The 57671-nt window shown below is 57.0% G+C and carries 52 protein-coding genes (1 of these 52 running past the window's edge); 12 read left to right on the top strand and 40 right to left on the bottom strand.

All coding sequences use genetic code 11. The features are described from left to right. Positions 1–375: 375 nt before the first annotated feature. The 6 genes from msrQ to J3362_RS18760 all read right to left on the bottom strand — a co-directional run bounded on the left by msrQ (position 376) and on the right by J3362_RS18760 (position 6272). Entirely contained in the window at positions 376–981 is a 606-nt protein-coding gene (msrQ, locus tag J3362_RS18735; protein WP_502882451.1) for a protein-methionine-sulfoxide reductase heme-binding subunit MsrQ, read from the bottom strand. Between the two features lie 17 nt (positions 982–998). After that, complete coding sequence (msrP, locus tag J3362_RS18740) at positions 999–1973, bottom strand: protein-methionine-sulfoxide reductase catalytic subunit MsrP (RefSeq protein WP_349521746.1); 975 nt, start codon at positions 1971–1973, stop codon at positions 999–1001. Positions 1974–2070: 97 nt separating this feature from the next. Next, on the bottom strand, positions 2071–2889 hold the full coding sequence (gene pssA, locus J3362_RS18745; protein WP_349521747.1) for a CDP-diacylglycerol--serine O-phosphatidyltransferase: 819 nt from the start codon (positions 2887–2889) through the stop codon (positions 2071–2073). An 89-nt stretch (positions 2890–2978) separates the two neighbouring features. Next, entirely contained in the window at positions 2979–3995 is a 1017-nt protein-coding gene (gene ilvC / locus J3362_RS18750) for a ketol-acid reductoisomerase (protein ID WP_148607683.1), read from the bottom strand. Positions 3996–4059: 64 nt separating this feature from the next. After that, positions 4060–4551 (bottom strand): acetolactate synthase small subunit, encoded by a 492-nt coding sequence (gene ilvN / locus J3362_RS18755; protein WP_008170692.1) that lies wholly within the window; start codon positions 4549–4551, stop codon positions 4060–4062. A 2-nt stretch (positions 4552–4553) separates the two neighbouring features. Continuing rightward, on the bottom strand, positions 4554–6272 hold the full coding sequence (locus J3362_RS18760) for an acetolactate synthase 3 large subunit (protein ID WP_349521748.1): 1719 nt from the start codon (positions 6270–6272) through the stop codon (positions 4554–4556). 521 nt (positions 6273–6793) lie between these two features. Here J3362_RS18760 and J3362_RS18765 point away from each other — a divergent pair. Further along, positions 6794–7267 carry a DUF4124 domain-containing protein gene (locus J3362_RS18765; protein ID WP_349521749.1) on the top strand — a complete coding sequence of 158 codons (474 nt, stop codon included), beginning with the start codon at positions 6794–6796 and terminating at the stop codon, positions 7265–7267. Positions 7268–7317: 50 nt separating this feature from the next. Here the strand turns inward: J3362_RS18765 and clpB are convergent, their stop codons facing one another. The 3 genes from clpB to rluD form a co-directional block, all read right to left on the bottom strand. Next, positions 7318–9894 carry an ATP-dependent chaperone ClpB gene (gene clpB, locus J3362_RS18770; RefSeq protein ID WP_349521750.1) on the bottom strand — a complete coding sequence of 859 codons (2577 nt, stop codon included), beginning with the start codon at positions 9892–9894 and terminating at the stop codon, positions 7318–7320. 315 nt (positions 9895–10209) lie between these two features. Then, complete coding sequence (gene pgeF, locus J3362_RS18775) at positions 10210–10965, bottom strand: peptidoglycan editing factor PgeF (RefSeq protein ID WP_349521751.1); 756 nt, start codon at positions 10963–10965, stop codon at positions 10210–10212. Further along, complete coding sequence (rluD, locus tag J3362_RS18780; RefSeq protein ID WP_349521752.1) at positions 10955–11932, bottom strand: 23S rRNA pseudouridine(1911/1915/1917) synthase RluD; 978 nt, start codon at positions 11930–11932, stop codon at positions 10955–10957. The genes pgeF and rluD overlap by 11 nt, the downstream gene beginning before the upstream one ends. Positions 11933–12066: 134 nt before the next feature. Here rluD and J3362_RS18785 point away from each other — a divergent pair, with 134 nt between their 5' ends. Then, positions 12067–12900 (top strand): outer membrane protein assembly factor BamD, encoded by an 834-nt coding sequence (locus J3362_RS18785; protein ID WP_349521753.1) that lies wholly within the window; start codon positions 12067–12069, stop codon positions 12898–12900. Positions 12901–12952: 52 nt separating this feature from the next. Here J3362_RS18785 and J3362_RS18790 read toward each other — a convergent pair whose 3' ends face one another. Further along, complete coding sequence (locus J3362_RS18790; RefSeq protein WP_349521754.1) at positions 12953–14623, bottom strand: NAD+ synthase; 1671 nt, start codon at positions 14621–14623, stop codon at positions 12953–12955. 93 nt (positions 14624–14716) lie between these two features. Between J3362_RS18790 and J3362_RS18795 the strand changes: the two genes are divergently transcribed. From J3362_RS18795 to J3362_RS18805, 3 genes are all read left to right on the top strand, one after another. After that, positions 14717–16372, top strand: coding sequence for a sensor histidine kinase (locus tag J3362_RS18795; protein WP_349521755.1), 1656 nt, complete (start codon positions 14717–14719; stop codon positions 16370–16372). Positions 16373–16428: 56 nt separating this feature from the next. Further along, positions 16429–17817: a sigma-54-dependent transcriptional regulator gene (locus J3362_RS18800; RefSeq protein WP_349521756.1), complete on the top strand. Its 1389-nt coding sequence runs from the start codon at positions 16429–16431 to the stop codon at positions 17815–17817. A 95-nt stretch (positions 17818–17912) separates the two neighbouring features. Beyond that, positions 17913–18470, top strand: coding sequence for a GspH/FimT family pseudopilin (locus tag J3362_RS18805; protein ID WP_349521757.1), 558 nt, complete (start codon positions 17913–17915; stop codon positions 18468–18470). Between the two features lie 6 nt (positions 18471–18476). Here the strand turns inward: J3362_RS18805 and J3362_RS18810 are convergent, their stop codons facing one another. From J3362_RS18810 to murJ, 12 genes are all read right to left on the bottom strand, one after another. Next, a complete protein-coding gene (locus J3362_RS18810) occupies positions 18477–18884 on the bottom strand; it encodes a type IV pilin protein (RefSeq protein ID WP_349521758.1) in 408 nt (135 codons plus the stop codon). A 21-nt stretch (positions 18885–18905) separates the two neighbouring features. After that, positions 18906–22412, bottom strand: coding sequence for a pilus assembly protein (locus J3362_RS18815; protein ID WP_349521759.1), 3507 nt, complete (start codon positions 22410–22412; stop codon positions 18906–18908). After that, entirely contained in the window at positions 22409–23011 is a 603-nt protein-coding gene (locus J3362_RS18820; protein ID WP_349521760.1) for a pilus assembly PilX family protein, read from the bottom strand. The genes J3362_RS18815 and J3362_RS18820 overlap by 4 nt, the downstream gene beginning before the upstream one ends. Before the next feature lie 10 nt (positions 23012–23021). After that, complete coding sequence (locus tag J3362_RS18825; protein ID WP_349521761.1) at positions 23022–24053, bottom strand: PilW family protein; 1032 nt, start codon at positions 24051–24053, stop codon at positions 23022–23024. After that, on the bottom strand, positions 24050–24490 hold the full coding sequence (gene pilV / locus J3362_RS18830; protein WP_349521762.1) for a type IV pilus modification protein PilV: 441 nt from the start codon (positions 24488–24490) through the stop codon (positions 24050–24052). Before pilV ends, J3362_RS18825 begins: the two co-directional genes overlap by 4 nt. Positions 24491–24513: 23 nt before the next feature. Then, positions 24514–24993 (bottom strand): GspH/FimT family pseudopilin, encoded by a 480-nt coding sequence (locus tag J3362_RS18835; protein WP_349521763.1) that lies wholly within the window; start codon positions 24991–24993, stop codon positions 24514–24516. A 236-nt stretch (positions 24994–25229) separates the two neighbouring features. Further along, entirely contained in the window at positions 25230–26183 is a 954-nt protein-coding gene (gene ispH / locus J3362_RS18840) for a 4-hydroxy-3-methylbut-2-enyl diphosphate reductase (protein WP_349521764.1), read from the bottom strand. Positions 26184–26201: 18 nt separating this feature from the next. Beyond that, the gene (gene fkpB / locus J3362_RS18845; protein ID WP_053114507.1) at positions 26202–26654 is read right to left on the bottom strand and encodes an FKBP-type peptidyl-prolyl cis-trans isomerase; all 453 of its coding nucleotides are present in this window, start codon (positions 26652–26654) and stop codon (positions 26202–26204) included. 5 nt (positions 26655–26659) lie between these two features. Next, complete coding sequence (gene lspA / locus J3362_RS18850; RefSeq protein ID WP_349521765.1) at positions 26660–27184, bottom strand: signal peptidase II; 525 nt, start codon at positions 27182–27184, stop codon at positions 26660–26662. After that, positions 27184–30003 carry an isoleucine--tRNA ligase gene (gene ileS / locus J3362_RS18855; RefSeq protein WP_349521766.1) on the bottom strand — a complete coding sequence of 940 codons (2820 nt, stop codon included), beginning with the start codon at positions 30001–30003 and terminating at the stop codon, positions 27184–27186. Before ileS ends, lspA begins: the two co-directional genes overlap by 1 nt. A 74-nt stretch (positions 30004–30077) precedes the next feature. After that, positions 30078–31049, bottom strand: coding sequence for a bifunctional riboflavin kinase/FAD synthetase (ribF, locus tag J3362_RS18860; protein ID WP_349521767.1), 972 nt, complete (start codon positions 31047–31049; stop codon positions 30078–30080). 81 nt (positions 31050–31130) lie between these two features. Continuing rightward, a complete protein-coding gene (murJ, locus tag J3362_RS18865) occupies positions 31131–32711 on the bottom strand; it encodes a murein biosynthesis integral membrane protein MurJ (RefSeq protein ID WP_349521768.1) in 1581 nt (526 codons plus the stop codon). A gap of 261 nt (positions 32712–32972) precedes the next feature. Between murJ and rpsT the strand changes: the two genes are divergently transcribed. Continuing rightward, positions 32973–33242 (top strand): 30S ribosomal protein S20, encoded by a 270-nt coding sequence (rpsT, locus tag J3362_RS18870; RefSeq protein ID WP_088558081.1) that lies wholly within the window; start codon positions 32973–32975, stop codon positions 33240–33242. Positions 33243–33304: 62 nt separating this feature from the next. Here rpsT and proB read toward each other — a convergent pair whose 3' ends face one another. From proB to rplU, 4 genes are all read right to left on the bottom strand, one after another. After that, positions 33305–34429, bottom strand: coding sequence for a glutamate 5-kinase (gene proB, locus J3362_RS18875; protein ID WP_349521769.1), 1125 nt, complete (start codon positions 34427–34429; stop codon positions 33305–33307). A 36-nt stretch (positions 34430–34465) separates the two neighbouring features. After that, complete coding sequence (gene cgtA / locus J3362_RS18880; RefSeq protein ID WP_349521770.1) at positions 34466–35659, bottom strand: Obg family GTPase CgtA; 1194 nt, start codon at positions 35657–35659, stop codon at positions 34466–34468. A gap of 144 nt (positions 35660–35803) precedes the next feature. Continuing rightward, a complete protein-coding gene (gene rpmA / locus J3362_RS18885) occupies positions 35804–36064 on the bottom strand; it encodes a 50S ribosomal protein L27 (protein WP_036134654.1) in 261 nt (86 codons plus the stop codon). Positions 36065–36100: 36 nt separating this feature from the next. Then, on the bottom strand, positions 36101–36412 hold the full coding sequence (gene rplU, locus J3362_RS18890; RefSeq protein WP_008170744.1) for a 50S ribosomal protein L21: 312 nt from the start codon (positions 36410–36412) through the stop codon (positions 36101–36103). 243 nt (positions 36413–36655) lie between these two features. Here rplU and ispB point away from each other — a divergent pair, with 243 nt between their 5' ends. After that, entirely contained in the window at positions 36656–37624 is a 969-nt protein-coding gene (gene ispB / locus J3362_RS18895; protein ID WP_349521771.1) for an octaprenyl diphosphate synthase, read from the top strand. A 127-nt stretch (positions 37625–37751) separates the two neighbouring features. Here the strand turns inward: ispB and J3362_RS18900 are convergent, their stop codons facing one another. After that, positions 37752–38738 (bottom strand): glutathione S-transferase family protein, encoded by a 987-nt coding sequence (locus J3362_RS18900; RefSeq protein ID WP_349521772.1) that lies wholly within the window; start codon positions 38736–38738, stop codon positions 37752–37754. 115 nt (positions 38739–38853) lie between these two features. Here J3362_RS18900 and J3362_RS18905 point away from each other — a divergent pair, with 115 nt between their 5' ends. Together J3362_RS18905 and J3362_RS18910 are read left to right on the top strand one after the other, a co-directional pair. Next, positions 38854–39765: a LysR substrate-binding domain-containing protein gene (locus tag J3362_RS18905; protein ID WP_349521773.1), complete on the top strand. Its 912-nt coding sequence runs from the start codon at positions 38854–38856 to the stop codon at positions 39763–39765. Between the two features lie 116 nt (positions 39766–39881). Continuing rightward, on the top strand, positions 39882–41411 hold the full coding sequence (locus J3362_RS18910) for a WS/DGAT/MGAT family O-acyltransferase (RefSeq protein ID WP_349521774.1): 1530 nt from the start codon (positions 39882–39884) through the stop codon (positions 41409–41411). Positions 41412–41444: 33 nt separating this feature from the next. On the opposite strand, the gene J3362_RS18915 is transcribed toward J3362_RS18910, so the two are convergent. Then, on the bottom strand, positions 41445–42005 hold the full coding sequence (locus J3362_RS18915; RefSeq protein ID WP_502882452.1) for a DUF2057 family protein: 561 nt from the start codon (positions 42003–42005) through the stop codon (positions 41445–41447). Between the two features lie 404 nt (positions 42006–42409). Here J3362_RS18915 and J3362_RS18920 point away from each other — a divergent pair, with 404 nt between their 5' ends. Then, on the top strand, positions 42410–42613 hold the full coding sequence (locus J3362_RS18920; RefSeq protein WP_008170755.1) for a DUF6316 family protein: 204 nt from the start codon (positions 42410–42412) through the stop codon (positions 42611–42613). 17 nt (positions 42614–42630) lie between these two features. On the opposite strand, the gene J3362_RS18925 is transcribed toward J3362_RS18920, so the two are convergent. From J3362_RS18925 to glyA, 8 genes are all read right to left on the bottom strand, one after another. After that, positions 42631–43158: a phosphatidylglycerophosphatase A family protein gene (locus J3362_RS18925; protein WP_349521775.1), complete on the bottom strand. Its 528-nt coding sequence runs from the start codon at positions 43156–43158 to the stop codon at positions 42631–42633. Beyond that, the gene (thiL, locus tag J3362_RS18930; RefSeq protein WP_349521776.1) at positions 43155–44111 is read right to left on the bottom strand and encodes a thiamine-phosphate kinase; all 957 of its coding nucleotides are present in this window, start codon (positions 44109–44111) and stop codon (positions 43155–43157) included. The genes J3362_RS18925 and thiL overlap by 4 nt, the downstream gene beginning before the upstream one ends. Before the next feature lie 3 nt (positions 44112–44114). Continuing rightward, positions 44115–44591, bottom strand: coding sequence for a transcription antitermination factor NusB (gene nusB, locus J3362_RS18935; protein ID WP_008170760.1), 477 nt, complete (start codon positions 44589–44591; stop codon positions 44115–44117). Further along, a complete protein-coding gene (gene ribH, locus J3362_RS18940) occupies positions 44591–45067 on the bottom strand; it encodes a 6,7-dimethyl-8-ribityllumazine synthase (RefSeq protein ID WP_349521777.1) in 477 nt (158 codons plus the stop codon). The genes nusB and ribH overlap by 1 nt, the downstream gene beginning before the upstream one ends. Before the next feature lie 47 nt (positions 45068–45114). Then, positions 45115–46230, bottom strand: coding sequence for a bifunctional 3,4-dihydroxy-2-butanone-4-phosphate synthase/GTP cyclohydrolase II (ribBA, locus tag J3362_RS18945; RefSeq protein WP_062786483.1), 1116 nt, complete (start codon positions 46228–46230; stop codon positions 45115–45117). A 64-nt stretch (positions 46231–46294) separates the two neighbouring features. Continuing rightward, positions 46295–47410, bottom strand: coding sequence for a bifunctional diaminohydroxyphosphoribosylaminopyrimidine deaminase/5-amino-6-(5-phosphoribosylamino)uracil reductase RibD (gene ribD / locus J3362_RS18950; protein WP_349521778.1), 1116 nt, complete (start codon positions 47408–47410; stop codon positions 46295–46297). After that, a complete protein-coding gene (gene nrdR / locus J3362_RS18955) occupies positions 47407–47925 on the bottom strand; it encodes a transcriptional regulator NrdR (RefSeq protein ID WP_008170769.1) in 519 nt (172 codons plus the stop codon). Before nrdR ends, ribD begins: the two co-directional genes overlap by 4 nt. Positions 47926–48002: 77 nt before the next feature. Further along, entirely contained in the window at positions 48003–49256 is a 1254-nt protein-coding gene (glyA, locus tag J3362_RS18960; RefSeq protein WP_349521779.1) for a serine hydroxymethyltransferase, read from the bottom strand. Between the two features lie 391 nt (positions 49257–49647). Here glyA and ettA point away from each other — a divergent pair, with 391 nt between their 5' ends. Together ettA and radA are read left to right on the top strand one after the other, a co-directional pair. Further along, complete coding sequence (ettA, locus tag J3362_RS18965) at positions 49648–51309, top strand: energy-dependent translational throttle protein EttA (RefSeq protein ID WP_349521780.1); 1662 nt, start codon at positions 49648–49650, stop codon at positions 51307–51309. A 117-nt stretch (positions 51310–51426) separates the two neighbouring features. Further along, positions 51427–52803, top strand: coding sequence for a DNA repair protein RadA (gene radA, locus J3362_RS18970; protein ID WP_349521781.1), 1377 nt, complete (start codon positions 51427–51429; stop codon positions 52801–52803). 46 nt (positions 52804–52849) lie between these two features. Here the strand turns inward: radA and J3362_RS18975 are convergent, their stop codons facing one another. The 4 genes from J3362_RS18975 to gltB form a co-directional block, all read right to left on the bottom strand. After that, positions 52850–53218 carry a PilZ domain-containing protein gene (locus tag J3362_RS18975; RefSeq protein ID WP_349521782.1) on the bottom strand — a complete coding sequence of 123 codons (369 nt, stop codon included), beginning with the start codon at positions 53216–53218 and terminating at the stop codon, positions 52850–52852. 415 nt (positions 53219–53633) lie between these two features. Further along, complete coding sequence (gene hemE / locus J3362_RS18980; RefSeq protein ID WP_349521783.1) at positions 53634–54698, bottom strand: uroporphyrinogen decarboxylase; 1065 nt, start codon at positions 54696–54698, stop codon at positions 53634–53636. A gap of 126 nt (positions 54699–54824) precedes the next feature. Further along, the gene (locus J3362_RS18985; RefSeq protein WP_008170781.1) at positions 54825–56243 is read right to left on the bottom strand and encodes a glutamate synthase small subunit GltD family protein; all 1419 of its coding nucleotides are present in this window, start codon (positions 56241–56243) and stop codon (positions 54825–54827) included. Positions 56244–56315: 72 nt separating this feature from the next. Beyond that, positions 56316–57671, bottom strand: the 3' end of a protein-coding gene (gltB, locus tag J3362_RS18990) for a glutamate synthase large subunit (RefSeq protein ID WP_349521784.1). The gene runs 3093 nt beyond the window's last position; 1356 of the gene's 4449 nt are visible here — the last part of the coding sequence; its start codon lies beyond the right edge, outside the window; it ends in the stop codon at positions 56316–56318.

Consider the following 57671-nt stretch of genomic DNA (forward strand, 5'->3'; position numbering starts at 1 on the left):
AACTCAATTTCGACGAGTCACTGTCCTGATATTTCATATCCGAAATACCTCGGCCAGCGCCCACACGAATTACTTGGTCAACTTTTTAAAGAGCGTTTGAGCTGTTGCTCAATCAAGGCCGCGTATTTTACATCGTTCCGCTGCCCTGTCAACCGTTTATCTGAAGAATTTCAAAACTCGTTTTCTTCAGTACTTTCAAACAGTTGCTTTTGTCTGGGAAGTTGCCGTAAGTGGCTTGTCCCTCAGAAGTGGTGCGCATTCTACAGGCGTCAGGAAAACTGTCAACGAGGTTTTTGAATTAATTTATAACGGTCTCGGTTTCCACGTACCTCTCTGAGCAGGAACTGTTCATTTAGTTCAATTTTCAGGCAAAAATCAGCCTCTGGTAAAGGGAATCAACCCTCGAACCCCACTCCATTTCCAGCGCAGCGCCAGCAAACCCGAGATCACCAGACCATAAACGACCATTTCACCGATGTCGCTTCTCGCCTGCCAGATAAAGTGAACCCATGCGACTATGGCAATCGGATAGATTAGCTTGTGCAGTTGCTTCCAGCTCTTACCCAACCGCTTCATCATTCCCTTGGTTGAGGTTAAAGCCAGAGGAATCAACATCAGAAAAGACAATGCACCCGCCACAATATAAGGCCGCTTGGTAAAGGTGGCCCAAAGATCACTCCAGCCCAGGATGAATTGCAGAAATGCCAACACGTGCAGGACGGTATAAAAGAACGCAAACAGACCGAGCATTCTGCGAACCCGGATCCAGCCCGCCCAGCCGGTCCAGTGTTTGAGCGGAGTCATGCATAAGGTCACTATCAACAACTGGAAGGCAGCAATACCCAATGACTCTGTCACTTCCTGCCCAGGATCTGGACCGAGCGACTGCCCCGCAACGTTGATAACCAGCACCAGAAGGGGAACGCTGGCGAGAAACGCGACCAACAGGCGAAAAATCAGAACAGAGCCTGAACGATCCATTATTCACTTACCGCTCATCAATAGAACTTACTCAAATCCATACGCTTATACAGATCGGCAACCTGCTCGCCATAACCATTGAACTTGACGGTCTCCATCCAGTTGGGAGAGAGCAGACCTGAAGGCAGTCTTCGTTCCCGCTTCTGGCTCCACCTTGGATGGTCAACCTCGGGGTTAACATTGGCATAGAATCCGTATTCCTGGGGCGCAAGCATCTCCCAGGTGGTTTTTGGCCGCTCCTCCTGGAACCGGATCTTTACGATTGACTTGATGCTCTTGAATCCGTATTTCCAGGGGACAACCAGTCGGATAGGCGCGCCATTCTGGTTGGGCATGGTCTTACCGTAAAGGCCGACCGCCAGGAAGCTTAACTCATTCATTGCCTCATCCATTCGCAACCCCTCCTGGTAAGGCCAGTCGATTGTGCTGAACAGTGAACGCTGTCCGCGCATCTGGTCCGGGTCGTGTAAGGTTTCGAAATAGACGTACTTGGCGCGAGAGTTTGGCTCAAACTTTTTTAGAATGTCCGCCAAAGGAATACCGATCCAGGGAATCACCATTGACCAAGCCTCGACGCAACGGAGGCGATAGACACGCTCCTGATAGTCGTGAGGCTTGAGCAGGCCTTCCAGTGCGTACTCCCCCGGTCGCCCACACTCACCCTCAACGACGATAGACCAGGGATCAACGCTCATTTCATCGGCGTACTTGGCCGGATCCCCTTTCCCGGTGCCAAATTCATAAAAGTTGTTGTAGCGCGTGACGTCCTCGAACGGTGTTTTTTCCTCGTCGGTAGAAAAACCGGGCATTGCAACATAGTCCAGCGCTTCTCCAGGGACCGGAAGCTTCGCAGCGGACAACAAACCAGGCATTGATAGACCCGCGGCCACAGCCATCGTGCCGGACATGAATTTCCGTCGATTGAGGAAGACAGATTCGGGGGTAACTTCTGAGTGAGGCAAAACCCAGGATGGGCGCTTCTTGATGAACATGAAAAGTCTCCGTCAGGGCGTCAGCCAGCTAAGGCGTTGACCGGAGACTGTGGTGAAAATTCCCGGACCTCGCTGAGGAGGTCCGGGAAGCGGGAACTCAGTCAGCGGCGCCTGGAGCTTTCCGGGGCTTGCCACGGAATAGCGCACGAACAGGGCCGGACAACGCGTATATCAGAAATCCGGTAAAGAGTACGGTGGCAGGGTCCAGCGCGATCACTACAAACACCAGAACAACAAGCAGAATAGCAGCAAACGGCACCCGACCACGCAGATCCAGATCCTTGAAACTGCGGTACAGAATATTGCTGACCATCAGCACGCCAGTGCCTGCCACCACCACCATGGTCAGCAAGGTGAGCCAGGCAGCGGGTTCAAAGAGATGAAAACACCAGACCATGCCAGCAACGCACGCTGCGGCAGCTGGACTGGGCAAACCAACAAAGAACTTCTTGTCGACCGAACCAATCTGGGTGTTGAAGCGGGCCAGGCGCAGCGCAGCGCCAGCCACGTAGATGAACGTAACGGCCCAACCGACCTTATCGAAGGCGTTCAGCGACCAGAAAAAGGCGACAAGCCCGGGAGCTACACCAAAGGCAACCATGTCAGCGAGGCTGTCGTATTCCTCACCGAACTTGCTCTGGGTATTGGTCATGCGAGCTACACGCCCATCCAGACCATCCAGGATCATAGAGACGAAAATTGCAATTGCGGCGTTATCAAAGACGCCGTTCGCAGCCGAGACAATGGCGTAGAAACCTGAAAACAGCGAGGCTGTTGTGAGCGCATTGGGAAGCAGGTAAATACCTTTGCGGCGGACCGGCGCACCTTCCACCAGCTCCTCTTCAACCACTTCTCCGGCCTCGACTTCATAGTCCGGGTTCTGCTTGCCGTCGGCAGTTTTTCTTTCTTCAGTCATTCCCATTACTCCGGAAAGCGTTTGGGCGGAGTATATACGAAAAACGCGGCCACCCGGGCCGCGTTTTTCAAAACCAGGCGGAATTCCGCTTAGTTTTTGTCCTTATCCACAATCTTGTTCGCGGAGATCCACGGCATCATGCCACGCAGTTTTTCACCAACCACTTCGATGTCGTGGGCAGCGTTCTGGCGACGACGCGCCGTCATGGACGGGTAGTTCAGAGCGCCTTCAGAGATAAACATCTTGGCATATTCGCCGCTCTGAATGCGCTTCAGTGCGTTACGCATCGCTTCACGGGACTGCTCGTTGATGATTTCTGGACCGGTCACATACTCACCATACTCCGCGTTGTTGGAGATGGAGTAGTTCATGTTGGCGATACCGCCTTCGTACATCAGGTCGACGATCAGCTTCAGCTCGTGCAGACACTCGAAGTACGCCATTTCCGGCTCGTAACCGCCTTCCACGAGCGTTTCGAACGCCGCTTTAACCAGTTCGACAGTACCACCGCAGAGAACGGCCTGCTCACCGAACAGATCGGTTTCGGTCTCATCCTTGAACGTGGTTTCGATGATGCCGGTACGGCCGCCACCGATACCGCTGGCGTAGGACAGAGCCAGATTCTTGGCGTTGCCGGAGGAATCCTGGAAGATAGCGATCAGGTCAGGAATACCGCCACCGTTGGCGAACTCGGTGCGCACGGTGTGGCCCGGTGCCTTCGGAGCAATCATGATGACGTCCAGATCCTTACGCGGAACGATCTGGTTGTAGTGGATAGCAAAGCCGTGGGCGAACGCCAGGGTGGCGCCTTGCTGCAGATTTGGCTCGATTTCCGCCTTGTACAGCTGGGCCTGGTATTCGTCCGGAGTCAGAACCATGACAACGTCGGCGGCGGCAACGGCAGACGGCACGTCGCTGGTCTTCAGACCATAGGCTTCCGCCTTGGCGATGGAAGAAGAACCCGGGCGCAGGCCCACGGTCACGTCAACGCCGGACTCTTTCAGATTGCACGCGTGAGCGTGGCCCTGGGAGCCGAAACCAATGATGGCAACTTTCTTGCCCTGGATGATGGAAAGATCGCAATCCTTATCGTAGTAAACCTGCATGAGAAACCTCTGTTATTTGTGATGGCCCCGAAGAGCCATATTGTTCAAACCCTGTTTGAAATCGTTAAAGGCTGAGCACCTTCTCGCCCCGGGCGATACCGGATACACCGCTGCGCACCACTTCCAGTACGCCCGACGTGCCAACGGCCTGAATAAAGCCGTCCAGCTTCTCGCTGTCACCTGCCAACTGAACCGTGTAAACGGAACTGGTCACATCCACGATCTGGCCGCGGAAAATGTCCACCGTACGCTTGATCTCGGCACGCTGGGAACCCGTGGCTTTCAGCTTGACCAGCATCAGTTCGCGTTCGATATGGGCGCCTTCGGTGAGATCCACCAGCTTGACGACTTCAATCAGCTTGTTCAGTTGTTTGGTGATCTGTTCGATCACCTTGTCAGAACCCGTGGTGGTCACCGTCAGACGGGACAACGTCTCGTCCTCGGTTGGCGCCACAGTGAGTGTTTCGATGTTGTAGTTGCGCTGGGAAAACAGACCCACCACCCGCGACAGGGCGCCAGGTTCGTTTTCAAGCAAAACAGAAATGATTCGACGCATGATCAGACCCTCTCCGTCTTGCTGAGCCACATATCTTTCATGGAACCCCGGGCAACCTGCATCGGATAAACGTGCTCAAAGCGATCCACGTAGATATCCACGAATACCAGCTCGTCTTTCATGGCCAGTACTTCTTTCAGTTTGGTCTCCAGATCCTCCTTCTTCTCAATCCGGACACCCTTGTGGCCGTAGGCTTCCGCCAGCTTGATGAAGTCGGGCAGGGATTCCATGTAGGACTCGGCATGGCGGGACTCGTAGTTCATGTCCTGCCATTGCTTGACCATACCCAGAGCCTGGTTATTCAGGTTGATAATCTTAACCGGCAGGTTGTACTGCTTGCAGGTCGACAGCTCCTGGATGTTCATCTGGATACTGCCCTCACCGGTAATGCACAGCACTTCGTCGTCCGGATGGGTCAGTTTGACCCCCATGGCCGCCGGCAGACCGAAGCCCATGGTGCCGAGACCACCGGAGTTGATCCAGCGGTTGGGCTTGTCGAACTTGTAGTACTGGGCCGCAAACATCTGGTGCTGACCGACATCGGAGGTTACGTACGCCTCACCATTGGTCAAACGACACAGCATTTCAATGACTTCCTGGGGCTTGATCACATCCGGGCTGGTCTCATAGCGCATACCATGGAATGCCCGCCACTCGTCGATCTGCTTCCACCAGGAAGCGATTGCGTCTGCGTCCGGCTTTTCCTTCGCTTCTTTCACCAGCGACAGCATTTCCTTGAGCACGGCGTCGACCGGGCCAACGATGGGCACATCGGCATCCACGGTCTTGGAAATCGAGGCCGGGTCAATGTCGATATGGATGATGCGCGCGCCCGGACAGAACTTCTCGGTAGCATTCGTCACCCGATCGTCAAAACGTGCTCCCACGCAGAGAATGAGATCCGAGTGGTGCATGGCCATGTTGGCTTCGTAGGTGCCGTGCATGCCAAGCCAGCCCAGGTGCTGTTTATCGCTGGCCGGGTAACAGCCAATGCCCATCAGGGTATTGGTGATCGGGTAGCCCAGAATCCGCACAAGCTCTGTCAGCTGATCCGATGCCTTGCCGAGAACAACGCCACCACCTGCGTAGATGATCGGGCGCTTCGCCGCCAGCATCATGTCGACTGCTTTCTTGATCTGACCGGCATGGCCGCGAATAGCGGGGTTGTAGGAGCGCAACTTGACCTTCTTGGGATAGGCGTACTCGTAACGCTCGTTCGGCGTGGTCATATCCTTGGGAATATCCACGACCACAGGGCCGGGGCGACCGGTCGCGGCAATGTAATACGCCTTGCGGATAATCTCCGGGATTTCCTCGGGATGACGGACACTGAGGTTGTGCTTAACCACCGGACGGGAGACACCCATCATATCGGTTTCCTGGAACGCGTCTTCGCCGATGAGGGTCGACGCAACCTGGCCGCACAGAACCACCATAGGGATGGAATCCATAAATGCGGTGGCAATGCCAGTGATGGTGTTGGTGGCTCCAGGACCCGAGGTCACCAGTACGGTACCTGGTTTTCCAGTCGCGCGGGCATAACCGTCGGCCATGTGGACCGCCGCCTGCTCGTGCCTTACCAGAATGTGTTTGACTTTGTCCTGCCTGAACAGCGCATCATAAATATGAAGGGCTGCACCACCCGGATAGCCGTATATGTATTCGATACCTTCATCTTGAAGGGACCGGATCAGCATATCGGCGCCAGACAATAACTCCACGATTTTCTACCCTCTTCTACGAGTGAATGAGCCGGGAAGGCTCCCGGTTGCCTGGATTCACGGTGTCCATGCTTCTTTTGAAAGCGGAACCGGCTACTCCTCCACACCTTGTTAAGAGGTTGTCTCCTGGCCAGCCGCCCTCCTGAGGGTTGCGGAGAACGGCCAATCAACGGGTTGCACGTAAGCAACAACCATCCCGCGACGGATGCGCGGCGCGTTCAGTGTGGTAATTGATGGGGGATACTCGCTCGGGATTGCCTGCCGTATTGACCCCAGTCTTCAGGCAATCGGTAATTCTGACAGCGCGAAACTCCCTGTCAATAGCCGCTGCAGGTTTCTGTGCCTATACTGGCCGAAGGTCTGCCATACTTGGAACAAATCCGATACAAAGATTTGAACCAGACAGAAGAAAATCCGCAATAGCGATGGCATGATAGGCAACATTGAAATTAGAAAAAACGGGCCCGGTCTATCCAGGTTGTCTGCCTGCCCGGGAGCAGTGAACATACGCGAGTTGAGCCATGAACAGAAAAATCCTGACGCTGACCTTATTGCTGGCCGTTGTACCAGGTGTCGCCACGAGCGCCTCTGTCTATAAATGGACCGATGAAAACGGAGTTACCCACTTTGGCGACCGACAGCCCACGGGCTCAAAGGCCGAGCGGGTCAATGTGCGTTCCGGCACCTCTACCGATGCTTCCGGCAACCGGCAGAGCCCTCAGGAGCGTCTGCAGAATATGCAAGAACAGCAGAACGAGCAGGCGGAACAGCGAAAGGAAACGGCAGTTGAAGAGGCCCGCAGAAAACAGCGGGAGGCGAACTGCGCGACCGCCCGCTCGAATCTTGAGCTGATAGAGCGCAATGCCCGCATCCGCATCGAGGAGAATGGCGAGCAACGATACCTGAGCCAAGAGGAAATTGCCGAGAAGAAAGCTGAAGCCCTCAGAATCGCTGAAGAAAACTGCGGGCCAGTCAAAAATAGTGACCAACAGTAAATCTTCAACGAAAGGGTCAGATGAAAAGCTCATCTGACCCTTTCTAAAGTTCAAGCTTTTGTAAAATTCAGGTGGTGATCCTCCACCGTACCCTTGATGACATCCCCCGGTACAAACTCTCCCTGTAGCAGACGCTGAGCCAGCGGATTCTCGATCATTCGCTGAATAGCCCGCTTCAAAGGCCGCGCGCCATATACCGGGTCGTACCCGACTTCGGCCAGCAACTCCATCGCGGCGTCATCCAGCTCCAGCTTCATATCCTGTTCTTTCAGGCGCTTGCTCAGAGACGCGATCTGAATCCGGGCAATGCCCTGGATCTGACTCTCCGCCAGCGGGTGGAACACCACCACTTCATCCACGCGGTTGATGAACTCGGGGCGGAAATGGGTGCCGACGACTTCCATGACCGCATTCTTCATGACCTCGTAGTTCTCCTCGCCCGCTTTCTGCTGGATGATGTCCGAGCCGAGGTTTGAGGTCATGACAATGACCGTGTTCCGGAAGTCGACGGTCCTGCCCTGCCCGTCCGTCAGGCGACCATCTTCGAGTACCTGCAGAAGAATGTTGAACACATCCGGATGGGCTTTTTCCACCTCATCCAGCAACAAGACGGAATACGGCCTGCGGCGAACCGCTTCGGTCAGGTAGCCACCTTCCTCGTAGCCGACATAGCCCGGAGGAGCGCCGATCAGGCGAGCCACAGAATGCTTCTCCATGAACTCGGACATATCAATCCGAACCATGGCCTCCTCGGTGTCAAACAGGAAGGACGCCAGGGCCTTGCACAGTTCGGTTTTACCCACACCGGTCGGACCAAGGAACAAAAACGACCCGTTGGGGCGATTGGGATCGGACAGCCCGGCCCGGGAACGACGCACGGCGTTGGACACAGCTTCAACCGCCTCATCCTGGCCGATAACCCGACCATGAAGCGCTTCCTCCATGCGCATCAGCTTGTCGCGCTCACCTTCGAGCATCTTGGACACGGGAATGCCGGTCCACTTGGAAACAATCTCTGCAATCTCCTCATCGGTCACCCGGTTCCGGAGCAGCTTCATTTCCATCATTTCGGCCTGGCTGGCCATATCCAGCTGACGCTCAAGCTCAGGAATCTGCCCGTACTGGAGCTCGGACATCTTGCCAAGATCACCGGCGCGACGGGCGTTTTCCAGATCAATCCGGGCCTGCTCCAGCCGGCTCTTGATCTTCTGGGAACCATGAAGAGCCGCCTTCTCAGTATTCCAGACTTCTTCCAGGTCCGCGTATTCACGCTCAACGCTGGTAATCACATCCGACAACTCGGACAGGCGCTTTTTCGAGGCCGGGTCGGTCTCCTTTTTCAGAGCCTCCCGTTCAATTTTCAGCTGAATCAGGCGCCGCTCCAGGCGATCCAGGGGTTCAGGCTTGGAGTCCATTTCCATCCGAATCTGGGAGGCTGCCTCGTCCACCAGATCAATGGCCTTGTCCGGCAACTGCCGGTCAGCAATGTAACGGTGAGACAGTTTTGCCGCAGCGATGATTGCACCATCGGTCACTTCTACCCCATGGTGAACCTCATAACGCTCTTTCAGGCCCCGCAGGATAGCGATGGTGTCTTCCTCGTTGGGTTCGCTCACCAGTACTTTCTGGAAGCGACGCTCAAGGGCGGCGTCTTTTTCGATGTTTTCACGGTATTCATCAAGGGTGGTCGCGCCCACGCAGTGCAGCTCGCCGCGGGCCAGGGCCGGCTTGAGCATGTTACCGGCATCCATGGAGCCTTCGGCCTTGCCGGCACCAACCATGGTGTGGATCTCGTCGATGAACAGGATGATCTGGCCTTCCTGTTTGGACAGCTCGTTCAGAACAGCTTTCAGGCGTTCTTCAAACTCACCCCGGAACTTGGCGCCGGCAATAAGGGCACCCATATCGAGTGACAGGACTTTCTTGTCCTTGAGACCATCGGGCACCTCGCCGTTGACGATGCGCTGGGCCAACCCCTCGACGATGGCCGTTTTACCCACGCCGGGCTCGCCGATAAGGACCGGGTTGTTCTTTCGGCGACGCTGCAATACCTGGATGGTGCGACGGATTTCATCGTCGCGACCGATCACCGGATCCAGCTTGCCGGCTTCGGCTCGCTCGGTCAGGTCGATGGTGTACTTGGACAGGGCCTGGCGATTTTCTTCGGCGCTGGCGTCATTGACGGCTTCACCACCGCGAACGTCGTCAATGGCCTTTTCCAGGGCAGCTTTATCAACACCCTGTTCCCGAAGTACCCGGCCCAGGGTACCCCGGTCTTCCAGGGCGGCCAGCAGCATAAGCTCACTGGAGATGTACTGGTCTTTGCGCTTCTGCGCGAGCTTGTCGGCAATGTTGAATAGGCGGCCCATGTCATTGGACATGGAGACGTCGCCGGCCGATCCCTGCACTTCCGGCAGGTTTTCGATTTCCCGGGCGATCGCCTGGCGAATACGTCCGGGCTCTGCGCCGGCCTGCTTGAGCAGGGGTTTGATGGCGCTGCCTTCCTGATCAAGCAGTGCCTGCACCAGGTGCACCGGCTCAATGAAGTTGTGATCTTTTCCGACCGCGATGGATTGTGCGTCCGCGAGGGCGGTTTGCAACTTGCTGGTCAGCTTGTCGATTCTCATGTGTACTTTCCCCAAATTTCTGCGAATACCATTGTGCCGTCGGTGGCGGATATTCGATTGCTTTGACAGTTAATGTAGGGGCAAGTAGAGGGACTTCAAGCGGGGCTGCGGTGTATTCGTCAGAAAATTGACGGCCGTCAGGTTTCAGTTTGGTGCAAGCCTGAGGCGGGAATGACTCTCCAGAACACGCCGTGAATACGTCCATGTAGGCTTGGCTGCAGCATTCATGCTGCAGACAGTTCTGGAGAGTCATTCCCGCCCCAGACCCAAACTTTGGAAATAACACAAAGATAACCGGTCAGTTGCCGATAATCCTTAATTCAGCCAGATCAAAGTTGCCATCCGCCCGGTCTGGCCATCTCTGCGGTAAGAAAAAAACCGATCTGGATTTTGAACGGTACACAGACCACCGCCAGTAACGTTGTAAACGCCGAGATGATTTAACCGTAAGTTGGCAAGCGCATAGATGTCCGCCATGAAATGCGCCGACCGGGCACCTTTCGCTTTGAAGGCGTGGACCGCTTCCGGATCATGCTTAATGAAGGCGTCGCGGACTTCCGGGCCGACTTCGAAACTGTCGGGGCCGATAGCCGGACCTAGCCAGGCTTGTAGGGTCTCGGGCGGAACGGCCATCTCGCTCACCAGATTCTCGATAACGCCGCCACTCAAGCTTCGCCAGCCGCAGTGGGCGGCGCCAACCACCGTTCCTTGCCGATCGGCGAGGATAACGGGCAGGCAGTCGGCGGTGAGAATGGCGCAGGCGATGCCCGGATAGCGTGTGTAGCTGGCGTCAGCCTTGGCGGTTTGTCCAACGCTACTCTGGGTCAGCTCAACCACTTCGGTACCGTGTACCTGGTTGAGCCAACCAATCCGTGCGCTATCCAGCCCCAAGGACTCGGCGAGTCTTCGCCGATTCTCTTGCACGTGTTCCGGGTTGTCTTCGACATGAACACCGAGGTTCAGGCTATTCCAGGGCCGATCGCTGACACCGCCTGCGCGAGTTGTGCTGATAGCTCTCACCCTATCGGGCGCAGGCCAGGCCGGTTTCAGGGCGTTTCCTTCAATAGTCACGGGCTTCCAGCTCCCGGGAGTGTTTGCGCAGAGCTTCTATCAACGCAACCATATCCTCAGGCAGGGGAACCTCCCAGGTCAGGATTTCACCGGTTTGCGGGTGTTCAAGGGTCAGCTGCCGAGCATGAAGGGCCTGGCGGTTGAACGCCGAAAGCGCCTCTCGAAGCTCTTCGGTGGTTCCCTTGGGTAACCTGAGTCTACCGCCGTAGAGGGGATCTCCGACCAGCGGGTGTTTTACATGGGCCATATGAACCCGGATCTGATGGGTTCGGCCGCTTTCCAGTTTGCAGCGAACGTGGGTGTGAGCGGCAAAACGCTCAACCAGACGATAGTGGGTTACGGCCGGTTTACCGGAGGCTACCACCGCCATTTTCTTGCGTTCCTGCGGATGCCGACCAATGGGTGCGTCCACCGTTGCACCACCGGTGAGTGTGCCAACCACGACGGCCTCATACTCGCGACCCATGGTTCGGGTTTGTAGCTGATCGACCAGGGACGTATGCGCAATCAGGCTGCGGGCCGCGACCATAATGCCAGAGGTGTCTTTGTCGAGGCGGTGTACGATACCCGCCCTCGGCAGATTCTCGACCTCCGGCGCGTAGTTCAGCAGGGCATTGACCAGGGTGCCATCGGCATGGCCGGCCGCCGGGTGCACGACCAGGCCCGCAGGCTTGTTGATGACCAGCAAGTGCTCGTCCTCATAGACGATTTCCAGGGAGATTTCCTCGGCCCGCCAGCTCACCTTAGCTTCCGGCTCGGCATCCAGCGCCAGGCGATCGTCCAGCATCACTTTGTCCCGAGGCTTTCGCACCTCGCCATTTACTGTTAACGCGCCGCTTTTGATCCAGGATTGCAGGCGGGAACGGGAGTGTTCGGGCATCAGCTCTGCTGCGGCCTGATCCAGGCGCCTATCGCTCAATTCCGGCGGCACAACAAAGTTGGCGAGGATTCGTTTTTCAGATGACATTAAGCCCCCAGGGCCTGTGTGTGTTACGTTTCGGTCAGATTATTGGAAACAGCGGGGCATTGCTCTGCACATGGCGTCACTTCCCCGCTACAATGACTGCCCTTGAATCAATCGACATTATACGGGATTCCGGAATGAGATCAGGTCTTCGTTTGCTCCTACTTTCCACACTGGTTGTTCTGGTCAGTGCCTGCGCCTCCAACAAGCAGGAAGAAGTGCTTCCGGAGAAGACCTATTACGAGAACGCCCGCGAGGCCATGACCTCTGGAAACTTCAACGAGGCAGAGCAGAACCTGGACGCCCTGGAAACCTATTACCCCTTCGGTCGCTACGCAGAGCAGGCCCAGCTTGACCTGATCTATGCCCGCTACCAGAACCTCGACCTCGAGGGCTCCCGTGCGGCCGCCGACCGGTTCCTGCGTCTTAACCCGCAAAGCGACCATGCAGACTACGCACTCTACATGCGTGGCCTGGCCTCCTATAACCTGGATATCGGCCTTGCGGCGCGCTATTTCCCGATTGATGTAGCGGCGCGCGACCCGGGCGAGCAGTTGCAGTCTTTCCGCGATTTTTCTGAACTGCTGAACCGCTATCCGGACAGCCAGTACGTCGCGGATGCCCGCCAGCGAATGATCGCGGTGCGCAATCGCATGGCCGAACTGGAACTCTACGCGGCCCGCTACTATGTGAAACGCCAGGCCTATGTCGCAGCCAACAACCGGGCACGGTACATCATCGAGAGTTACCCGACAGCGACGGTTACCGAAGAGGCTCTGATTATCCTCGCAGAAACCTTCCGCTTCCTCGAGCTGAGAAAAGGATCGCAGGATGCCATTGCCATGCTGCGAACCAACTTTCCGAAGAGTGACGCTTTCAATGCCGACGGCGAGTTTGAGGTGGACCTGCTGAAGGGCGAAAACCGGTCACTGACGAACGTCGTAACCTTTGGCTTGATGGGCGACGAGTAAAGCCTGAAACCGGGGCCAGGTGGTAGTGCCATCTGACCCCGGACTCCCGCGTCTACTTCCCGCTTTTCCAGCCATTCGTAATCGGATAACGACGGTCTTTCCCAAACCCGCGCTCCGTAATGCGGACGCCGATCGGTGCCTGCCTGCGTTTATACTCGTTGATATCTACAAGGCGAATAACCCGCTCAACGTCGACTCGCTCGAAACCTTCCGCAACGATCGCATCGGCACTGAAATCCCGCTCTACATACAGATTCAGGATCTGATCGAGCACATCATAACCGGGCAGGCTGTCTTCGTCTTTCTGGTCCGGCGCCAGCTCTGCCGAGGGTGGACGGGTGATCACCCGCTCGGGGATAACTTCTCCCTCCGAAAGCGTGTTGCGGTATTTGGCCAGACGAAACACCAGAGTTTTAGGCACATCCTTGAGAACGTCAAAGCCGCCCGCCATATCGCCATAAAGCGTTGAATAGCCCACCGCCATCTCGCTCTTGTTTCCGGTGGTCAGTACCAGGGAACCGAACTTGTTGGACAGGGACATCAGTAAGACGCCACGCAGACGCGCCTGCAGATTTTCCTCGGTCGTATCGGGCGTGGTGCCTTCGAAAGGTCCGGCCAGGGTTTCCATGAAGGCGTCGTACATGGGCTCAATGGAAAACACATCGTAATGCACGCCCAGCGCAACGGCCTCGGCCTCAGCATCCTCAAGGCTCATGCTGGAGGTGTAGCGAAACGGCATCATCACCGCACGCACACGATCCTTGCCCAGTGCATCGACGGCAACCGCCAGAGTCACAGCCGAGTCGATACCGCCTGAGAGCCCCAGAACCACCGATTGGAACCCGTTTTTGTTGACGTAATCCCGAACACCCACCACCAGGGCATTATAAACATTGGCCTCCAACGACGGCTCTTCGGGCAGAGGCTGGGATACCGGCTGGCAATGGTGCTCACAGAGGAAGTCAACCGGGTACAAGCCCTCGCCAAACTGCGGAGCCTCGGCCGTCAGCACACCCGAATGGTCGAACACCATGGAGCCACCATCGAAAACCAGTTCGTCCTGGCCGCCCACCAGATTCACGTAAACGATACTGACCAGATTCTCCCGGGACTTCCGCTCAAGCAACGCCTTTCGACGTGCCTGTTTATCGATATCGTAGGGCGAGGCATTGAGGTTCAGGATAAGACGGGCGCCTGAAGCAGCGCAGTCCTCCACCGGCCCCTCCTTCCAGAGATCCTCACACACAGTAATTCCCACCGGAACGCCCCGGATATCCAGAGTCAGAACATCCCGGCCCTCTGCAAAGTAACGCTTCTCGTCAAAGACCTGATAGTTGGGCGGGAAACGCTTGAAATACCGACCGTTAATTTTGCCGCCGTCGATGACCACCGCTGAGTTATAAAGCAGCGCGCCATGGCGAAGAGGAGCACCGATAACGATCACCGGATCCAGCTTTTCCGCCTGCAGCCTTTCCAACGCCTCATTTACGCGAACTTCCATGCTGGGCCGCAAGAGCAAATCTTCAGGCGGATAGCCGGTCAGGCAAAGCTCCGGGAACACCACCACGTCCGCCTGATGCTCGGACGATGCCCGGCGGGCTGCGTCCAGAACTAGCTCGGTATTACCAGGAATATCGCCCACCAGAAAATCCAACTGGGCCATCACCACCCGCAATTTTCTGGGCGACTCCCCGGACGCTGCCTGGTTTCCGGACACGGACATAAATCGGCTCCTGTAACTCATTGCCATGAAAAGGCTATTATAACCCCGCATAGGCGTGGATTTCTTCCGACCAACAGCGGATTCCTGTAAATCATGGCAGCAGATACACCAGTACGATCGGCCGAAGCGCTCGGCCCGGCCCCTTCGACACCGTCCGGAATCCAACAGGCCAAGCTGTTCAGGATCTACAACCACTACCGACTAGTCGTGAGTCTGATGCTGGTGGCACTGCTATTCGTGGATCCCGTCAACTTTGACATGCGGTTCCGGCTGTTGGATTACTACCAGGCAGGCGTCTCCGCTTACCTGGGTCTGAATGCCTTCATTGCCCTGCTTCTGGTGGCCGGCTTTCACCCCAGCCAGCGCCATATAACGCTTTCGATCCTGCTGGATATTCTCATCATGCATGGCCTGCTGCTTGCCAGTACAGGCATTACCAACGGCCTGGCCAACCTGGTGATTGTGTCTGTTGCGGCGGGCAACATTCTGACCCCGAGTCGCATGGGGACCTTCTACGCGGCTCTGGCTGCGATATGTTCCCTTGGCATATCCGGATGGGCCGTGCTGGCGCTGGGTGAGTCCGCCGACGATATCGTCCGGGCCGGCTCACTGGGCATCCTTTATTTCGCAGCAGCTTTCGTACTGCAGAGCATCTCCCGCCGAATGATGCGCAGCGAGGCTCTTGCCAGCAGCCGCGCCCGGAGCATCGCTGAACTTGAGAAGATCAACCAACAGATCATTCAACGCATGCGCACCGGCATTCTGGTGCTCGACCGTTTCGGCCAGATCCGCCTTGCCAACGCCGCCGCCGAAGAGCTTTTATACGGCGCCCCCAAAGTCTCGGCACCGATTCACGAGCGAGCGACCGTTTTGCCAAAGCCACTCAAACAGGGCCTGGACGCATGGCTGAAGGACCCGACAGAGCGCATCGAACCCTTTCAACCCTCACCCACCTCGCCGCTATTGCAGGTCAACTTTACTCAGTTGGACCAGGAGCGAGGCGACCAGATCCTTGTATTCATCGAAGATATGAGCAAAGTCACCCAGCAGGCGCAGCAAATGAAGCTGGCATCGCTGGGCAGACTCACGGCCGGCATTGCCCATGAAATCCGCAATCCGCTGGGGGCGATCAGCCACGCGGCCCAGCTCATGGAGGAATCCCCTAACCTCGACCCAGGTGATCATCAGATGCTCGGGATCATCCGGCGCCATTCGCGGCGGGTGAATGGCATCATCGAGAACGTGCTTGATCTTTCCAGGCGTCGAGCTGCCAACGCAGATCTGATCGAAGTTGCTCCATGGCTACAGGAATTCAAAGAAGACTTTCTGCAAACGCAGAATGAAGGCCGCGCTGAGGCCGAAATTATTCTTAAAATCGATCCCCAACTGCCATCTGCGAGATTCGACAAGAGCCAGATTGAACAGGTCATGGTGAATCTTTGCGACAACGGGCTACGCTACAGTGAACAGCACTCGGGGCAGCGAAGAATCGGCATCCATGCGGGGGCAACTGAGGACGGAGAGCGAACCTATATTGATGTCCGCGACCAGGGTCCTGGCATTGCACCCGAGCACAGAAATTCTGTGTTCGAACCCTTTTTCACCACAGACAAGACCGGAACCGGGCTCGGGCTTTATCTGGCCCGGGAACTATGCGAGGCTAATCAGGCCCATCTTTCGCTGGTAGAAGATAACAAACCCGGCTGCTGCTTTCGCATTACATTTGCTCATCCGGGGCGAATGATCTGAACCGGCGCCGGCGGATATCGGGCGCTTGAACAACGACATGGAACCGACGACACAAGATGACCAAATACACAGCGCTGATCGTTGATGATGAACCGGACATCCGGGAGTTGCTTGAGATCACCCTCACCCGGATGGGCATAACAACCCTCACGGCACCCGACCTCACCAGCGCCCGGAAATTGCTGGAACAGAACACCACCCACCTCTGCCTGACCGACATGAACCTGCCAGACGGTAATGGCATTGAACTGGTCCAGTGGATTCAGAAACACTCTCCGGCCACGCCTGTTGCAGTGATCACAGCGTACGGCAACATGGACACCGCGATTGAATCACTCAAAGCCGGGGCTTTTGATTTCGTGTCCAAACCGGTGGAGCTCCCCCGACTAAGGGAACTGGTCAATAGCGCCCTCAAACTCGCTGAACCCAAGCCAAACGCGGAAGATACAGCCGACGAGCCGGGCCTGCTACTGGGTAAGTCGCCAGAGATTCGCAAACTCCGAAACCAGACCCGAAAACTGGCCAGAAGCCAGGCACCGGTCTTTATCAGTGGCGAGTCTGGCAGCGGCAAGGAGCTGGTAGCCCGAATGATCCACCTTCAGGGACCCCGTCGCGAAGGACCGTTCATCGCTGTTAACTGCGGCGCGATTCCCTCGGAACTGATGGAAAGCGAATTCTTCGGCCACAAGAAAGGCAGTTTTACCGGGGCCGTGGAGAACAAAGACGGCCTGTTTCGCTCTGCCAACGGCGGCACCCTATTCCTTGATGAAGTGGCAGACCTGCCCCTGGCCATGCAGGTGAAACTGCTCCGCGCCATACAGGAAAAAGCCGTGCGACCGGTTGGCGATACCAAGGAAGTGCCCGTCGACATTCGGGTACTGAGTGCCACCCACAAGAATCTGCCGGAGCTGGTCCAGGAAGGCAGCTTTCGCCAGGATCTTTTCTACCGGGTCAACGTGATCGAACTCGCAGTGCCACCCCTGAGAGAGCGGCCGGATGATATTTCTCTGCTTTCGAATCACATTCTTGAACGGATTGCGAAAGAGTATGAGTGTGACCCTGCCTCGTTAACGCCAGCGGCCGTGGACAGACTGCGAAGCTATGACTTTCCGGGCAATGTCCGGGAACTGGAAAACGTCTTGGAGCGGGCTTTCACACTGTGCGACGCTGACCAGATCGATGCTGATGATCTGCATCTGGGGAATGGTGTTCAGCATGCAGCTTCGGCGTCGCAGATCATTGCCGAGGGCCAGGTTGGCGAGGGGGAAGGAATTGCCGTGCCCGATGGGGAGATTGATCTGGAAGGGTATCTGGAAAAGATTGAACGACAGGCCATCGAGAAGGCTCTTGAAGCGACCCGGTGGAACAAGACGGCGGCTGCAAAACGACTGGGAATCAGTTTTCGGGCGTTAAGGTATCGGCTGAAGAAGTTGGGGATGGAGTAGTAAGCGGTTACACTTTGCGTGGCCACTGGCCTTTGCAAGGCTTGGTTTTTGTAAACAGGATTTCAGGATGAAATCCTTCCCTCGGAGATTCAAGGATGAACGTCAAATATCAGACGGGTATCACACTCGTCGAGCTTCTCATTACTCTGGTAATTATCTCACTGCTTCTCGCCCTTTCGGGGCCTTCCTACAACAGCCTCGTAAACGCCAGCAAGCGCGATGCGGAGGTAAACGACCTGCTTGCTTTTATGGTAATGGCCCGTCATGAGTCCATCATGAGCGGTGAAATCGTCACTTTATGCCCACTGAATACCAAGAAGGAATGTGGACGGGACTGGAACGGGGAGTTACACCTGTTCAAGGATCCCGAAAATAACCGGGCTTTGAGCAATGATCGGCAGGTTATCCGCACCCTACCGGCAACCTCAACGGGAAAGCGAGTCGTACGTTCACTTTCGAGGAGCTATTTCCAATACCGGCCCAACGGCATGATACTGAGCGACTTGGGCAACATCACATGGTGCCCAGAGAATGAGGACCCCAAGGCGGCCGGGCATATCATTGTCAGCAGAGGAGGCAGGGTTCGGCTGGCAACCGACCTGGATGGCGACCAGATTCCGAACCGTGCTAATGGCAAAAATGTTGACTGTTAACCAATATTACCAACAGTCCGCTTCCGCACCTCCACGAGCACCGCTGTTATCCAGCGTCAGCGTTCCGCAACGGTCCCCGGTTTGGGGGCCGGTCGGTTGCGCCTGCAAAGCAAAGGCGTTCTGAGTTACATTACCGTTGAAGCTGATGTTGTAGAAGGTAGTCCCCGTCCTTGGGGAGATCGTGAAGGGAAGCGCGGGCTGATTCCCTCCCTCAAGATATGAGTAGTCCTGAGAATACTGGCGCTCCATCCATTGCGCCAACTCCAGGAGATCTGCTTGAGCATTGGTCCGCCGGGTCTGACGGACATTCTCCTGGTACGAAGGATAGGCAATCGCTGCGATGATGCCGATGATTGCCACAACGATCATCAGCTCAATTAGCGTAAACCCTGCTGCCCGTTTCCTTATCATCATATTATTATCCCGAACTGGTTTTTACTGAGTAAGTTCTCGCCAACCTTTCCGGCCGAGCGCCAAACCAAATGGGGGCAGTGCGTCCAACTGCGCGCCGCACCCAGCGCAATCGTAGGCAAGGTATTCGTCCCAAACCTTCAGTTGCGAGGGCACCCCTTCGACTTTATAGCCCATTGCGTTATAGGTTGAGTCTTCGAACGCACCGATGCTTTCGCCATCATCCAGCCCTACAAGGCCTTCTTGAATGTCGAATGCCATAATCCAGCCATCGCCGCCGCCTTTACACGGATCAACACTGGGGATCAGGGTACTCACATACACGTAATCGCCACGAATGACACCGTTAGTCACAATGCGTTCGCCACTGACTGGCAGATCTGCATACCAACCTGACTTGCTTTCGTAATCAACAGGATCACCTTCCGCGTAGCGAATAGTCTGGCTTACGCCATCAATTTGGCCGGTTCCCACAACCAGATCGCGCTCTACTAGGTTCGCCTCGGTAACGGTGGTCTTGGTGTCTGCGGTTTCAAGTACACCATAAAATGATTGCTCTGAAATGGAGCTGTTATCACTTCTCTCCAGGTACTTACCCGTTCCGAACAAAATCATCAAGTTCGGGTCTTTGCCTGATGAGGTAGACGGACCAACAGTCGGGGCGCCGGTAATCGGCTTGTTGACTGTGACATATGGACGCGCCGCACTTCCTGACTTATATGCAGAATCCCAACCGCCATTTCCTCCAACAGCAACCCACATGTTTCCGTCGAGGTCACCAGCGTATACCCGGTCCGCAATGTAGTCACTGGTATTGTCGATAACCGTGAGAGCCGACAGTCCGTCTCCATTTTCAAACTCTATATACTCGAAGTCGCCAGTATCCCAGGAGCCATCCAGCCCGCCTTCCATGTCCAGCATGAAGAAGCCAGTTGACCCTGTGTTGTAGCCGCTAGGCACAAAGGCAGTCCATCGATAGTCACCGCCGCCCCAGTCAGCCAGGGAAACGACTGGCGGCTGAACCAGATTGCCGAGTTTCTCATGGGTGAATTCCCAAAGGACGGTTGACTGCGCATTTGACTCTGAGAATGAGTCCGGGTCGGTAATGTCCAGAGCAAAGATACCCGGTGCACCCCCTCTGCCACCACCAATCAAAACGGTCTTCCATCCTGCATCAGATAGACCGCCCGCAGAATTTCTACCCTGGATATACATGTCAGTCACTCTAGTTTCGAGGTCCACATAGTATCGATGCTCATAGCTCGGCTGTGTCAGGTAGTGAAGACCTTCAGCGACTTCTGTGGAGTACATGAAGTCAGGAACGTATGCCAGGAGCTCCTCCCCGCCGTCTTCATCATTGGTGCCCTTGAAGGCATGCAACATCCCGTCGTTGGAGCCGGCATAAACAACCGGCGTCCTATCCTCGTTAGATTTCCGGAACACCGAATATTTGCCGTCGCCAAAGGCCGAACTGTTGGGCCACTCAGAATCCGGAGCGGCAACAAACCGCGGTGTCGAGTTCACGATAGAACCGAGGCGACTGCCACGTTTGCGGAAGTTAGTCAGATCTGCTTCGAACGAGCGGTCACCGCGCAGGTAGGCCAGACGGTCCTCGGCCAACGCGGCGTTGCCGGTCGCCAAGTCAGCTTTCTGGTCGGCGGTCAATTCGCTCCAGCGGAAAGGTCGCCCTCTAGTACCGTCAAACGTAATGATGTTCCGGTCGTTTTCTGTCAGATCGCGGTTCTTCAGTTTTTCTCTCGCAGACCAGCCAGAAGCGCCTTCACCAGGGATCTGCGGCTCGCCCTCTTCAGACGCCTGAAGCTCGACAGCTTTGACGTCACCAGTCCAACCATTAGGATCAAACGCTGCGGAAAACAACAGCGAGCCTTCCTTGAAGGAGGTTATACTGAAATCCAGGCCCGTCGCCGAACCAGCACGAGCACTAGTATCATCAAGAATGCTCTTGATGGCGCTTTGATAGTCCTCCGCGCTGGAGGCACTGTAGAAACCTCCCCGGCTGTTTACCGTAGCATGCAGGAGATCATTGATCTTATCTTCGTTGGTGCTTCCGCCCCACCAGTCAACCTGAGTTCCGGTCAGTGCACTCTTAAACGCAGTTGTGGGGTCCACGGAGCCAGTTACGCCCAAACCAACCCCAAACGTCACCATATGTTGCCAAAAGGCCGGGTCACCAGGCTTCTGGAGGTCTTCAGTGTCGGTGTCTTCCGAAACAGGAACATAGTTATCAATATCGGTTCGGAGATCCCGCTTCCAGTAATGCATTGCAATGTCGGCAAGGGAAACTCGACCGTTGTAACCATCAGAATATGGCGCTGACGGGAGATACTGGTATGGCGCGTTCAAACCGGTTGTGATGTTCGGCCCATTGGTGTCGTCGGCTTTTACTGTCAAGTCCGGATCGTAACTGCTGCCAGTATTGTAATAACCATCGGTCATCAGCAAAGCATAGCTAGGACGGCATTCTCGAGCGGGATTGGTCACAGCGTCTGGGGAGCGCGAAGGATCATCCACCCAGGCTCTGAGACTGTTTTCATAATATTGCCCCGCCCCTTCCAAGGCGCGCTGCAACGGAGTCGACCCGGAGGCATTACGTTCATAGAGCCACGTGAAAAACTGATCTTTCACATCTACATAGGGCCGCACGCCAGAGCGAACCGCACGAACTGAGGCTCCATCTACCGTGTTTCGACCACGGTTGATTTCCCCCCAACCTAATCGAAGATCCTGAGAGACTCCCTCTTCTTCAAATGCTGCCGCAAATGCCGACCCCGTGCCGGCTTTGGCAAGCATCATCCTTGTGCGGTAGTAAGAAAACCAGTTGGCAAAGTTCTGACGCTGTGAGTCAGCATCCCCTGGAAACTCGCTATTGGGAATCGCTTTTCGATCCAGACAGGAGGACGTCACATTGCTGCCGCAAGAACCATCGGGCATGTAGACGAAGGCCTGACCTTTATTGGCGGCAGGGCTGACGGTGAACCCACCAATCTGATACCAGTTTCCATAATAGTTCAGCCAACCACTATAGAAGTAGTCATCCATAATGGCCGTATATTCGTTAGACAGGTTTACAGTAGAGCTGCCACTGGAGTAGCCGTCCATTGGTGCATTGAAGAAATCGGCATTCGCGAATGAGGTCCCATCACTCCGAACTGGAGGCGCATAGTTCGTGTTGGGATTGTAGTAGATAGTGTTTGTCGCCGGAGAGACCAACTCTTCGTTGCCGCTCGTATCAAGACCGCAAAAATCCTCGCTGTCATAGACTATGTAACTGCTACAGTTGGGAAGCTGGCTGCCGCCACCGGTGACTCCGGGATTCACCAATTCATCTGGCATGAACCCCCACCTCATGGAGCCGGAGTCGTCCAGAATAAAGAGCATATTCGCTTCCACTGAGCCGCCCGAAAAAAGAGGTTGCTGAGCGAAATTCACTTCGGCATAGCCGGACGCCGGGACGCTGAGCAGCATACCTGCAGCCAGATGGGCCAATTTGGTTTTGGTCATCGAATTCATCCTTCGTTACCTCCCGCGGCAACCTGATCCGGATCGAAGAAATAGAAGCTTTCGATCATTTTTCGACTTTGTCCTGAGGGGCCATTGGCCATAACGACAACCCTCACTGTTTCCGCATCTGCGGACAGGGAACTGGATCCGCCAGCGGCGTCCCCCCGCCCTTGGTAGTTCAAGTTGCGGACAGATCCCTCAGCACCGCCAACGTTGAGACTCACCAGTCCGCGGTATTCAATAAAGTACATCGGCGTAATTCCATCGACGGCGTTAGCGCTGAGCACTTCGCCCCCCTCGTTATCCCAGGTTCCATCATCGAAAACCGGGGGCGCGTAACCAATGTGATACCAACCATTCTTGTTACCGGTTCCATCTGCATTGCCAAAGTTGTCCATATTTTTGAGATTACCCAGAATGGCCTCTGCCTCCCGCAAACCGGCCTCGGCGGCCTCCAATGCGAGAGCGCTTTCTCTTGACGCTGTGGACATCCGTTCCTGCATGATCGACCCCTGCATCGAAGAGGCGCCGAGTATCGACATGATCAGCAAAATAACCAGCGACATCATTAATACAACGCCGCTCTGGGTTCTGATTGATATGTTCATCACCACCTCTCTAGCGTGACGCATTTCGAACGTTCATGGTGAAGGTATAAGCCCGGTACAGCCGGTTATCAGGTGCCTGGAAATTAGGGCCTCCAGCACAGTCCGCCCAGCGCGGGAAACAGAGCGATTGGGCCCCATCGAAAAGGTTGTTGTCGCCGCCACGGACAAGCAAGCTCACTTCAACAGCCCGCACATTGTTCCAGTTAACGGCACCCGTTGACTCGGTCCAGTTATTCACCGGGTTGTTCGCTGTATTGGAAGTACCCATTCTGACCCGCATATCGAACACTCCCTCAACCAGCTCCACTGGTGCCTGATTCGGCACAAGTCTCATGAGCGCTCTCTCACCGGTTACATTACTGGTCCCAACATACAGCGTTCGATTATAAGGGCGCAGAATCTGTGCACCCGCACCATAGGAATTAGAGAGACAGTTCGTGCAGCCGTTGTCCAAAAAGTTATTGCCCGGATCATCCTCTCCGCTGTTTGAGACAACGGTAATTTCAGCACCACCGCCACCACCTTGCTGGATATTCGAAATCTGGAAAATATCGGTACCGGTGCAGTCAGAAATTGCAATGATATCATTTACCTGCAAACCTCCACGCTCATTTACCTCAAGCGAGGCGGACGTTTCAGGACCGAGAGTCGAGATTTCATTGCCGTTATTTTCCATACCGGAGAAACGAATGAAGTGAGTGCCTGCAACGGCTCCAGCTGGCCGTTCAGCATTTCTGGACGAGATCGGTGCGTCGATGTCGAACTCGTGAGCATCGGCATCGAATGCTTCATCAGTGTCATCAAGGTTATTAACGACGTTCTCGATGTTGCAGCCAAAGTATCCAGCACCTCGTATCTCACGCCCAAGAATCTCCGTAGCGATGCGCCCGTATTCCTGAGTGCGTGCCGTCGCTTCCGTAATCCGAAACGAAAGGTTATTGGAGTTAAAGATCTGGAACAGACCTACTGTCAACAGGGTTGCCAACACAAGTGCGACCATCAGCTCGACGATCGACAGACCTGCCTGTCGCTGAAACCTCATTCTCTGTACCTCACGTTTAGGCTGAAGGACCCAGTGACTTCTTCTTTCTCAACTGACTGACCACCTTCTGCCGATCCTGAACCAGGATCCAGTCGGTTCATTCTCTCTACCCACTGCACTGAAATCACAGCGGCATTGCCGCCATTTGCTTCCACCGTCCCAGTACTTCCTGGTCCCAAGTCGTTCTTCAACTGAGACACCCAGTCCTCCACTTCACCAGCGGCGGGAATACCCCGAATGGATCGAATGTATTCCGCCATCGTCTGGGTGTGCATAATGGCAACAGAGCGGCTGTCGGCCGCTGCGGTCTGCTGCATCGATACCGTCTGCAGCCCGGCAACGCCAAGCAACCCTATCGCCATAATGATTAGTGCAATCAGCACTTCGATCATCGTAAAGCCGGAAGAAGCTCTTCTGTGCCGATTAAAATCACTCATCGACCTTCCCTCTCGAAACTGACTTAAGAACATGCCGGGGCAACCTGATCACGGGACGTTTGTCCGCCGGCGTTTACAACCACGGCAACACCAGCCTCTCCGTTCCCTGGGCACACCCGATACACTGTTGAAGCCCCGTTCTGCTTCATACCGTTACCGCTAAAAGTGGGGTCGACCCCTCCCGTTCGCGACAAGGTCACGCTCCCTGGCATTGGTTCGATCCTGCGGATGACCGTATTGACATCGGAAGCCAAGACAACTCGCAAGCCATTATTGTAGGCTCCGCCCACGGGTAAGACCTGAACCGGCTCGCCCCTGCGCACAGCCTCGGAGCGCGCAAAGTTGAGAATACCGATGACACTGTTTGCCGCAGATGTTTGGCGATTCGCTTCAATCAATCCGCGAAATCCAGGGACAGCAACGGCTGCTGTTATCGCAATCAAAGCGATCACTACCATCAACTCGACCAGCGTAAACCCGGCGTTTTTTCGTTTTGTCGTCATAGTTTCCTTCCACTTTGACCTATGAAGAGAATAGCGAGGGATACATCCTGTCTCTACAGGCATCTGACAGATGGTTTCTTTCCAGCGATAAACGGCGCCCCCTCTAGAATAATGTGACGAGAATCACACGGCTCCAGGGACGCTTAACTCGGGGGGGATGACTGACTTCAGCGCGAACCCAGTCACGTGAACAGTTGGACCGCGGGGGATGAGGCCCGGAAGAACAGCAAGTGGCTCTAATCTATTTCTGTAACCTCAATCCGCAACTCCCGCGGCATAGAAAACACAATATTCTCCTCGCGCCCGGCAATCTCCTCCGGGACGCTTCCACCGAGCTCTCGCAAGCGAGTAATCACATCGTTTACCAGAACCTCCGGAGCTGAGGCGCCAGCAGTAACCCCAACCGAAGTCTTTCCTTTCAGCCAGGCGGGATCGATCTGTGAGGCCTCATCAATCAGATAGGCCGGCGTGCCCATTCTCTCGGCGAGCTCGCGCAGGCGGTTTGAGTTGGAGCTGTTCGGCGAGCCAACCACCAGCATCAGGTCGCAGTCGCCGGCCAACTGCTTAACGGCGTCCTGACGGTTCTGGGTGGCGTAGCAGATATCGTCTTTGCGCGGGCCCTGAATCTCCGGAAACTTTGCACGGAGGGCGTCGATGACGCGGGCGGTATCGTCCATGGACAGGGTGGTCTGGGTAACGTAGGAGAGCTTACCGGGGTCTTTAACCTCCAGGTTAGCCACGTCCTCCTCGTTTTCGACGAGGTAGATTTCACCACCATTGCTATGGTCGTACTGCCCCATGGTGCCTTCCACTTCCGGGTGGCCGTGGTGGCCTATCAGCACGCATTCCCTGCCATCGCGACTGTAGCGCATGACTTCGAGGTGGACTTTGGTAACCAGCGGGCAAGTCGCGTCGAAGACTTTCAGGCCGCGGCGGGCTGCTTCATTCTGCACTGCCTGGGAGACGCCGTGGGCGCTGAAGATAACAAGCTTGTCGTCTGGCACTTCGTCCAGCTCATCCACGAAGATGGCGCCACGGTTGCGCAGGTTATCCACCACGAATTTATTGTGGACCACCTCGTGCCTTACGTAGATGGGCGCGCCGAACACGTCCAGCGCCCGGTTTACAATTTCGATGGCGCGGTCCACGCCGGCACAAAAACCTCGGGGATTGGCGAGTCGGATCTGCATATCAACCTGCTATTCTGGTTAGTGGGCCGGGCCTGCCGGTTCCACGTCGATGATTTCTACTTCAAACGTCAGTGTACGCCCTGCCAGGGGGTGATTGAAATCCACCTCAACTTCGTCACCTTCTACACGGCTGACAACACCGGGCAACTCGCTCTGGCGCGCGTCGGCAAAGGAAATCATTACGCCGGGTTCCAGCACCATGTCAGGGCTGAACTCATGGCGCTTGAACGTCTGTACGTTATTCGGGTTGTGCTGGCCAAAGGCTTTCTCGGGAGGAACCTGGAAGCTGTCTTTGTCACCAGCTTTCATACCCATCAGGTAGGCCTCGAAATTCTCCGGCAGGTTGTCATCGCCGATTTCCAGGGATGCCGGCTCTTTCTCAAAAGTCGAGTCAATCACTTCGCCATCCGGGAACTTCAGGGCAAAATGCAGCTTTACCCGGGTACCCTTGTCGACAGGCAGTTCATTCATAAGAGTTACTCACTCCTTTGCGCGTCCCCGTCCGAATCGGCGGGTTTGCGGAACATATCAAGTATCATCATGGCAGCACCGATGGTGATCGCGGTGTCGGCCAGGTTGAAGGCGGGAAAGTGCCAGTCCTGCCAGTAAAAGTGCAGGAAATCGACCACGTAGCCGTGCACCACCCGATCGTAGACGTTGCCAAGGGCGCCGCCGAGTATGAGTACGATGGCAACGGCGGTCCAGGTTTCATGGCGATGAAGGTTTTTCAGCCAGTAGATCAGTACCACGCTGACCACCAGCGCCAGGGTTACAAAGAACCAGCGTTGCCAGCCAGCGGCTTCAGCCAGGAAGCTGAACGCTGCGCCGGTGTTGTGGAGCAGCGTCAGGTTGAACATGGGTATAACCGGCACAGGGTCGCCATAGGTCAGCATAGCCGTGGCCATGGCCTTGGTGCCGAGATCCAGAGCGATCACCAGTACCGCCAGCCAAAGCCACTTCAGTTTGCTTCCGGTGACCTGCTCCGTCATGGTCGCGTCCATCAGGCGTAGGCGCGGGCTTCGCCGGGCCCTTCCACGTTGGTCACACAGCGACCACAGAGATCGTCGTACTTGGCATTACGGCCGACATCTTCCCGATGGTGCCAGCAGCGCTCGCACTTGGTGTGAGCGGCGGGTGTCACCTTCACGCGGAGACCTTCATGGGATGTCATTTCCGCATCGCCCGCCTCTGAAACCGGTTTGACACTGGCCTCGGAGGTAATCAGAACAAACCGCAGCTCCTCACCCAGGTGCTTCAGATCGGCAGCCAGGTCGCCTTCGCAGAACAGAGTCACCTCGGCACTGAGCGAACCTTTGATTTCACCCCGAGCCCTGGCTTCCTCCAGGCACTTGTTGACGGCCTCTTTCACGCTGTACATCTCGCGCCAGTAGTCGCGGCCTAGCTCAGCGTTTTCCGGCAGTGGCGTGAGGCCCTCGTACCAGGTTTCATAGAATACCGTATCGCTGCGCTTACCCGGCAGATGCTGCCAGATCTCATCAGCGGTGAAGCTGAGAATCGGGGCAATCCAGCGAACCAGTGCTTCGGCCACATGATACAGAGCTGTCTGGCAGGAACGCCGCGCCAGACTGTCGGCCTGGGTGGTGTACTGGCGATCCTTGATGATGTCCAGATAGAAGCCGCCCAGGGTGGCTTCACAGAAGTTGTACACCTTCTGGTAGATCCGCAGGAAAGCGTAGTTGCCATAATCCTCATGCAGCTCTTCCTGCAATTGCAAGGCACGGTCTACCATCCAGCGATCCAGGGCGATCATGTCCTCCGGAGCCACCATGTGCTGCTCCGGATCAAAGCCGGTCAGGTTGCTCAGCAGGAAGCGGGAGGTGTTCCGGATCCGGCGGTAACCATCGGCCGTCTGGCGCAGGATATCCTTGGAGACGGTCATTTCCCCGCTGTAGTCGGTTGCAGCAACCCACAGGCGCAGGATGTCCGCCCCCAGCTCGTTCATGACCTCCTGGGGTGCGATGACGTTACCCAGGGATTTGGACATCTTGTGGCCCTTGCCATCGACCGTAAAGCCGTGGGTCAGTACCTGCCTGTAAGGTGCTACACCGTTCATCGCGATGGACGTTTTCAGTGACGACTGGAACCAGCCCCGATGCTGGTCGGAACCTTCCAGATACATATCCGCCGGGAACTGGCCCAGCTCCTCGCGAACCCGCAGGACCGATTCGTGGGTCACGCCGGAATCAAACCAGACATCCAGGGTATCGGTAACCTTTTCGTACTGCTCGGCATCACTGCCCAGCAGGGAAGCCGCATCCAGCTCGTACCAGGCGTCGATACCGCCCTCCTCAATCTGCTGAGCCACCTTCTCTATCAGGTTTTGGGTGTCCGGATGCAGCTCCTGCGTCTCTTTATGGATAAACAGGGTAATGGGTACGCCCCAGGTCCGCTGACGTGAGATACACCAGTCCGGAGACTGGTTGAACATGGCCTCGATACGATTCTTACCCCAGGCAGGCACCCAGCGCACACCCTGGATAGCTTCCAGCGCGTCGGCGCGCAGGTTTTCCTTGTCCATGCTGATAAACCACTGGGGGGTGGCCCGGTAGATCAGCGGGGTCTTGGTACGCCAGCAGTGGGGATAGCTGTGCCGAAACTTCTCGGAACGAACCAGCTTGCCCTCGCGCTCGAGCGCGCTGCACACCGGCTCATCCGCCTTGTAAACATGCACACCTGCCAGTTCACCGGCGGCCGAGGTGTAAGTGCCGTCAGCCTGAACCAGGTTGATGGTGCCGATGTTGTAGGCCTTGCCCACTTCAAAGTCTTCCATGCCGTGATCGGGCGCGGTATGAACAGCGCCGGTACCGGCATCGGTAGACACGTGGTCGCCCAGGATTACCGGCACCTGCTTGTCGTAGATCGGGTGCTGGAGAACCAGATTCTCAAGAGCCGCGCCAGCACAGGTTGCCAGCACTTCGTAGCTCTCAACCTGCCAGCGGGCCATGATGCCATCGACCATGTCGGCAGCCAGGATCATCCGCTCCGGGCCGTGCCCGACATCGGTCTGTACCAATGCATAGTCCAGATCGGCATTAAGGGAAACGGCCTGGTTAGCCGGAATGGTCCAGGGCGTGGTGGTCCAGATAACCACGGACACATCGCCATTGCCATTATCGGTGCCGAACAGTGACAGGGCTTTTGCCTGGTCAACCGCGGTAAAGCGCACATCGATCTGGGTCGAGGTCTTGTCCTGGTATTCAACCTCGGCCTCTGCCAGTGCGGACTGACCCACCACACTCCAGTAAACCGGCTTGTAACCACGCACGAGGTGGCCCTTGGCGACAATCTTGCCGAGTGCGCGAACAATACCCGCCTCAACCTTGGGATCCATGGTCAGGTAGGGCTTGTCCCACTCACCCATGACGCCCAGGCGGATGAAATCAGCCTTCTGACCGGCAATCTGCTTGGTTGCATAATCGCGACAGGCCTGACGGAAGGTCTTGTAATCCACCTTCACACCGGCCTTGCCAATCTCCTGCTCCACCTTGTGCTCGATCGGCAGACCATGACAGTCCCAGCCCGGCACGTAAGGCGCGTCGTAGCCCATAAAGCTGCGGGACTTGACGATCATGTCCTTGAGAATCTTGTTGACCGCGTGACCAATGTGAATGCTGCCGTTGGCGTAAGGAGGGCCATCATGAAGGATGAACTTCTCCCGCCCTTCACGCTGCTTGCGCAGGTTGCCGTAGACGTCGAGATCCTGCCAGCGCTTGAGCATTTCCGGCTCGCGCTTGGCCAGGTTGCCGCGCATGGGGAAGGCGGTTTCCGGCAGATTCAGGGTGTGCTTGTAGTCGCTCATGGTTTGTGTGCGTACTCTTTTGGTCTTGGTCAGTTTGAGTCAGTCATTTATTCGTTGGGGCGCAGCCGGGCGTTTCAATCCGCGCTTTTCACAGAGCCGTTTTCGGCAATCCACACTCGGGCCTGGTCAAAATCCCGGGCAATCTGATCTTTCAGCTCATCCACAGAACCGAATTTTTCCTCGTCCCGCAGGCCATGCCGGAACACAACCTCGAGGTGCTGGCCATAAAGTGTGCCAGCAAAGTCAAACAGGTGCACTTCCAGTGAGGGCCGCTTGCCGTCAACGGTCGGACGTACACCAATATTGGCAACACCATCGAATCGGGCGCCATTGTCCAGGGTGGCGGCAACCACATAGACACCGCGCAGGGCGGGTGTCCGATGTAACAAAATATTCGCGGTTGGCGCACCAATCTGGCGCCCCAGTTGGCGGCCATACACGACCCTCCCCCGGATTCGATAGGGGTGGCCCAGCAGCGATTCGGCTTTCTCGAGCCCATTCACCGTGAGTAAATCCCTGACACGTGTGCTGCTTACTCGCTCGCCGTCGACGGTTACTGTCAGGGTATTCTCGACGGAAAATCCGGCGTCGTATCCAACTTTCTCGAGAAGCGCGAAATCGCCCGCCCGATCACAGCCAAAACGGAAATCATCGCCGACCACCAGGTGATGAACGGCCAATCCATGGATCAGAACATCGTCGATAAAGCCCATGGCCGAATAACTACGGAACGCCTGGTTGAAGCGCAGGCACAGCACAATATCGATGCCTTCCGCCAGCAGGGCCTCGAACTTCTGACGAAACCCCATCAGCCTCGGCGGCGCCTCCCTGCCCTGAAAAAACTCCCGGGGTTGGGGCTCGAAAATCATCACCACCGAGGGCACGCCCAGAGCCTTGGCCTTGCTTTTGACCTGATCAATAATGGTTTTGTGCCCAAGGTGCACACCGTCGAAGTTACCGATGGTAGCGACACACCCGTTGGCGAGCGGTGAGTCCTCCCGACGGGAAAGCATTTTCAGGTTGGTCAGGCCCCGGATCAGACGCATGCAATGCGAACCTTCAATTGCCAGCTAGCTTTCAGCGCTCACTTTTACCGCAACGCTGGTGAGAAAACGCGCGATTATACCTTACCTGTGGCGGAAATGTCTTACCCGAACCCCGGCCAGCGCCAGTGCAACGAAGTATACGGCGACGCCCGCCCCTACCAGCATCGCCATGTCCGCTGCACGCTGATAGCCTCCGTTTGCCAGCCACACCGACACCGGGGCGTTGAGCCAGACAATGACGCCCACCAGGGCACCGTTGGCAAACAGCAGCTGTAGCAGAAAACGGGGCCAGCCGGGCTGGCTCTGCCAGGCCCCTTCCTTACGCAGTCCGCGCCAAAGAAGGTAGCCATTCAACCAGGCCGATATTGAGGTGGCCAGCGCGAGGCCGGCGTGGGCCAGCGGGAAAATGAGAATCAGGTTGAACACCATGTTTGCCACCATGGCAATGATGCCGATCTTGACCGGGGTTTTGGTGTCTTCTCTTGCGAAAAACCCCGGCGCCAGAACCTTGATGAGCATGAACGCCAGCAACCCTGCGGAATAGGCTCGCAAGCTCTGGGCCGACATGGCCACATCCCGGTCGGTAACGGCGCCATAGTGGAACAGGGTGGCAATCAGCGGCTCGGCCAACAGCGCAAGCGCCAGGGCAGCCGGAAGACCAATCAACAGGACCGCCCGAACCGCCCAATCCAGGGTGGCGGCGAACTGGTCCGCTGACGCCGCTGCGTGTTTACGGGAAAGGCTCGGCAGAATAACCGTCGCAATGGCTATCCCGAATACGCCGAGGGGCAATTCCGAGAGCCGATCGGAGTAATACAACCAGGAAACGCTGCCGGTCTGGAGAAAGGACGCCAGAACCGTATCCAACAGCAGATTGATCTGGCTGACGGATACCCCGAACAGCGCAGGCGCCATCAGCTTGAGAATCCGGCTGACACCTTCGTGGCGATAATCCACACGAGGCCGTGGCAGCAGGCCCAATCGCATCAGAAACGGCAACTGGAAAAACAACTGCAGTGCCCCGGCAATGAAAACACCCCAGGCCAGAGCCATCACCGGCTCATCCATCAGCGGCGTCAACCAGATGGCTGCCGCAATCATCGCCAGATTGAGAAGAACCGGGGTAAACGCGGGTACCGCAAAGCGATCGTAACTGTTGAGGATGCCGCCGGCGAAGGCCGTCAGGGATATCAGCAACAGGTACGGAAAGGTGATGCGCAACATGTCGCTGGTCAGCGCAAATTTCACCTCATCATCCAGGAAACCAGGGGCAAAGACCGCCGTCAGCACCGGCGCCCCGAGAATGGCCACCAGCGTGACGCCCAATAGCACCAAGCCGAGGGAGCCAGCCACCGCATTGACCAGCCGCTGAACGTCCGAGAGCGACTGATTCTCCCGATAGGATGACAGGACAGGCACAAAAGCCTGGGAGAAGGCGCCTTCCGCAAATAAGCGGCGGAGGAAATTCGGAATCTTGAAAGCGACAAAAAAAGCATCGGCCCCGGCACCGGCACCGAAATAACGGGCGATGACCATATCCCGAACCAGACCCAGCACCCGGGACAGCATGGTCATGATACCGACAAGCCCCGACGATCTGAGCAGTCCTGGCGGCTTCGGCAATTGCTTCTTTTCAGGCGTTGATTCAGGTTCCGACGACATGCAGGCCCTTGCTTGGCATTCTGGATATCCTTTTGGCGCTCGTATTTCGGGAATTACCTGCTTCCCGGTCAAGCCCGCGTTCAGTGAGCCGCAAGTTTACCACAGGCCTTCTGTGTCGGGGCATGAAATGGGTTTTGGCCTTGACATTTGAAGGTTTGAGCGGCATAGTTCCGCGTCATTTATTTCGACGCGCTGGTTTTGGCGCGCCCGCGATGTAACGAATCATTCAGCAACGAATTTGAGATTTTCAGGAGTTTTACGGTGGCAAATTCCCCGCAAGCCAAGAAGCGCGCACGTCAGAACGAGAAGAACCGCAAGCACAATGCAAGCCTGCGTTCCATGGCTCGTACTTATGTGAAAAAGATCCAAGCCAAGATCGAAGCTGGCAACTACGAAGAGGCCCAGGCCGCTTTCCAGCAGGCTCAGCCGATTCTGGACAGCATGGTCAACAAAGGCATCTTCGCGAAGAACAAGGTTGCTCGTAGCAAGAGCCGCCTGAGCGCCAAGATCAAGGCCCTGAAGAGCGCCTAATTAGCTCGATTCAGGCAAAAAAAACCGGCCATCTGGCCGGTTTTTTTATGGACGAGCGATTATCACACAATCACCAGATTGTCCCGGTGGATCATCTCCTCGCCTGACATATAGCCAAGGATCTCGGTAATCCGGTCACTGGACCGGCCGGCAATAGCCCTGGCTTCGTCGGCGTCGTAATTAACCAGTCCCCGGGCGATTTCACGACCACTCTGGTCGAAGCAGGACACCATCTCGCCACGGCGAAACTGCCCCGACACACCTTTAACACCCACCGGCAGAAGACTGCGGCCACCAAGGCACAGCACTTTCACCGCACCATCATCCAGAGTCAGCCTGCCACGGGTCTGCAGGTGGCTGGCGAGCCATTGCTTTCGGGCAGCAATCCGGCCCTGCTCCGGCAATAACAGAGTACCGATTACATCACCCTGCCGCAGGCGACCAATCACGCCCTCAATGCGACCACCAACGATGACGGTGAAAGCCCCGGACCGGGCAGCAAGCCGCGCAGCACGCAACTTTGTCTGCATGCCGCCGCGCCCGAGAACACCGGCGCCGCCACCCGCCATGGCATCCAGTTCGCGATCGCCGGCCCTGCGCTCGGTCACCAGACAGGCATCCGAATGCTTCCTGGGATCCTTGTCAAAAAGGCCCAACTGGTCAGTGAGGATAATCAGGCCGTCCGCCTCAATCAGATTGGCAACCAGAGCGCCCAGGGTGTCGTTATCGCCAAACCGGATCTCGTCGGTAACCACGGTGTCGTTTTCGTTCACGATGGGCACCACACCCAGATTCAGCAGGGCCCTGAGGGTTCCCCGGCCGTTCAGATAGCGCTTGCGGTCGGAAAGGTCATCATGGGTCAACAGAATCTGGGCGGTATGGATGTCATGCCGCTTAAACTGGGCTTCCCAGGTCTGAACCAACCCCATCTGGCCGACAGCCGCAGCCGCTTGTAGCTCATGAAGCTGTTCTGGGCGAACCGTCCAGCCCAGACGACTCATCCCTTCCGCGACGGAACCGGAGGAGACAACAACGACTTCCACGCCGTCTTCGATCAATTCCGCAATCTGGTCAACCCACAAGCCAAGAGCAGCCACATCCAGGCCACGGCCGTCGTTGGTCAACAAAGCGCTTCCGATCTTGATAACCAGGCGACGTGCCTGGCGCAGCTGTACGCGTTCAGTCATGGTGCTTGAGCGCCCCCTCTGTTGTCAGTCCGCCGTTTACTCCGGGGCGTAGACCACTTCGACGTCGTAATCATCATCGTCAAAGTCGTCGTCATCGTCCTCTTCACGGGCCGCGCGGCGGGCCTGGCGCTCGGCTTCAATACGGGCACGAGCCTCGTCGTCCATCTGCCGGCGACGCTGGGCCTCCCGCTCCGCAAATTCCGGATTCTGGGCCTCTTCCTCAGCTTGCTCTTCGATCCAGCGCATAACGGCCTGAGCCAGGGACTTGGTACCCTCGCCACTGAGCGCAGAGATCCAGAAAACCGGCCCTTCCCATCCGAGTTCATCGACAATGGCCTGACAATGAGCATCGCGATCTTCCTCGGCGACCATGTCGACCTTGTTCAGGACGAGCCATCTTGGGCGATTGGCCAGGGTTTCACTGAATTTCTCCAGCTCGTGCTCAATTGCTCTCACCGCATCGGCGGGCGAGGAGCCATCGTACGGCGCCACATCAACCAAGTGCAGCAGAAGGCGAGTACGAACAAGGTGTTTCAGGAAGCGGATACCGAGCCCTGCACCTTCGGCAGCACCTTCAATCAGACCTGGAATATCGGCAATCACGAAACTCTGGTGCGCCTGTACACTGACCACACCAAGATTGGGCACCAGCGTGGTAAACGGATAGTCCGCAACCTTCGGGCGAGCCGCCGACACCGAACGGATAAAGGTAGACTTGCCGGCATTGGGCATACCCAGCAGCCCCACGTCCGCCAGCACTTTCAGCTCTAGCCTGAGATTACGCAGCTCGCCTTCCGAGCCCTTGGTCGTTTGGCGAGGCGCACGATTCACGGAAGATTTGAAACGGGTGTTACCAAGACCATGAAAACCGGCCTGGGCCACCTTCAGGCGCTGACCCGCGTGGGTCAGATCCCCCAGGACCTCATGGGTATCCATATCAACAACTGTAGTACCGACCGGAACCGGCAGAACCAGATCTTCGCCTTTATTACCGGTACAGTTGCGGCCGGAACCCGGCTCACCATTCTGGGCTTTGTGCTTGCGCTGGAACCGGTAGTCGATCAGCGTGTTGAGCGACTCCTCGGCCTCCAGATACACGGAACCACCATCACCCCCGTCGCCGCCGTCGGGGCCACCCTTGGGAACGTATTTTTCACGCCGGAAGCTTAGGCAGCCGTGACCGCCCTTGCCGGCTTCCACAATGATGGTGGCTTCGTCTACGAATTTCATGAATCAACCCTTTGCGCCATGCGCATAAACTAAAAAGCCCCGCAGCCTCTAGGAAGCTTTGCGGGGCTCCGGATGACTATGATTCCCTGATAATATCAGGGTATCAGCGCCACCCAAGGTTCGACAGAACCGGATCGCCGCTGCTTACGCAGCCGGAACGATGCTCACGAACTTACGGCTCTGCGGGCCTTTGACTTCGAACTTCACCTGACCTTCCGCTTTCGCGAACAGGGTGTGGTCCTTGCCAATGCCAACGTTGCTACCAGCATGGAAACGGGTGCCACGCTGACGAACGATGATGCTGCCTGCAGAAACAGTCTCACCGCCATAGCGCTTCACACCAAGTCGTTTCGACTCGGAATCGCGACCGTTACGGGTACTACCTGCTGCTTTTTTGTGAGCCATTACCAGCCTCCTTATTTAAGGGGTAATTCGAGAGCCTCAGCCCTTGATACCCGTGATCTTGACTTCAGTAAACCACTGACGGTGGCCCTGACGCTTCATGTGATGCTTACGACGACGGAACTTGATGATCTGAACTTTGTCGTGACGGCCGTGGCTAACCACTTCCGCAGTCACTTTGGCACCATCAACAACCGGCGCGCCTACCTGAACCTTGTCGCCGTCGGCGATCAGCAGAACGCGATCGAACTCAACGTTGCCACCGGTTTCAACTTCCAGCTTTTCCAGCTTCAGGGTTTCGCCTTCTTTTACACGGTGTTGCTTACCACCGCTAACAATAACTGCGTACATTTACTCGTTCTCCGCGATTGACCCATCCCTGCTCTTATCCACCTGGTTCTAAGGGAGGCGCTCTGGCGACCCTATAGCAGGGAGCGCAGGTTGGGATGAGTTGGGCGCGTGATTGTACGAAAAGACGCTCCGCAACACAAGCCAAGTTGACACTACCTTCGGCAATACCTAGCATTGCCGCGACCTGCCTTTAATATCAACGATCGCGACGACGATAACACCAGCAAGGGATCCACAAGCCGCATGACAGCCCAGCGCATTTACGACACCGTGGCCGACGACTTCAGCCGCGTTAATGATCTGATCATCCAGCGGCTTTCCTCAGATGTTCCCCTGGTGGAGAAAATCGCCCAGTACATCATCGAAAGTGGCGGTAAACGTTTGAGACCGTTGCTGGTTTTGCTTTCCAGTCAGGCCGCCGGCTACGAAAAAAACGACCATCTCAAGCTCGCCGCTGTGATCGAATTCCTGCACACCGCCACCCTGCTGCACGATGATGTGGTGGATACCTCAGACATGCGCCGGGGTCGCAGCACCGCCAACGCACGCTGGGGCAACGCCCCAAGCGTACTGGTAGGTGATTTCCTCTACGCCCGTGCCTTCGAGATGATGGTGGAGCTGAAAAGCCTGCGGATCATGGACGTGTTGTCCCACGCCACAGCTGTAATCGCCGAAGGCGAGGTCATGCAACTGATGAACGTGAAAAACCCGGACCTCACAGAAGAACAGTACATGAAGGTCATCCACAACAAGACCGCCATGCTGTTCGAAGCCGCCTCCCACACCGGCGCCCTGCTTGCCGCTGCCAGTGAGGAACAGGAACTGGGATTGAAAGACTACGGCAAGCACCTGGGTCTCGCGTTCCAGCTGGTCGACGATGTCCTGGATTATCGGGGCGACGCCGAAGCCATGGGCAAAAACGTGGGCGACGACCTGGCCGAAGGTAAGACCACCCTGCCCCTTATTCACGCCATGGCAAACGGCACAGAGGATGAGCGCCAACTGATCCGCCAGGCGATCCGCAAGGGCGGCCTGGACGATCTGCCAAAAATCCTGGAAATTGTTGAAGGCTCAGGTGCAATTGAATACACGATGACGAAAGCCAGGGAACAGGCCGCGCAGGCCATGGCCTGCCTGCAATGCCTTCCAGAATCTGCGCACAAGGAAGCGATGGTGCTGCTGACCGACATTGCGGTTGCGCGGGTTAGCTAGCGCCGTTTCTCGCTGACGGTTTGTCGGATTACGGCTTCGCCTAATCCGACCTACATTCTTACATTGCGAGTTAATCCGGGTAAGTCGGATTAGGCGAAGCCGTAATCCGACACCAGCCAACAGCAAGTCACCCCAAAACCTCCCTGCCATGAGGCGATTCAAAGTCCAGCGCCGGCCCAACCGGCACAATCTGAGTAGGATTAATGGTTCTCTGGCTCACGTAGTAATGACGCTTGATCTGCCCGATATCCACCGTTTCTGCCACGCCTGGCACCTGGTAGAGATCCCGAACGTAGGCAGAAAGCGCCGGAAAATCACTGATGCGCTGTCGGTTGCATTTGAAGTGGCTGTAGTACACCGCATCGAACCGGATCAACGTGGTGAACAAACGCCAGTCCGCTTCAGTCAGGCGACCACCTACCAGATACCTCTGGCCGGACAACCGCTCTTCAAGCCAGTCGAGGGAGTCGAACAGCGCGTTATACGCCTCCTCATATTTATCCTGCGCGGTGGCAAACCCCGCCTTATACACACCATTGTTGACCGTGTCATAAACCCGTGCGTTTACCTCATCGATCTCCCCTCGAAGCTCCTCGGGATAGAAATCCAAGTCGGTACGAACACCCTCGAGGCCATCGAATGCCGAATTGAACATCCGGATAATCTCGGCAGACTCGTTGCTCGCAATCGTTTCCTTCTTCTTATCCCACAAGGTCGGCACCGTTACCCGGCCAGAATATTCCGGGGCAGCCTTGGTATAGACCTGGTGCATGAAGCGGAATCCGTGGAGATGGTCCCGGTGCTGCTCGCTATCGGGCCGGAATTCCCAGCCGTTTTCAACCATGTCAGGGTGCACCACTGACACCGAAATATGCTTCTCCAGCCCCTTGAGCTTCCGGAAAATCAACGTCCGGTGCGCCCAGGGGCACGCCATTGAGACATAGAGATGATAGCGCCCTGATTCCGCCTTGAAACCGCTTTCGCCATCCGGCCCCGGCGAGCCATCGGCGGTCACCCAGTTCCGGAAACGCGCTGCTTCCCGTTCAAACTTGCCACCGGTCTTGTCGGTGTCATACCACTTGTCGTGCCATTTGCCATCAATCAGCAGGCCCATAAAGCCCTCCCGTTAAAATTCCTGAACATGATGAAATCAATACAGGCAGAATACCGGGGACCCTGCTACGCTCTCAAACAAGCATTTCTGGCCAACAACCTCAGATAATTCGAACATGCATACAGCCATCACCATTGACGCCCTCAAAGTCCTTGATGCCATTGACCGCAAAGGCAGTTTCGCCGGTGCCGCCAACGAACTGTTCCGGGTTCCCTCCGCCATCAGTTACACCGTGCAGAAGCTGGAAGAGGACCTGAATGTCGCCATTTACGACCGAACCGGTCACCGCGCCCGACTGACACCGGCCGGCCGCTACCTTCTGGAAGAGGGTCGCACACTGCTCGAGGCGGCAGAAAACCTCGCGCACACCACACGCCAGGTCGCCCAGGGCTGGGAAACGCGGTTACGGATCGGGTTCAACTCACTGCTGCCGGCGGAATGCCTGTTTCCGGCAATCCAGGAATTCTATGAGCTGGGCGTACCGGTAGATGTACAAATTGTGGAAGAGGTCTTTGCCGGAACCTGGGATGCTCTGCAAAGTCGCCGCGTGGATCTGATCATCGGCGCCGATAATTTCAGCAAGCCTGCGGGAAACTACACAACCCAATCCCTGGGCGACATGACATTCGTATTCGCCGTTGCCGCCGATCACCCCCTGGCCGATGGCCAAGCCCCGCTTTCCGAGGAAGATATCTCCCGTTATCCGGCAGCCGTCGCTGCAGACACATCAAGGTCCTTGCCCCCGGGCCACGCCGGCATATTCCACCGCCAGCGAACCCTGACGGTGGCCAACATTGACCAGAAGATCGCCATACAGGTAGCCGGCCTCGGCGTGGGATGGTTACCAAGGGCACGAATCAGCGCAGAACTGAAGGAAGGCAAACTGGTCATCAAGGAAGTTCAGGAATCGCGCCAGCCAATCAAACTGCACCTGGCCAGGCATGCCGAGGACCAGGGCAAGGCCCTGATGTGGTTCTGGGACCGACTCAGCGCGGAGGGAGCCGTTTCAGACTGGCTAACAGGCTGAAAATAAAGCAAATGGTATGACTCCAACTCGGCGTCATACCAGGCAAATGAGTCAACCGTTTGCCCGGGCACTTCGTTTATACTGCAGCTGAAACCAACGCCGAAGGGAGCTCTCTGATGCGGCAACTGTCGGAACTGGATGCCTCGTTCCTGTATCTCGAGTCGGAAACCACACCGATGCACATCGGAGGCATCTACCTCTTCGATGCTTCCGAACGGGAGAAACCGCTGGCCTTCAGCACCTTTGTCGCCTACCTTCGAAGCCGTCTGCATGTTGTGCCGGTTTTCCGGCAACGCCTGAAAGAAATTCCCCTGCGCCTGGGCCGCCCCTACTGGATTGATGACCCCGATTTCAGCATCGAGCGCCACCTTGCCTACGTTAATCTGGGCGAACACGGCCGCAAGGCAAGCCTGATGACGCTGGCCTCACGGATTCTGGAAGAACCTCTGAAAAGGGACCGCCCGCTGTGGCACATCACCTTCGTAGACGGTTTCAAACTGGACGAGGAGGACACCGGCAGTGACGGCTTCGCTTTGATCGTCAAATTGCACCACGCTGCCATCGACGCCTTCAGTGGCGAGGAGATTATTGGCAAACTGCTGGAGTATACGCCCGAGCCCAGCCCGATTGCGCCACCTCGACCCTGGCAGCCCAGACCAGAACCCTCCGAAGAACGGGTCATGCTTCAGGCCGGTGCGAACATCATTCGCACGCCACTGCAGTTCACCTCTCTGGCGTTCAACGCAGCCGAGGCTACAGCCCGGGGACTGATCCAGAAGCAATTACGCAAACTGCCACTCCCGCTGCCCCTGTTTTCCGCCCCAAACAGCCCTTTCAATCGGCAGATTACGGCAAATCGCCAGATTGTCGCCGCCAGCGTGGAGCTTTCGCGCCTGAAGGCGATCAAGGCGTTTCTCGGGGACGTAACGTTGAACGATGTGGTTTTGGGCCTTTGTGCCGAGGCCCTGAAGCGCTATCTGATCAGCGAGGGCGCCAATGCCGACAAGTCTTTGGTGGCAATGACACCGATTTCGGTTCGTTCCAACAGCCTGCGCCGAGCCACCGGGAACCAGATGTCTGCCATGCTGCTGGATCTGGCGACCGATGAAACCAATCCTGCCCAGCGGATACGGCGCATACACTGGAACGCGGTTGCCTCAGAGCCCTATCGGGAGGCTATTGCTGCAGATCGGCTGACGGAACTGCTGCCTTCAACCATGCTGGCGCTGTCCGCAAGACTTTACTCGGAATTGCAAATTGCCCAGCGTTACCAGCCGGTATTCAATCTGCCAATCACCAATGTTCCCGGACCACAGGTTCCACTGTATCTGCAGGGTGCACGCCTGGTTCAGCAATACAATACGGCGCCGCTGTTCGACAGTATGGGACTGGTGATTGTAGCGGTGAGCTATGAGGGAAGGCTGACACTGAATTTCACCACCTGCCCAGATTTGGTGGCCCACGGAGAGTCATTGCAGGCTCACGTGGATGAAAGCCTCAACGCCATTGAAGCAGCCATGGAACGGCTCGGAACAGAGGAAACCAAAGAACCCATCGCAGCCTCCCCAACACAGACCCTCGCAGATGATGCCATGACCGCGATGGAGGGCCTTCTCAAAAAAGCCCTGAAACGTTTCCGGGCCTGAACGGGCCCCGGAAACGTTCAAGCACGTCTCAGGTTATTCGAACGCCCAACGAAGAAACGCCTTCTTCTCCTCATCACTCGCTGTTTCCCAGATGGTTTTGAGCTGTTCAAGCGCATTATCACCGCTAACCGGTGTGCTGTCGGACGTAGATGCCGGAATCGGCGTGCGGGAAGCGGCCACTTGCTCTTCCCCATCCCAAACGGTTGAGCTTGCCATGGTCATTCCGGCAGAAGAGACGATAGCAGCGGAGAACTCCGGCATTTCCTGCTCGGCTTCCTGACGAGACTCCGGCTGATCAAAGTCGAAACGATAGGTTTCACCGGCTTCTGCTTCGAAACGAACAACCTGGGGCTCGCTCTCAATCACGTGAACTTTCGATTCTCCGTTTCTGACCACGGTGCTTTTCGCCCAGATCGTCTTGTAAACAAAAACAACCTCGTTTTCGCCGGGAAGCAAGGCGTAGTCGAGCGCCAGGTCGTCCATCAGGAAGTTGGTCATAACGCGGCCATTCACCCGGGTCACCCGGATTTCGCCTGGCGCCTCAAGCGTGGCGGCATTGGACGCTGCCGCCGGGTTTCCTTCCCAGGTTTCCACAACGCTGACACTGGAAGCACATCCCGCCAGAGACATGACAACCACTGCAACCAGTCCAGCACGAACGCGTGCGACAGCTCGGCGCCAGCCCTGTCCTGTCGATTGAAAAACACGGATCACATGAGAAATGTTCATTTAGTCTCCTTGGCATTAGGATGGAAATGGCGTCAGGCTGGCGCCAGTTCCGTAGCATTCTGACGAGTGCATCTGACAAGGGCAAGACAACAGCGCGCTTTGCCGGCCCATTCCGGATTCTTCATCGCTGATCCCGATTGAGACGCAACCCGTAAAATTGTAAAAAAATGTTGAATTCGCCCCGAATTGGGTTAATTTTAAACAGATCGGCAGATATTAACGCGGCGCCCGAGAAGCAAGAACGAAAAGCGGGCAGTACAGGAGACGCCATGGACACCCATCGCAGGACCGGAGAAGAAGGGCCGGTTCCCTTTCGCAGTAGTCGATTTTTCTGCGTAGGGAGCAAATGGTACTTTACCACCCGGGAAGGGTTTGACAGTGGCCCGTTCGCTTCGCGGGAGCGGGCGGAAACAGGCCTCAAGCGCTTTCTGCACGTGGTCCGTATGCTGCCGGAAGAACAACAGCTTCACTGACAGGCCTTCGTGCCCGTCTAGACCATGACGGGCACCAGCCACGCGTCTACTGCCCACAGGCAGATCAGGGCCATGACGCCGGCAATAACATCGTCAACCATGATACCCAAACCGCCGGGCAGGTGTTGATCCAGCCAACTGATGGGCCATGGTTTGGCGATGTCAAAGAGGCGGAACAGAGCGAAAGCGCCCAAGACCCCATAGATGTTGTCGGGGAACAGACCAAGGGCAATCCACATCCCGACGAACTCGTCCCAGACAATACCGCCATGATCGTGAACTTTGAGGTCTTCAGCGGTTTTTCCGCAAAGCCAGATACCCACGATAAAAGCAATTAGCACCACCAGCCAGTAACCCACGGGTGGTAACCAGGCGAAACCGTACCAGAGCGGAATGGCGGCCAGGCTGCCCCAGGTGCCGGGAGCCCTCGCCGTTGCGCCGCTGCCAAAACCAAAAGCGAGCAAATGAACCGGATTGCGCAAAAACCCCGGTGGGAGTATGACTGCCGGCGCCTCCGGTTCCGGGGTCTCGCCTTCCTGACTCATGATTCACTCCTGAAATGATCAAACCCGGCGGGCACCGCTTTCAAACTGCAATCGACACCGTCGAGATACAGGCCCTGTTCAGCTTCAACGAAGCCGATCACGGTGAGTTGGCGCTTCAGTGATTCCGGAGCACGCCCCCAGTTCTCTCGCGAGAAACACAGGCACAGTTCGTAATCATCTCCGGAGCGCAGTGCGTAGTCCAGGGCCTTTTCACCCTTGAGGCGAACAAGCGCAGGCGAAAGCGGCATACTGGCACTCTCGATCCGAGCGCCGACCCCCGAAGCGGAAAGAATGTGCCCGAGATCTGCCAGCAAGCCATCAGAGATATCAACCGCCGCGGTGGCATATTGGCGTATAGCGCCTGCCAGATCCAGTCTTGGCCAGGGATGGTGATAGCGTTCGAGCACGGCAAGCATGTCAGCGGAAGGGGCAGGTTCCGAAAGATAGTCTAAAGCGGCGCCGGCATCCCCCAGGGTTCCGGACACGGCAATCAGATCCCCGGGACGGGCGCCGGAGCGTCGAATCCCGGCTCCCTGCTCCACGGTGCCATGCACCTGTAGGCTCAAGGTGAGCGGCCCTGAGGTGGTATCTCCGCCGGCAAGCTTCAGGCCAAACGCCTCGCTGGCCTTTCGCAATCCCATCGAGAAGTCTTCAAGCCACTGCTCATCGGCAGCGGGCAATGTCAGCGCAAGCGTGAAGCATTCCGGGTCAGCGCCCATCGCCGCAAGATCACTGGCGGCTACAGCAAGAGCGCGCCAGCCCAGGTACTCGGGGCGGTAATTTCGGGGGAAATGGACACCCTCCACGAGGGCATCCACAGAAAACACAAGATCCCGACCAGCGGGAATCCGCTGAATCGCGCAATCGTCCCCGGGGCCCAGGATCAGGGATCCGGATTCCTGCCGCCCGGCAAGCGGCAGAAAGTAACGTCGAATCAGCTCGAACTCGCCCATCGGCTAGCGGGCGCGGGTCTCGGCAAGCCGGAGTCGGCCGCTCAGCTTGTCGAGAATACTGTTAACAAATTTATGGCCCTCGGTGCCACCAAAGCGCTTGGCCATTTCAATGCCTTCGTTGATGACGACCTTGTAGGGCACATCAAGCCGATGCTTAAGCTCATAGGCTCCCAGGCGGACAATCGCCAGTTCCACGGGATCAACCTCTTTAATAGGCCGATCCAGGAACGGCTCGATCAGCTTGTCCAGTTCGCCCTGCTCGCGATGTACCCCGCGGAGCAGATCCCGGAAATACAGCAGGTCGACCTTGCTCATGTCGTTGTCGACCATGAACTCGGCTTCGATGTCAGAAATCGCCGTTTTGCTGAAATGACGCTGATAGAGCCCCTGCATGGCGAGGGCCCTGGCACGGCGTCGATCACCGGCTTTCGGTTGGCCGGACGGAGCCGGCTGCGGTGATGTACCTTCGGTTTCGCTCATTACTCACCCAGCTTCTTGAACAGGCTGACCATTTCAAGGGCCGTTATCGCCGCTTCTGCGCCCTTGTTACCAGCCTTGGTTCCGGAACGCTCGATGGCCTGTTCGATGGAATCCACCGTCAGCACACCGAACGTTACCGGCACGTCGGTCTCAAGACTGACCGCGCCAAGACCACTGGAGGCCTCGCCGGCAACATACTCGAAATGGGGTGTGCCGCCACGAATAACAGCACCCAGGGCGATAATCGCATCGTACTCACCGGTTTCTGCAACACGCTTGACGGCCAGGGGCATTTCATAGGCCCCCGGTACGCGAACGATGGTGACGTCGTCATCGGAAATGCCTTGACGGCGCAGGGTATCCAGCGCGCCCTCAACCAGGCTTTCCACAACAAAGCCGTTAAAACGGCCTACAACCAGCGCGTAACGTCCGCTGCACTCGGTAAAATCACCTTCAATTACTCTGATATCTGCCATCGATGGCTCCTTCACGTGTCGCGGCATCGGGGCCACGACCGGGTTGTTCATTCAGGGGTATAGGGAACGTACTCAACAACTTCCAGATCGAAACCGGAAATGGCCGAGAACTTGATAGGCGGGCTCAGCAGGCGCATCTTGCCAACACCGATATCCCGGAGAATCTGGGAGCCGGTGCCTACCGTGAAGTAAACGCCGGAGCTTCCCTTGCCGGAGGAGCCCTTACCCTCATCAAAGAATTCCTGGATCCGGTCTTCCAGGTTGTAGCTGTCCTCGGCGCTGTTCAGCAGGACGACCGCGCCCCGACCTTCCTCTGCCACCTTTTCAAGGGCGTGATGCAGGGGCCAGCTGCGAGAGTCCTTGCGGCGCGCGCCGAGGAGGTCCCGCAGGGTGTCCGTGATGTGGACCCGGACATAGACCGGTTCATCCGGAGAAATGTCTCCCATCAACATTGCCAAATGGGTGGCTCCCTGGATGTTGTCGCGGTATGTCCGAAGCTTGAACACGCCGTACTCGGTGTCGAGGTCGTTTTCCTCCACACACTCAACGGTTCGCTCGTTCATGGTCCGATAGTGGATCAGATCGGCAATGGTACCAATCTTCAGGTCATGCTCTTCGGCGAACCGCTCCAGATCTTCCCGGCGGGCCATAGAGCCGTCGTCATTCATGATCTCGCAGATCACGCCTGCCGGCTCGCAACCTGCCAGTGCGGCGAGGTCACAGGATGCTTCCGTGTGCCCCGCGCGACTCAAAACACCGCCGGGATCAGACATCAACGGGAAAATATGGCCGGGCTGAACCAGATCACTGGCTTTGGCGTTGCGGGCGACCGCTGCCTGCACGGTGCGGGCCCGGTCTGCCGCGGAGATACCCGTGGTCACTCCCACGGCAGCCTCAATGGAGAGGGTAAACTTGGTTCCGAAACCGGAGGCGTTCTGCTGGACCATCAGCGGCAACCCCAGTTGCTCACAGCGATCCCGGGTCATGGGCATGCAGATCAGGCCACGACCAAACCGCGCCATGAAGTTGATGGCTTCGGCCGTGCAATGCTCAGCAGCCATCACGAGATCGCCCTCATTCTCGCGATCCTCGTCATCCATCAGTATGACCATCTTGCCCTGACGGATATCTTCAATGATGTCTTCAATGCTGTTCAGTGCCATATGGTTTTGCACCCTTGCGGCGTTCCGGCAACTATTGGCTTGCGGAACATCCTGAGTTTATGGATTACCGGCGGGCAAGGATCAGACGCTGATCCTCACCTACCTGACGTCGGTCCAGCACTTTCCATTGTACTTTATCTGCCATGGTTTCCAGCGGCAGGTGTGCGGTCGGACGTCCCGTGCTGCCGAGGAAAGCCGGCGCCTGATAGAGCCAGAGTTCGTCGACCAGATTTTCGTTGATGAAGGTGCCGGCCAGAGTGGGGCCCGCTTCAACCAGCAGCTCGTTGATTCCAAGCTCGCCCAGCGAGTCCAGCAATTCAGCCAGGTCGATCCCGTTATCTTTCCAGGCAACGCCGGTAAGGCTAATGCCCAGCGCCGCGAGATCCTGAGCGGGCGCTGTCGCAAGAGTCGATGACGCACAAAACACCTGCACGTTACCGCCCTGAAGGATTTTCGCCAGAGACGGTGTTCTCGCGTCCCGGTCGGCAATAACCCGCAGCGGCTGCCTCGACGGCTCCGTCGCGTCGCCGATATCCCCCAGCTCTTCGCGCCGTACCGTCAGTGACGGGTCGTCGGCGAGCACCGTGCCGACACCGGTCAGGATGGCATCACTGATCGCTCTGAGGCGCTGAACATCCCGCCTAGCGTCTGCGCCGGTTATCCACTGGCTCTCTCCGGAGGCCATGGCTGTACGGCCATCAAGGCTTGCCGCCATTTTGAGTCGCACCCAAGGCCGCCCGGTATTCATGCGCTTCATGAAGCCCGGATTCAGGCGTGCAGCCTCCTCCGCCAGCAAGCCCTCGGTAACTCGGATTCCAGCTTCCCTGAGCATGTCCAGCCCTCGGCCAGACACCGAGGGGTTCGGGTCCTTGGTCGCGGCATAGACGTGAGCAACACCGGCATCGATCAGCGCCCTGGCGCAGGGCGGCGTCCGGCCAAAATGGCTGCACGGCTCAAGTGTTACATATGCTGTCGCACCCCGAGCATCCGGACCGGCCTGACTCAGGGCACGGGTCTCGGCGTGGGCTTCTCCGGCACGCTCATGCCACCCCTCGCCAAGAACCAGATCTCCCCGGGCGATGACGCAGCCAACCCGGGGGTTTGGATGGGTAGAGTACCGACCGCGCCAGGCAAGCTGGACAGCCCGCGCCATCATGGCCCTGTCGCGGTTCTCGATCATGCCTTGCCTTTCGGAGCGTGGTTGTCCGCCAGCGCTTTGGCAACATCCACCGCTGCCTCACCGTTACTGGCCGACAACCTCTCAATCTCTTCCTTGAACTCGTTGATGTCCTGAAAGCTGCGATACACCGAAGCGAAACGGACATAGGCAACCTTGTCCAACTGGCGCAATTCGGTCATCACCTCTTCACCCAACTGCATGGACTTCACTTCCCGCTCGCCGGTCGCCCGCAAACGGTATTTGATACGATTCAGGGCCGCATCAATCTGTTCAATGCTCACAGGCCGTTTTTCGAGTGCTTTCATCAGCCCCGCGCGCAGCTTTTCCTCATCAAAAGGCTGACGGGTACCATCCTGCTTGACCACCCGCGGCATCACCAGTTCGGCAGACTCAAAGGTCGTGAACCGCTCCCGGCAGGACAGGCATTCCCTGCGACGACGTACCTGATCTCCTTCGGCTACCAGCCGGGAGTCGATCACCTTGGTATCTGCTTCACCACAGAAGGGACAATGCATAGTCAGGAACTCCGAAGAGGAAGCCGGGCCGACTGATCGGCCCGGCAGGTCATGCCTGTAGTCTAGCTAGAAAACGATCAGCCGTAGACAGGGTAACCGGCGCAAAGGGCACCCACCTGTTCGCGAACCCGGCTGTTGACCGCCTCATCGTCCAGGTTATCGAGGATATCGCAGATCCAGCCAGCCAGGTCACGACACTCGGACTCACCGAAACCACGGGTCGTGATTGCCGGGGTGCCAATGCGAAGACCGGAAGTGACGAACGGAGACCGCGGATCATTGGGAACCGCGTTCTTGTTCACGGTGATGTGGGCACGACCCAGCGCCGCATCCGCGTCTTTACCGGTAATGTCCTGCTTGATCAGGCTGACCAGGAACAGGTGGTTCTTGGTGCCACCAGAAACCACGTCATAGCCACGATCGACGAAAACCTGGGCCATGGCAGAGGCGTTCTTCACAACCTGCTGCTGGTAGGTCTTGAACTCGTCGCTCATGGCTTCCTTGAAGCACACGGCCTTGGCAGCAATCACGTGCATCAACGGTCCGCCCTGACCACCCGGGAATACCGCAGAGTTCAGTTTCTTCTGCAGGTCAGCGTCGTCGCAGGCCAAAATCAGACCACCGCGAGGACCGCGAAGGGTCTTGTGGGTGGTGGTAGCAATAACGTGGGCGTGGGGAACCGGATCCGGGTAAACGCCGGCGGCAACGAGACCAGCCACGTGGGCCATATCAACGAACAGATAGGCACCCACCTTGTCGGCAATCTCGCGGAAGCGGGCAAAATCCAGCTCCTGGGAATACGCGGAGAAGCCGGCAATAATCATTTTTGGCTTATGCTCCAGAGCCAGCGACTCAATTTCATCGTAGTCCAGAAGGCCAGTGTCGGTATTGATACCGTACTGCACTGCGCTGTAGATCTTGCCAGAGAAATTGACACTGGCGCCGTGAGTCAGATGGCCGCCGTGGGCGAGACTCATACCCAGGACAGTGTCACCTGGCTTGAGCAGGGCCATGAAAACAGCGGAGTTGGCCTGGGAACCGGAATGCGGCTGAACGTTGGCATAGGCAGCACCAAACAGCTCCTTGGCGCGCTCAATCGCCAGATCTTCGGCAATATCCACGAACTCGCAGCCGCCATAGTAGCGCTTGCCCGGATAGCCTTCCGCGTACTTGTTGGTCAGCACGCTACCCTGGGCTTCCATCACCCGGGGGCTGGTATAGTTCTCGGACGCGATCAGCTCAATGTGAGCTTCCTGGCGCTTCTCTTCCGCCTGCATGGCGTTCCAGAGCTCGTCGTCAAAGCCGGCGATTTTCATTTCACGATTAAACATGGATGCGCTGCCCCTGTGTGCTTGGCTGGCCCGGAGACCTTTGGTGATCTCCGCAGGCTCCCTGAAAAATTGGGCCGCTATTCTATCCCACAAACGGGTGAAAAATCACCCTTTATGCCGTCCGCAGATACCGGCATGCGGCCAACTCCGGTTTCTGCTCAATTGCTATCACTGGTAGGTTTCGATACCTTAGCCGGTCTACGTTCATTGGTTGCGGCTTGTGGAGTTACGGCCATCGGGTAGGGCGATCCGGGATACGCTGTGAATACATCCCTGTACGCTCGACAAAATCATCCCTGATTTTGACGATCCCGGATCGCCCTACCCGATGGCCTCAGCCAGACACCTTCAGTGATCTCGACACTCAATTCGCAAGAAGGATGCTGACAAAATGGCGCAATACGTCTACACCATGAACCGCGTGGGCAAAGTGGTCCCGCCCAAGCGCGAGATTCTGAAAGACATCTCCCTGAGCTTTTTTCCCGGCGCCAAGATCGGCGTTCTGGGTCTCAACGGTGCCGGTAAATCCACCCTGCTCCGCATTATGGCGGGCGTAGACCAGGATTACATCGGTGAAGCCCGCCCGCAGCCCGGCATCAACGTGGGCTATCTGCCCCAGGAGCCGGAGCTCGACGAAGAGAAAACCGTCAAGGAGATCGTCGACGAGGCGGTTTCCGGCGTTCATGACGCGCTGGCCGAACTGGACCAGGTGTACGCCGCCTACGCCGAACCGGATGCAGATTTTGATGCCCTGGCCAAGAAGCAGGGCGAACTTGAAGCCTATATCCAGGCGACCGATGGCCACGATATTGAGCGCAAGATGGAAGTTGCGGCTGATGCACTGCGCCTTCCACCCTGGGATCAGAAAGTCAGCGTTCTTTCCGGTGGTGAACGCCGCCGGGTAGCCCTGTGCCGCCTGCTGCTGTCGGGCCCGGACATGCTGCTGCTGGACGAGCCTACCAACCACCTGGATGCCGAATCCGTGGCCTGGCTCGAGCGGTTCCTCCACGACTACGAAGGCACCGTGGTTGCCATCACCCACGACCGCTACTTCCTCGACAACGTCGCTGGCTGGATCCTGGAGCTGGACCGTGGCCACGGCATTCCTTTTGAAGGCAACTACAGCCAGTGGCTGGAGAACAAGGAGAAGCGTCTGGAGATGGAATCCAAGCAGGAAGCCTCTCACCAGAAAGCCATCAAACAGGAACTGGAATGGGTACGCAGCAACGCCAAGGGTCGTCAATCCAAGAGCAAGGCCCGTCTGGCCCGTTTCGAGGAGATGAGTTCCCAGGAATTCCAGAAGCGTAACGAAACCAACGAGCTTTACATTCCACCCGGACCCCGTCTGGGCAACAAGGTGATCGAGGTTGACGGTATCAGCAAGTCCTTCGGTGACCGCCTGCTATATGAAGACGTGTCCTTCAGCGTGCCGCCCGGCGCCATCGTGGGCATTATCGGTGGTAACGGTGCCGGTAAATCCACTCTGTTCAAGATGATTGCCGGTTTCGACAAGCCGGATTCTGGCGACATCACCGTCGGGGAAACCGTGGAACTGGCCTATGTAGACCAGATGCGCGATCTGGATGGCAGCAAAACCGTCTGGGAGGAACTCTCCGACGGCAACGACATCATCAAAGTGGGCAACTACGAAACCCCTTCTCGGGCCTACGTTGGCCGCTTCAATTTCAAGGGCAGCGACCAGCAGAAGCGGGTTGGCGACCTGTCCGGTGGTGAGCGCAACCGTTTGCACCTCGCCAAGCTGCTGAAACAGGGCGGCAACGTGCTGCTGCTGGATGAGCCTACCAACGATCTCGACGTGGAAACCCTTCGCGCCCTGGAAGAAGCCCTGCTGAATTTCCCGGGCTCTGCCCTGGTTATCTCGCACGACCGTTGGTTCCTCGACCGTGTCGCCAGCCACATTCTGGCGTTTGAGGATGATGGCGAGGTGGTGTACTTCGAAGGCAACTTCACCGAGTACGACGAAGACTTCAAGAAGCGTAAGGGCGATTCAGCCATGCAGCCCAAGCGTATGAAGTACAAAAGACTCGCGTAAGAGCCTTTGTCGGATTACGGCCCTGAGGGCCTAATCCGACCTACAAGGATCAGAACCACACCGTAGGTCGGATTAGGCGCAGCCGTAATCCGACAACTAATCAGGCAAGTACCCTTCATGGCCAAATCCAAAACCGCCTACGTCTGCACCGAATGCGGTGCAGACTATTCCAAGTGGCAGGGCCAGTGCACGGCCTGCCAGGCCTGGAACACCATCAGCGAAGTCCGCGGCGTCAGCAGCAACAGCAAAGGCGCCCGCGGAGGCCGCTTTGAGGGATTTGCCGGCAGCTTGTCCGAGGTCCAGAGCCTGGATGATGTCAGCCTGGCAGAGCAGCCCCGTATCAGCTCCGGCATGCAGGAGTTTGATCGGGTTCTGGGCGGAGGTCTCGTCGAGGGCTCGGCTGTTCTGATGGGCGGCCACCCGGGCGCGGGCAAGAGTACCCTTCTACTCCAGGCCGTCTGCCACCTGGCGGCAAGCGTCCCCGCTTTGTACGTCACCGGTGAGGAATCCCTGCAGCAGGTGGCCATGCGTGCCAAACGGTTGGGCCTTCCGACCAAAGACCTGAAGATGCTGTCCGAAACCAGTGTCGAACGAGTCATGCAGGTGGCCGAGGCCGAAAAGCCCCGAATTCTGGTGGTAGACAGTATTCAGGTGATGCACATGGCGGACATCGAGTCCGCCCCTGGCAGTGTCTCCCAGGTACGCGAAAGCGCCGCCTACCTGACACGTTTCGCCAAGCAGACCGGCACCATCCTGTTCCTGGTCGGCCACGTCACCAAAGACGGTAGTCTGGCCGGCCCGAAGGTCCTGGAACACATGATTGACTGCTCGATCCTGCTGGAAGGCTCCAGCGACAGCCGTTATCGAACCCTTCGGGGGATCAAGAACCGGTTTGGTGCTGTGAACGAGCTGGGCGTATTTGCCATGCTGGAACAGGGGCTGAAGGAAGTGAAGAACCCCAGCGCGATCTTCCTGAACCGCGGCGAAGATGCGGCCCCGGGAAGCGTGGTGATGGTGGTCTGGGAAGGCACCCGCCCGATGCTCGTGGAGATCCAGGCCCTTGTGGATATGGCTCAGGGCGGCTACCCCAGACGAGTCGCGGTTGGCCTGGATCAGAACCGGCTGGCCATGCTCCTTGCCGTATTGCACCGCCATGGCGGCATGCACGTCTCCGATCAGGATGTGTTCGTGAACGTGGTCGGTGGTGTAAAGGTCAACGAAACCAGCGCCGACCTGGCACTGCTGGCCGCTATCGTCTCCTCCTTCCGCGACCGCGCCCTGCCCCAGGATCTGGTGATCTTCGGCGAAGTCGGCCTCTCCGGGGAAATCCGCCCGGTTCCCAGCGGCCAGGAACGCATCTACGAAGCCGCCAAACACGGCTTCACCCGGGCCCTGGTGCCTAAATCCAATGCCCCGCGCAAGGCCATCGACGGCATGAAGGTGATTCCGGTGACCAAACTGAGTGATGCGCTTACTGCCCTCGAAGAGCTCTAGGCCCTCGTGGTTTTGAGCTCACGGAGTGGTTGGCAGGAGGGGCCGACTAATCAATCAGGTGGGCAAATTCTCTTTCCAACAGTGCCTGGTCACCCAGATTCAGTTCAACAAGTCGTTTCAGATGCGTAGCGCTATCAAGGTCAATGTACTGGCATTTAAAACCCAACCTTTGGGGCTCCACGTGTCGAAGCTCGACGGCCATAACGATTCCCGCCTCATGGTCGTTCAGGTGGATAATCACCTCACAGGGCTGCTTTAACGGCACCTGCCACCCCTCCGGCCGCCTGACCAGAACACCTTTCAGCGAAATATCCAGCACCTCCGTCGTCCAGACGGACTCCTGACAGTGGAGTTCGCAAGGCGCATCGAATTCGATCCGATGGAACCGGCGCTTTTCTGGGGTCTTTGTGGGCAAGTGGTTACTCCTGTTTACCGGTCTTGTTTTACCTGACTATAGACCGGACAGGAGATTGCATCCAGAGTAGATTTTGAGTGGGACTAAGGTTGTCGGATTACGGCACGCGCTGCGCACCTAATCCGACCTACGGGACTGACTGAGGTCCGGACAGTTTGATGCATCCCGGGAATCTTGAGCTCAGCAAGGGCCGTAGAATAGGCAGACATATCTACGATGTAAGAGCGAGGCTGTTGTGGGGCCCTTTCCAAAAATGTCGGAGGCCATGGACGGCCGGAGACAAGCCACAGGGACGTGCTCATAGCGGTTTTTGGAAAGGACCCCACAACAGACTCAGACTCCAGGCTCGAAGGCTAGGAACGACGCCCCAGCCTCAGCCTCAGCCTCAGCCTCAGCCTCAGCCTCAGCCTCAGCCTCAGCGATGATACTCTGGGCTCAGTTCAACCACAGCCTCAATGAACGCCTTGGCATGCTCCGGATCCACATCCGGTGTAATACCGTGGCCAAGGTTGAAAATATGCCCCGGGCCAGAACCGAAGCGCCTCAGGATATCGGCCACTTCCTGGCGAATCCGCTCAGGCGGCGCATACAGCATGGCCGGATCCATGTTGCCCTGGAGGGCAACCCGGCCACCAATGCGGGCACGGGCATTGCCGATATCGGTGGTCCAGTCCAGGCCAACGGCATCCGCACCGGAATCGGCAATGGATTCCAGCCACTGACCGCCGTTCTTCGTGAACAGAATAACCGGCACCCGGCGACCATCGCTCTCGCGAATCAGGCCGTCGACGATTTTCTTCATGTAGCGCAGCGAGAACTCCTCATAGGCCCAGCTGCTCAACACTCCGCCCCAGGTATCGAAAATCTGAATGGCCTGGGCACCGGCCTTGATCTGGCCGTTGAGGTAATCAATGACCGCATCCGCCAGATGGTCCAGCAAGCGGTGCATAACTTCAGGCTGCCCATACATGAGCTTCTTGGCCTCCCGGAAATCCTTGGAAGAGCCACCCTCAATCATGTAAGTCGCCAGGGTCCAGGGGCTGCCGGAGAAACCGATCAGGGGAACGCTGCCGTTCAGGGCTCCGCGGATGGTCGAAACCGCGTTCATAACGTAGTCCAGATCCACCTCGGCGTTGATCTTTGGCAGAGCCGCAACGTCAGCTTCGGAGCGGATCGTATTCCGGAATTTCGGGCCTTCGCCGGTTTCGAAGTACAGGCCCAGACCCAATGCATCCGGAATCGTCAGGATGTCTGAAAACAGGATCGCCGCGTCCAGTGGGAAACGTTCCAGAGGCTGCAGAGTTACCTCGCAGGCCAACGGCGTGTTCTTGCACAGGCTGAGAAAGTCACCGGCTTTTGCCCTGGTGGCTCGGTACTCCGGCAGGTATCGCCCTGCCTGTCGCATCATCCAAACCGGTGTGCGGTCCACGGGCTGGCGCATCAGGGCGCGCAGGAAACGATCATTCTTCAGCTCGGTCATAGGAAATCCAGCGTGTTCTGTACAAAGGGGAAAATTGGATGGACGCCATAATACCCGGTTTGCGGGAATAAAAAAGGGCGGCTTTCCCTTAGGAAACCGCCCTTCTGATCAGGATCAACCGTGCAATCAGATATCCAGGTAATCCATGATGCCTTCGGCAGCCTGACGGCCTTCCCAGATAGCGGTTACGACAAGATCGGAACCACGGACCATGTCCCCGCCCGCAAAGATTTTCTCGTTGCTGGTCTGGAACATGAACTCGGCGCCTTCCGGAGCAGTTACCCGGCCCGAATCGTCGGTATTCACCTTCAGCTCATCGAACCAGTCGGCCGGACTCGGACGGAAACCGAAGGCGACCAGAACCGCGTCCGCAGGAATAACCTCCTCGCTACCCGGAACTACTTCCGGACGGCGACGACCATTTTCGTCGGGATCGCCCAGACGGGTCTGAACCACCTTCACACCCTCAACCCGGTCTTCACCAATAATGGCGATGGGCTGACGATTGAAGAGGAACTTAACGCCCTCTTCCTTGGCGTTGGCCACTTCCCGGCGAGAACCCGGCATGTTGGCTTCATCCCGGCGGTAGGCACAGGTGACGCTCTCGGCCTGCTGACGGATCGAGGTGCGGTTGCAGTCCATGGCCGTATCGCCGCCACCCAGGACAACAACCCGCTTGCCTTTCATGTCGATGAAGTCTGCTTCGTCTTTCTCGAAGCCGAGACGACGGTTGACGTTCGAAACTAGGAACGGCAGTGCATCGTACACGCCCGGCAGGTTCTCACCCGGGAAACCACCCTTCATGTAGGTGTAGGTGCCCATGCCCATGAAAACGGCATCGTACTCGTCAATGATCTCCTGCAGCTGAACGTCCTTGCCCACCTCGGTAGACAGACGGAATTCCACGCCCATCTCCTCGAACACCTTGCGGCGACGGGTCATAACGGATTTTTCCAGCTTGAACTCGGGAATGCCGAAGGTCAGCAGGCCACCTATTTCCGGATAGATATCGAATACAACCGGCTTGACGCCATTGCGAACCAGAACGTCCGCGCAGCCCAGACCCGCAGGCCCCGCGCCGATGACGGCAACTTTCTTGTCTGTCCACTTCACCGCTGACATATCCGGTTTCCAGCCCAGGGCAAAGGCGGTGTCGGTAATGTACTTCTCGACAGACCCGATGGTTACCGCACCGTATCCGTCGTTCAGGGTGCAGGCACCCTCACAAAGGCGATCCTGCGGACAAACGCGGCCACAAACTTCAGGCAGGGAGTTGGTCTGATGACACAACTCGACGGCCCGCATGATATTGCCTTCGGAAACCAGCTTGAGCCAGTTCGGGATATAGTTGTGAACCGGGCACTTCCACTCGCAATAAGGGTTACCACATTCGAGACAGCGATGGGACTGGGACGCCGCGTTATCTGCTGTGAAGGGGTGGTAAATTTCACCAAACTCTTTCTTCCGCTTCTTGGCCGGGACCTTTTTCGGGTCGACACGTCCAACCTCGACAAACTGGAAGTCATTACTCAGTCGTTCTTTCATCTGGATGCTCTCATCAACTCGATTTCGACAAGGGCGGCAGCCAGGCTGCTCGCCCCAAACCCTTTCAGCCTCTTACTCCGGACGCGCCCGGGTGCTGGCCAGCAGACTGCGCAGATTCGCAGCCTTGGGTTTCACCAGCCAGAAGCGGCCGATGTAATCGTCGAAATTCTCAAGAATGTGCTCTGCCCACTCACTGCCGGTTTCCGAGATGTGCTCCCGGATAACACCACGCAGGTGATTGCGGTAGGACTCCATGTCCTCGCTGGAAATCCGCTGAATTTCCACCAGCTCGTGGTTGTATTTGTCCACGAACGTGTTGTTGATATCCATGACGTAAGCAAAGCCACCGGTCATACCAGCACCGAAGTTGTGGCCAGTAGAGCCCAGCACCGTCACCAGACCACCGGTCATGTATTCACAGCAATGGTCTCCGGCGCCTTCCACAACGGCATGGGCACCGGAATTACGAACTGCAAATCGCTCACCCGCGGTTCCGGCAGCAAAGAGTTTGCCGCCAGTTGCGCCGTAGAGACAGGTATTGCCGACGATAGAGGTTTCCTGGGTCTTGAACGCGCTGCCGCGGGGCGGCTTCACAACCAGCTTGCCACCGGTCATGCCCTTACCGACGTAGTCGTTGGCATCCCCTTCAAGGATCAGGTTGAGACCACCCACGTTCCAGACACCAAAACTCTGGCCAGCGGTACCGGTCAGGTCCAGGGTGATCGGTGCATCCACCATACCCTGGTTACCATGGATCTGGGCGATTTCGCCAGAGAGGCGGGCGCCAATAGAGCGATCACAGTTGGTGACCCGATAGGACCAGGCGCCTCCACTCTTCTCTTTGATCGCCGCAGCGGTATCCTGAACCATCTGTTCCGCGAGCCTGCCCTCATCAAACGGGTGATTCCGTTCGACCTGACAGGTCTGCGGCTTGTCCGCAGGAATATGGTCGTTAGACAGCAGGCGACTCAGATCCAGCTTCTTCTGACGTTCGGTATCACCGGGCAGGCGCTCCAGCAGGTCAACGCGACCCACAAGCTCTTCCAGGGTACGCACGCCCAGTTTGGCCATCCACTCACGGGTCTCTTCGGCCACGAAGCGGAAGAAATTCATCGCCATTTCCACCGTGCCCTTGAAGTGCTCTTCACGGAGGTGGTCGTTCTGGGTAGCCACACCGGTCGCGCAGTTGTTCAGGTGACAGATGCGCAGGTATTTGCAGCCCAGCGCCACCATCGGGGTGGTACCGAAACCGAAGCTCTCGGCACCAAGGATCGCGCCTTTTACCACGTCCAGACCTGTTTTCAGGCCACCATCAGTCTGCAGGCGAATCTTGCCACGCAGGTCATTGGCTCGAAGCGCTTGCTGGGTTTCGGTCAGCCCGAGCTCCCAGGGAGAACCGGCGTAGCGGATCGACGTCAGCGGGCTCGC

The organism is Marinobacter sp. NFXS11 (genome assembly GCF_040148675.1).
Taxonomy (GTDB): domain Bacteria; phylum Pseudomonadota; class Gammaproteobacteria; order Pseudomonadales; family Oleiphilaceae; genus Marinobacter.

Coding starts and splice junctions, on each gene's coding strand:
- msrQ (WP_502882451.1), bottom strand. CDS start 981: ATGGATCGTTCAGGCTCTGTTCTGATTTTTCGCCTGTTGGTCGCGTTT.
- msrP (WP_349521746.1), bottom strand. CDS start 1,973: ATGTTCATCAAGAAGCGCCCATCCTGGGTTTTGCCTCACTCAGAAGTT.
- pssA (WP_349521747.1), bottom strand. CDS start 2,889: ATGACTGAAGAAAGAAAAACTGCCGACGGCAAGCAGAACCCGGACTAT.
- ilvC (WP_148607683.1), bottom strand. CDS start 3,995: ATGCAGGTTTACTACGATAAGGATTGCGATCTTTCCATCATCCAGGGC.
- ilvN (WP_008170692.1), bottom strand. CDS start 4,551: ATGCGTCGAATCATTTCTGTTTTGCTTGAAAACGAACCTGGCGCCCTG.
- J3362_RS18765 (WP_349521749.1), top strand. CDS start 6,794: ATGAACAGAAAAATCCTGACGCTGACCTTATTGCTGGCCGTTGTACCA.
- clpB (WP_349521750.1), bottom strand. CDS start 9,894: ATGAGAATCGACAAGCTGACCAGCAAGTTGCAAACCGCCCTCGCGGAC.
- rluD (WP_349521752.1), bottom strand. CDS start 11,932: ATGTCATCTGAAAAACGAATCCTCGCCAACTTTGTTGTGCCGCCGGAA.
- J3362_RS18785 (WP_349521753.1), top strand. CDS start 12,067: ATGAGATCAGGTCTTCGTTTGCTCCTACTTTCCACACTGGTTGTTCTG.
- J3362_RS18790 (WP_349521754.1), bottom strand. CDS start 14,623: ATGTCCGTGTCCGGAAACCAGGCAGCGTCCGGGGAGTCGCCCAGAAAA.
- J3362_RS18795 (WP_349521755.1), top strand. CDS start 14,717: ATGGCAGCAGATACACCAGTACGATCGGCCGAAGCGCTCGGCCCGGCC.
- J3362_RS18800 (WP_349521756.1), top strand. CDS start 16,429: ATGACCAAATACACAGCGCTGATCGTTGATGATGAACCGGACATCCGG.
- J3362_RS18805 (WP_349521757.1), top strand. CDS start 17,913: ATGAACGTCAAATATCAGACGGGTATCACACTCGTCGAGCTTCTCATT.
- J3362_RS18810 (WP_349521758.1), bottom strand. CDS start 18,884: ATGATGATAAGGAAACGGGCAGCAGGGTTTACGCTAATTGAGCTGATG.
- J3362_RS18815 (WP_349521759.1), bottom strand. CDS start 22,412: ATGAATTCGATGACCAAAACCAAATTGGCCCATCTGGCTGCAGGTATG.
- J3362_RS18820 (WP_349521760.1), bottom strand. CDS start 23,011: ATGAACATATCAATCAGAACCCAGAGCGGCGTTGTATTAATGATGTCG.
- J3362_RS18825 (WP_349521761.1), bottom strand. CDS start 24,053: ATGAGGTTTCAGCGACAGGCAGGTCTGTCGATCGTCGAGCTGATGGTC.
- pilV (WP_349521762.1), bottom strand. CDS start 24,490: ATGAGTGATTTTAATCGGCACAGAAGAGCTTCTTCCGGCTTTACGATG.
- J3362_RS18835 (WP_349521763.1), bottom strand. CDS start 24,993: ATGACGACAAAACGAAAAAACGCCGGGTTTACGCTGGTCGAGTTGATG.
- ispH (WP_349521764.1), bottom strand. CDS start 26,183: ATGCAGATCCGACTCGCCAATCCCCGAGGTTTTTGTGCCGGCGTGGAC.
- fkpB (WP_053114507.1), bottom strand. CDS start 26,654: ATGAATGAACTGCCTGTCGACAAGGGTACCCGGGTAAAGCTGCATTTT.
- lspA (WP_349521765.1), bottom strand. CDS start 27,184: ATGGACGCGACCATGACGGAGCAGGTCACCGGAAGCAAACTGAAGTGG.
- ileS (WP_349521766.1), bottom strand. CDS start 30,003: ATGAGCGACTACAAGCACACCCTGAATCTGCCGGAAACCGCCTTCCCC.
- ribF (WP_349521767.1), bottom strand. CDS start 31,049: ATGCGTCTGATCCGGGGCCTGACCAACCTGAAAATGCTTTCCCGTCGG.
- murJ (WP_349521768.1), bottom strand. CDS start 32,711: ATGTCGTCGGAACCTGAATCAACGCCTGAAAAGAAGCAATTGCCGAAG.
- proB (WP_349521769.1), bottom strand. CDS start 34,429: ATGACTGAACGCGTACAGCTGCGCCAGGCACGTCGCCTGGTTATCAAG.
- cgtA (WP_349521770.1), bottom strand. CDS start 35,659: ATGAAATTCGTAGACGAAGCCACCATCATTGTGGAAGCCGGCAAGGGC.
- rpmA (WP_036134654.1), bottom strand. CDS start 36,064: ATGGCTCACAAAAAAGCAGCAGGTAGTACCCGTAACGGTCGCGATTCC.
- rplU (WP_008170744.1), bottom strand. CDS start 36,412: ATGTACGCAGTTATTGTTAGCGGTGGTAAGCAACACCGTGTAAAAGAA.
- ispB (WP_349521771.1), top strand. CDS start 36,656: ATGACAGCCCAGCGCATTTACGACACCGTGGCCGACGACTTCAGCCGC.
- J3362_RS18900 (WP_349521772.1), bottom strand. CDS start 38,738: ATGGGCCTGCTGATTGATGGCAAATGGCACGACAAGTGGTATGACACC.
- J3362_RS18905 (WP_349521773.1), top strand. CDS start 38,854: ATGCATACAGCCATCACCATTGACGCCCTCAAAGTCCTTGATGCCATT.
- J3362_RS18910 (WP_349521774.1), top strand. CDS start 39,882: ATGCGGCAACTGTCGGAACTGGATGCCTCGTTCCTGTATCTCGAGTCG.
- J3362_RS18920 (WP_008170755.1), top strand. CDS start 42,410: ATGGACACCCATCGCAGGACCGGAGAAGAAGGGCCGGTTCCCTTTCGC.
- J3362_RS18925 (WP_349521775.1), bottom strand. CDS start 43,158: ATGAGTCAGGAAGGCGAGACCCCGGAACCGGAGGCGCCGGCAGTCATA.
- thiL (WP_349521776.1), bottom strand. CDS start 44,111: ATGGGCGAGTTCGAGCTGATTCGACGTTACTTTCTGCCGCTTGCCGGG.
- nusB (WP_008170760.1), bottom strand. CDS start 44,591: ATGAGCGAAACCGAAGGTACATCACCGCAGCCGGCTCCGTCCGGCCAA.
- ribH (WP_349521777.1), bottom strand. CDS start 45,067: ATGGCAGATATCAGAGTAATTGAAGGTGATTTTACCGAGTGCAGCGGA.
- ribBA (WP_062786483.1), bottom strand. CDS start 46,230: ATGGCACTGAACAGCATTGAAGACATCATTGAAGATATCCGTCAGGGC.
- ribD (WP_349521778.1), bottom strand. CDS start 47,410: ATGATCGAGAACCGCGACAGGGCCATGATGGCGCGGGCTGTCCAGCTT.
- nrdR (WP_008170769.1), bottom strand. CDS start 47,925: ATGCATTGTCCCTTCTGTGGTGAAGCAGATACCAAGGTGATCGACTCC.
- glyA (WP_349521779.1), bottom strand. CDS start 49,256: ATGTTTAATCGTGAAATGAAAATCGCCGGCTTTGACGACGAGCTCTGG.
- ettA (WP_349521780.1), top strand. CDS start 49,648: ATGGCGCAATACGTCTACACCATGAACCGCGTGGGCAAAGTGGTCCCG.
- radA (WP_349521781.1), top strand. CDS start 51,427: ATGGCCAAATCCAAAACCGCCTACGTCTGCACCGAATGCGGTGCAGAC.
- hemE (WP_349521783.1), bottom strand. CDS start 54,698: ATGACCGAGCTGAAGAATGATCGTTTCCTGCGCGCCCTGATGCGCCAG.
- J3362_RS18985 (WP_008170781.1), bottom strand. CDS start 56,243: ATGAAAGAACGACTGAGTAATGACTTCCAGTTTGTCGAGGTTGGACGT.